Raw genomic sequence first — 54,160 nt, forward strand, 5'->3', positions numbered from 1 at the left:
GAATTACGCTCGATGTTCAGTTTTCAAGGAGCAATCGCTTGGCCCGTAGGCCTTCGCTATCGCGTCGCCGTCATAACAGCGACTCGATTAATATATCACAACTTCACATCCGATTGCAAGAGGTTTTTTTGTTTTTGCACAATCAACCTCTGCGCACATTTGCGATGTTGTTTCGCCTCATTGCGAGGCGCGAGAGATAATTTATCATATCCCCCAACCCTAGTCAACCCCTTTTTTTAAACTTTTTTTATTTTCCCTGCACGTCCTTCAGTGCTGCGTTTTTAATCCCAGCGCGTAGCGCGACAGCTCCCGCGGCGGCGCGATTCGCGCGTACATGCGAAAGATGATTTTGTAGCGTCTGGAGATGGCTTCCTTTATGGGGCCGTCCAAACGGCGGTCGCTCATGTCGACCAGCATTTCGTCCATTTCTTTGCGCAGCAGATAGTCCAGTTCCTTGCATTCTTTGTCCGTAAACATCATTCCGAGCATGGCGGCAATCGAACCTCCTGTAAAGTCGCGGAATCGGCCGGAACGTTCGTGAACCTCTTGCCGGCGCGAGTGTTACTGTTATGCTCCATTTGGGCCGCGATTATAAGGGAGTCGAACCTTTTTTTGCAGCGGCGAAGACGAGGTTGCCTTCATGCCTGGGCCCCATGTACCAGAAAAAGCCCGCCGTTAAGCGAGCTTCGAATTCGTGCTAAGCCAATACGTCAAGGTGCTTTCGATAACCGCGGCCAGCAGAAGCAGGAGAACGATCGCAAGCAGCATCGGAACCGAACCTTTTAACGCAGCGACAAAACCGGTCCAAGGCTTATCTTTGCCAAGCAAGGCGCTCCACAAGCCTTTGACGGACATATACCCCAAGCGAATGCCGGTTCCGCAGGCCAGAAACAGCGCGAGAAATTCGACGATACCATGCGGCAAAATCGATTTTGTGATGATGGGCCACACATTATGTCCCTGATCCGCAAGGCCGCCGAAAAGATAGCCCAGCAGCATTCCGTTCAGCACAAGCGTCGCGATGGGCATGATGCAAGCGAAAATCCCGAAATACATGGCTGCGACGACGCTTCGGATATTGTTCAAAAAAATCGTCTGGAAAAAGCTCAATTGCGGATTGGCGGAGCCGCTCGCCTCGGTGGCAAGCTTTTCGATCGCCTTCAGCTGTTCGTCGAGAAACGGCATCGGAGACTGGGAAGAACCGCCGACGACTACGCTGGCGAAAAACAGCATAGCGGCGAACGCCACATACCGCCTGGTATCTTTCCACGTCTGCACAAGAGCTTTGCGGGTGAACAAAACGATCCCTCCGGATGCAACGAATATAATAGCTGGCCAAGCATACATTGGATAGTAAAACAAGCCCTGCTGCGAACGATTTGAATCGGAAAGGAGCCGAATGTCAGCTATGAATCATTTTTTCGTCTTTAACGGACGCCGCATCGCGCGAACCTTTTACCTCGTTCTTGCCGCTCTGCTGTCCGCCGGAATTGTATGGGTCGAAAGGGACAACATAAGCGTATTCGCCCCGCAGCCTCCCGCCGCCATTTACAACGTGCCGACCGATCGCAAAGTGGTGGCCCTTACTTTCGACATTAGCTGGGGAGACAAGAGAGCGGGACCCATCCTCGATGTACTAAAGGCCAAAGGCGTCCAAAACGCGACCTTCTTCCTGTCGTCACCCTGGAGCAAAACGCATCCCGACATCATCAAGCGCATCGTCGACGAAGGATACGAAATCGGCAGCCACGGCCACAAGCACGACAACTACAGCCAATACAGCGACGAGGAAATTCGCAAGCAAATCACTACCGCGCACGGCATTCTGACGGAATTAACCGGCAAGGCGCCGAACCTGATCCGGATGCCGAACGGGGATTTTGACAAACGGGTGCTGCAGATCGCCGGAGATCTGGGTTATAAAGTCATTCAATGGGACACCGATTCGCTGGACTGGAAAAATCCCGGAGTAACCAACATCATCCAACGAGTCGTCACGCGCGCGCATCCGGGCGACATCATTTTGCTGCATGCCAGCGATTCCTGCAAGCAGACGCACGAAGCGCTGCCGGCGATTATCGATCAGCTCAGGGCCAAAGGCTATGAATTCGCCACCGTCTCGGAGCTGCTCAGCCAAACCGAAACGCAAGGCAAAACGGTCGAAGACCGTTCCGCCTGGTCCGAACTGGTGGCTCCTTCTTTTTAGTTGACCTGGGCCGTCCGGTTCTCCGAAACCGTGTTGTCCAGAATGCGATGCAGCTTGAGAATTTGGTAAGCATTGCAAATGAACAAAGGAATCAGGTAAAAAATAAGCGAAGCAATGTTCTCCGAACGGAAGCTCGGCAGCGCCTCAACCGACGTTACCGCGATCATGAAGAACATCGTCGGAATATACGCCCCTGCGGTCGTCTCATGCGCCTTGCGCCAGGCGACGACCGCGGCGGCGGCGGTAAGCGCAAGCGGCAGCGCCCAGAACGTCGCGGCGGGAAAATCGCTGCCGTACGTCCAGTAGACAATTTCCACCAGAACGAACACGGTTACAAATCCTTGCGTCGCGACCCATAAATACGGGCGTTTGAAAATGCTCCGCGAAATGTAATTGAGCATCAGATAGGCAAAAAAGCCCATATGGGCAAAAGCCCCGAACGACAATCCGGCAAGCGCCATCATGAACAGGTTGTACAGCCAACCTTTTGCCCCGACATCGCGAAATTCCAAATCCATAAGCTGCAGCGCGGCGCCGACGATCACCGCGGCGGCCGATCCGATCAGGATGCTGGTTCCGAACAACGACATCCATTTACGCAAATTCAACGTTGACCCTCCTAAACCTCGCTTCGGCCCTTAAGGCATCAATCCCATGTATAGCGGATTCGCTTCAGGCGAAAGTGCGCTTCCTTCCATTTTACCACGTTCAAGTTAAAAAGCCATGAATGCCCCCTTATATTCGGCCGATTCCTGTCGCATACTACATCCAGAATCCCAGCGAAGGGAGAACGTTTGTATGCTTCATTGGCCAAATCGTTTATCCAAATTGCTTATTCTGCCCGTGCTGGCATTGATGCTTGTCTCCTGCGGCCAAGAATCCAGCGGCGGAGGCGAGCAGCTTACCTACAAGGACGTCAAATCCATGGTTATCGATATTCTAGGGTCTGCCGAAGGCCAGGAGGCGATCGCCAAAGGTTCTATGGCCAAATACGGCGCCAGCAGCCTGCATATGCAGTCGTTGACGCCGCAGGATCAGGAACAGGTTCGCATCGCCGTCAAAGACGTGCTCACTTCTCCGGAGTACGATAAAGTGCTGCAGGGCATTATGACCGATCCGAAATTCGCCGGAGAATTCGCCAAAACGATAAGCAAAGAAAACAAGCAGTTGCACAAAGATCTGCTGAAGGATCCCGGATATCAGAAGGAAATAATCACCATTCTTCAAAGCCCCGAAATGCAGAAAATCTTCGTCCAATCGACAAAAATGCCGGAATACCGTCAGCTCATGATGAATGCGGTGCAAGAAGCGATACAGAATCCGCTTTTCAAGCTGGAAATCATGAAGATGCTGCAGACCGTCGTCAAGGAAGAGCTCAACCCGGACAAAAAAAAGCAAGCCGGAGGCGAAGGCGGCAACCAGGACGGCGAAAACCAATCGGACGGCGGCGGTGGTGAAAACAGCGAGCAGTAAAGAAGCGGCGGCGTTTCTTCCGGCAGTTACGGGAACCGAAATGGGATTGTGCAGAGGTTGCTTCTGCTCCATCCCATTTCTTTTTTTAACCGTGCCGAACAGCTTGCCAACTACAGCCCCCGCTTCGGGGCATCGCCTGTGAGAACGGATTTTCGAATTGCTCCAAAAGTTATGATGAACGTAAAACAGCCCCATTTGCACATCCGTAGGTTAAAATGGAGTTGCAACACAACCATTTCAGAGCTACATGCAAAGGAGCTGCTTACGATAAAGGATACCACAAAATACGTCGGCTTGGATGTGCCGAAAGAAAAAATATCGGTTGCCATTGCCCTTACGCAGCTTCTTGGAGCGCATCCGGCGCGCAAAAAATGAACCTCCAAAAACCCGCTTTTCCTGCGATTTTTGGAGGTTGAGTTAAATCGTTTATCAGGGGACATCCCTGTTGCAGATATGCGTCAGCCTTTCGGACGCGAGGTCTTGGCGATCAGCTTGTCCGCCAGTTCCAGATACTGCTGGCCGGTTGGCGTGTTTTCTTTGAAAACGGTTGGGGAAAAATCCGGTTCGGACGGATGGTTGTCGGGCGCGCCCAGCGGAAATTGCGCCAGCAGTTCGGTACCGAGCGTCTCCGCCAGCTTGCCCCCGCCCCCGCGGCCGAACACGTACTCGCGCGTGCCGTCGGTTTTGCTCTCGTACCAGGACATGTTCTCGACTACGCCGAGAATTTCATGATTCGTCTTGATCGCCATCGCGCCGGCTCTCGCCGCCACGAACGCGGCGGTCGCATGCGGAGTCGTCACGATGATTTCCTTGCTTTGCGGGATCATCTGGTGGACATCAAGAGCAACGTCCCCCGTCCCCGGCGGCAAGTCGAGCAGCACGTAGTCCAGTTCGCCCCATTCGACGTCGGAAAAGAAGTTGCGCAGCATGCGCCCAAGCATCGGTCCCCGCCATACGACCGGGCTGTTGTCTTCCACAAAAAAGCCCATGGAAATGACTTTGACGCCAAATCGCTCGATCGGGCGAATCTTGTCTCCTTCCAGCTCCGGCCGTTCCTCGATTCCCATCATATCGGGAACGCTGAAGCCGTAGATGTCGCAGTCCATAAGGCCGACCCGCTTGCCGCGGCGCGCCAGCGCCACCGCCAGGTTGACGGTGACGGTCGACTTGCCTACGCCCCCTTTGCCGCTGGCGACGGCGATAAACTGAACCCCGTTCTCCGGGCGCAACAGCGGGTGCAGCTCCAGCCCCGCGCCGTGGCCCTTGGCCGGCGTTCCCTCGCTCTGGGCAGGCTTGCCGCCGGGCCGACCCTCCTGCCGGGCTGCGCCGCCCTCCCGGGCGTTGTTTGTCCCCGACGGGTTCAGCTTGGCCAACGCTTCCGTCTTTTCGTGTTCCGTCATCTCCCGGAATCGCACATGCAGTGCGCCGCCGTCTCCTTTATGGAACGCGTCGGCCAATTCCGCCTCCACTTGCCGGGATTGGGCCATGCTGTCGGGATGAAGCACAACGGTCAGCGAGACGTTGTCCCCCTTGACCATCACGTCCCGGATCAATCCCAGCGCAACCAACGGACGCTGCAGCGTCGGCTCGGCAACCGATTGCAGCCGCTCCAGTACGGTTTCTCTCGTAACCATCCGTCCTTGCCTCCGCTTCTCGCATTTTTGATTCATACAGGATATTATAGCACAGCGGGCCGTTCAGCGCTTTCCGGTTTCTCCGCTGGCGTAGCGGAGAATGCCTCTGTAAAGGGCGGCGGCCACCTTCTTCTGGTAGTCCTCGTCCGCCAACAGTTTCGACTCGTCCGGATGGGACAGAAATCCGACCTCCACCAACGCCGAGGGCATATCCAGCGCCTTGAGCAAGTAGACGCTCTCGTTTTTCAGCGGGGTCCGGTTCGTATTGGCGAGCGTTTCGCGAATTTCCCGCTGCAGCACCGCGGCCAACCGCTCGCTTTCCGGCAGCGCCGGATTAAAGAACGTTTGCGCCCCGGACCAGGCCGGAGACGGAATGCTGTTCAGATGAATGCTGAGCGCCAGATCCGCGTGTTTCTCCTTGATGGTTTGCACCCGGCGCTGAAGATCCTCCGTCTTTCGCCGCGAATAGCCTTTTACCTCCGATCCCGCCAAATCGTAATCGCCCTCGCGCGTCAGGACGACGAGCGCTCCCGCCTGCTGCAAATAATCGCGCAAATACAAAGCGATGGCCAAATTGATGTCCTTCTCGATGACCCCGTCCCTGCTGACCGCCCCGCCGTCAGCGCCGCCGTGGCCGGCGTCGAGCGCGATCACTTTGCCCGAAAGCGGAAGCGACCAGAACGACCAGGTCCGGGCGGCCGGAATCTCGCTCGACAGCACGACGACCGTCAGCGCGGTTAAGCCGAGCAGCGCCGCCAAACGAAGCAGCCCCTGGCGCGTGACCCATACGACGAAACCATAGCGTCTATTCGGTTTTCCCATGCGTTTAAAACGGTTCTTCAACACAAATATCCACCCCGTCCCGATGTACGCTACATCATATGGGACAAGGTGGACATTTATTCATGCTCTTTAAAGGAGCGCCTATGATCAGATCGAATAGGATTTGCTCGCTTCCGCCATGCCTTCGATCAGAATTCGGGCGACTTCCGGGCGGGAGAACTCAGGCGGCGGGCAAATGCCGTCGCGCAGCATGGCGCGGACTTTCGTGCCGGACAGCGTCAGATGGTCTTCTTTGCCGTGCGGGCACGTTTTGCTGGAGGCCATATTGCCGCATTTTTTGCAGAAAAAGCTGTGCTCGAAGAACAAAGGCGTAATGCCCAGCTCTTCGGCGGTAAACGTACGGAGCAAATCCTGCGCTTCATACGTGCCGTAGTAATCGCCTACGCCCGCGTGGTCGCGGCCGACGATAAAGTGCGTGCAGCCGTAGTTTTTGCGGACGATGGCGTGAAATACCGCCTCGCGCGGTCCCGCGTAGCGCATCGCCGCCGGAAACACGCCCAGAAATACGCGGTCCTTCGGATAATAATGTTCCAGCAGCGCCACATAGCTCTTCATCCGGACGTCCGCCGGAACGTCGTCCGACTTGGTCTCGCCGACGAGCGGATTGAGGAACAGGGCGTCTACGATTTCCATGGCCGCCTTCTGGATATATTCGTGGGCGCGGTGAACCGGGTTGCGCGTCTGGAAGCCGACAACCGTTCTCCAGCCTTTCTCCGCGAAGATGCGGCGCGTTTCGGCCGGGTCGAAGTAATACTCGTTGAATTTCTCCGGCTGCGGGCGGTTCAGCACCCGGATCGGACCGCCCACATAGGTGTTCGGGCGATCGAACAGCTTTACGACGCCGGGATGTTCCAGGTCGTCGGTTTTGAACACTTGCACGGCTTCGTGCTTCTGATCGACTTGATAAATGCTTTCGATCTCGATCACGCCGTAGATGACGCCGTCGCTCTCGCCGACAAGCGCCGCTCTCTGCCCGACCTTCAGGGAGGCGGCCTGATCCGACGTTACGGCCAGCGTAATCGGGATGCTCCATACCGTTCCGTTCGCCAGGCGCATGTTGTTCACGACCGAGTTGTAGTCCTGCTCGTTCATGAAACCCGTCAGCGGACTGAAGGCGCCGACGCCAATCAGATCCATATCGGAAATCGTCCAATTGTTAACCGGAATCTTGGCAAGACCTGCGGCCTCGCTCAGCAAAGCCTCGCGCTCAGCGCCTTCGGCCACCCGGTTCACCAATGTTCCGCCATGCGGTTGAATTGCGCTCATGCTTCTCTTCCTCTCCGTTAAAAAAGCCCGCCAGCCGGCCGACGGCCGCCCGCGTTCGCGATCGTGCCGTCCCGTCTCGCGAAAGCCTGCCGCCTGGCTGACTTCGGGCTTCTGGATTCGTCTTATTTATGCAAGCCGCACTCGATCTTGTCGGTACCGGACCAGCGTCCCGCACGCGGGTCTTCGCCCGGCTTAACCGGACGCGTGCAATGTTCGCAGCCGATGCTGGGATAGCTTTGGTCGTGGAGCGGATTGTAAATCACATCGTGCTCGCGAATGTAATTCCACACGTCGTCGGAAGTCCAGGCTGCAAGCGGATTGAATTTGACAAGACCGAATTTCGTGTCGTACTCCACCTTCTTCGCGTTGGCGCGGGTGGGAGCCTGATCGCGGCGAATGCCCGTAATCCATGCGTCATATTTATTCAGTATGCGCGTCAGGGGTTCAACCTTGCGCAGGTTGCAGCAGGCGTTCGGATCCCGTTTCCACAGCTCGTCGCCATATTCGGAAGCCTGTTCCTCCGGCGTAAGCTTCGGCTTGACCTGGATGAATTCCAGCCCGTACCTTTGCGCCAGCCGATCGCGCGTTTCATACGTTTCCTTGAAGTGAAAGTCGGTATCGAGATAGAAAATGTCCGTTTTCGGACTGATTTTCTGAAGCATGTCTACCAGCACGACATCTTCGGCGCCGAAGCTGCAGGCGAAGGTGATGTTCGGAAACGTCTCGACGGCCCAGCGGATTACCGTTTCGGGCGAAGCGTTCTCGAATTCCTCCGCTTTTTCGCGGATCAGCGCTTCCTTTTCCAATAAATTCATCCGTTTAACCCCCTGCTGACAAGTAGGTACAAAATAAAGGCACTAAAATTATACGTTATCTTATCGGATTATTCAATGTAAAATTCGACCGAAAAACAAACAGCCTTCCCGCCGCAGTTCGGCGAGAAGGCTTGGACATGCGCATTAACGTTTGGAGAATTGAGGCGCGCGGCGAGCCGCTTTGAGGCCGTATTTCTTCCGTTCTTTCATCCGCGGGTCGCGCGTCAGGAAGCCGGCTTTCTTCAACGTACCGCGCAGCTCCGGATCCGCTTTGAGCAGAGCGCGGGAAATGCCGTGGCGGATTGCGCCGGCTTGGCCGGAAATGCCGCCCCCGTGCGCCAGCACGAGAACATCGTATTTGCCGAGCGTTTCCGTCAGAGCCAGCGGCTGCTTAACGATCAGCTTCAGCGTTTCAAGACCGAAATAGTCGTCGATATCGCGTTTGTTAATCACGATGCGGCCTTCACCCGGTACGAGACGTACGCGCGCAACCGAATGTTTACGACGGCCTGTTCCAATATATTGCGCTTGAGCCATTGGTAGGTCCTCCCTTTCGATTAACCGCGAAGTTCGTAAACTTCAGGTTGTTGAGCTTGGTGCGGGTGTTCCGCGCCTGCGTAGACTTTCAGCTTCGATTGAAGCTGGCGTCCGAGCTTGTTCTTCGGCAGCATGCCGTAAACGGCAAGCTCAATAAGCCGTTGCGGCTTGTTGGCGAGCATTTGGCCGGCGGTCGTCGTCTTCAGTCCGCCCGGGTATTGCGAGTGGGTGTAGTACTTCTTCTGCTGCAGCTTCTTGCCGGTCAGCACAACTTTCTCCGCGTTGATGATGATGACGAAATCGCCCGTATCCACGTGCGGAGTAAATTCCGGTTTATGTTTGCCGCGAATGAGGGATGCGGCTTCGCTGGCAAGACGTCCGAGCGTTTTGCCTTCGGCGTCGATCACGTACCATTTGCGTTCGACTTCGTTCGGCTTCGCCATGTAAGTGGTGCGCATGTAACATCCTCCTTCAAAAGAATGGCCTGTTCCGTTGTATGTCAACTGGCATATTCATTTCATTTCGTTATCCATTGTTAAAAAACACGCATACGAATCATCCGATTCTGCTTCGGGACAGAATTTCGGCGATTTCGCATGGAACTTGCATCTTCGGCATTCTTCAACGGGGCCGTGGGAAGCCTGAAGAACACGCAACTAATATCTTACATGAAAATGACCGGTTTCGCAAGTTGAAATTTGCCGTTTACGGCTAAAATCGGCCGTTTCGCCTCGCTTATCCGTTCCATACAATTCCCCACTCCGCCGCATACTCGACCTGCCATAACACAAGCCCGTGCGGAGGTGCGGTCGGCCCGGCTTGGGTGCGGTCTTTCGCGGCCAGAATCCGGGCGATGTCGGACGGTTCCCGCTTCCCTTCTCCCACCTGCAGAAGCGTGCCCGCGATAATGCGCACCATATTATATAAAAAACCGTTCCCGGTCAAAAACAAATGCGCGGTGCCGCGACCTTCGCCTTTCTCCCCTTCGTTCTCCACCGTGAGCCGGGCGTCGTAAATCGTTCGGACATAATGCGGCTTGACCGGTCCGGGCGTGGCGAACGAGGTAAAATCGTGCTCCCCCAAAAGGTGCTTAAGCCCTTCGCGCATCGCGTCAAAACGAAGCGGAGCATGATGGTGAAGCGCATAATGCCGGGTGAAGACGTCGGGAAACCGGTCGCATCGGATCGTGTAGCGGTAGGTTTTGCGGATGGCATCGTGCCGGGAGTGGAATGCCGGCGGAACTTCGATGGCGTCGCGCACGACGATATCGTTCGGCAGACGGGCGTTGAGCGCAAGAGCCCACCGTTCGATCGGGATGCGCGATTCGGTCGGAAAGTTCACGACTTGCCCTCTGGCGTGGACGCCGGCGTCGGTCCGTCCCGAACCGGTAACGCGCGTCCGCTCGCCCGTCAGCTGTTCGATCGCTTCCTCGAGCTTGTCCTGGATCGTGTTGCCGCCAGGCTGGCTTTGATAGCCGTTGTATGCCGTTCCGTCATAACTTACGAGCAGGCAAACGTTCCTCAACGCTTTCACTCCCCTTCGCGTCCTGCCGCCTCGCTGCCGAATGCCCGCCATCTTGCGGGCTGTCCGGCTGGGTTCAGGCCACAAAAAAAGGATGATCCGAACGCAGGTTCGGTCCATCCTTTCTTGCTCCGCTCTTACGCGCGGTCCACAAGCTCCAGGTAAACCATCGGAGCCGCATCGCCGCGACGGGGGCCCAGCTTCAGAATACGCGTATAACCGCCCGGACGTTCCTTGTAACGGGTTGCCAGATCGGAGAACAGTTTTTGGATGGCGTCTTGCTCGCCGTTCAGCGTCTCCCTGCGCACGAAAGCCGCCGCTTGGCGACGCGCGTGCAGATCGCCGCGTTTAGCCAGGGTGATGAGCTTCTCGGCGATCGAACGCACTTCCTTCGCTTTCGCTTCCGTCGTTTGGATGCGTTCATAAAGGAACAAGTCGGTTACCAGGTCGCGGAAGAGAGCCTTCCGGGAGCTGGAATCGCGACTCAGTTTTTGATATGCCATCGGTCTTTCCCTCCTTGCTGTCTTTATTCTTCTACGCGAAGGCCGAGACCCAATTCTTCGAGCTTCTCCTGCACTTCCTCCAAAGACTTGCGGCCCAGGTTGCGGACCTTCATCATATCTTCCTCGGATTTGGTGATCAGCTCTTGAACCGTGTTGATGCCGGCCCGTTTGAGACAGTTGTAGGAGCGGACCGAAAGATCGAGCTCTTCGATCGTCATCTCGAGCACTTTCTCTTTCTTGTCTTCTTCCTTCTCCTTCATTGTCTCGGTGTCCTTGGCCTCGTCGGTTAACCCGACGAACAACGACAAGTGATCCGTTAAGATCTTCGCGCCCAGACTGACCGCTTCTTCCGGTCGGATACTTCCGTCCGTCCATACTTCAAGCGTGAGCTTGTCGTAGTTGGTCACTTGGCCGACACGGGTATTCTCGACTTTATAGTTGACGCGGGTAATCGGCGTGTAGATCGAATCGACAGGAATGACCCCGATCGGCTGATCCTCTTTTTTATTGCGATCCGCCGGGACGTAACCGCGACCTTGCTTGGCGAAGATGCGCATATGAAGCCGCGCTCCGGACGCCAAAGTCGCGATATGCAAATCCGGATTCAGGATTTCCACGTCGCTGTCCGCCCTGATATCTCCGGCCGTCACAACGCCTTCGCCTTCGGCATCAATCTCGAGCACTTTCTCCTCTTCCGAATGAATCTTCAGCGACAGACGCTTCAGATTGAGGATAATTTCCGTAACATCCTCAATGACGCCCGGAACGGTGGAGAACTCGTGAAGAACGCCGTCAATCTGCACCGATACAACGGCAGCGCCCGGCAGGGACGACAACAGAATGCGCCGGAGGGAGTTGCCCAACGTCATGCCGTAGCCGCGTTCCAGCGGCTCCACGACAAAACGACCGTACCTTCTGTCTTCGTGTATCTCCACCGTCTCAATTTTCGGCTTTTCGATCACAATCACAACCATAACCCTCCTTCAAAACGTCGCGCTGCATCGCTGACGTTGCCATTGTTTTGCCCCATCAAAGCTGCGATGTGTTCCGAAGGGCAAACCATGTAGTATGCCTAACCATTACAACCATTATTCACAAGTTGTTTTTGTTTGATACCACATTGCAACACGCGTATTAAACGCGACGGCGTTTCGGAGGACGACATCCGTTGTGAGGAATCGGAGTGACGTCTTTGATCATGCTGACTTCAAGTCCGGCTGCTTGCAGCGAACGGATCGCCGCTTCGCGGCCGGCGCCGGGGCCCTTGACCATGACTTCAACAACACGCATGCCATGCTCCATTGCAGCGCGAGCGGCGGCTTCCGCTGCCATTTGCGCGGCGAAAGGCGTGCTTTTGCGCGATCCCTTGAAGCCCATGTTGCCGGAGCTTGCCCAGGAAATAGCATTGCCGTGCGGGTCGGTAATCGTAACGATCGTGTTGTTGAAAGTCGAACGGATGTGGGCTACGCCCGATTCGATATTTTTCCGATCGCGGCGTTTGGTGCGGACCACTTTCTTGGCCTTTTGTGCCATGTTGGTTATCCCCCCCTATTATTTTTTCTTGTTCGCAACCGTACGGCGCGGACCTTTGCGCGTGCGGGCATTGGTTTTGGTGCGTTGGCCGCGGACCGGAAGACCGCGACGGTGACGGATGCCGCGATAGCAGCCGATTTCGACGAGACGCTTGATGTTCAGCGCGATCTCGCGGCGCAGGTCGCCTTCTACCTTGTACGATTTGTCGATCGTCTCGCGCAGACGGGATACTTCATCTTCCGTCAGGTCGCGAACGCGGGTATCCGGGTTGATGCCGGCCGTCGCGAGAATCTTCTGGGAAGTCGTTTTGCCGATCCCGAAGATATACGTCAGGGCAATTTCCACGCGCTTGTCGCGGGGAAGGTCAACACCAGCAATACGTGCCATGCGTAAGAAGCACCTCCTCTTAACCTTGTTTTTGTTTGTGTTTCGGATTTTCGCAGATGACCATCACGTTGCCTTTTCGGCGGATGACCTTGCACTTTTCGCAAATCGGCTTGACCGAAGGTCTCACCTTCATGATTGATAACCTCCTTAATGTACGATCTTATTCGATCGTCACGCGGATGGCAGACCGGACGAATTATTTGCGGTAGGTGATACGGCCCCGCGTCAGATCATACGGCGACAGTTGAATCACCACTTTATCTCCCGTAAGGATACGGATAAAGTGCATCCGCAGTTTGCCGGAGACGTGCGCCAGAATCTGGTGTCCGTTCTCGAGCTCCACTCTGAACATTGCGTTCGGCAGCGGTTCGATGACCGTTCCTTCCACCTCAATGACGTCCTCTTTGGCCACCGTCATTCTCCTTTCTCTTCAGCATGCGCTTCAAGCTGTCGCTTTGCATTTACGATCGCAAAACGTAGCTTCCCGTTCGTGACGCGTCCGGTTTCGCGAAGGCTGCTTGCGACTTCTTCGCTTTTGATCCCGATCGGTTCGAGATGCAGCACGTTTTTGCGCTTCGGACGATCGAACCGGCGACGATCGCCATCCGCTACGAAGGCGAACCGGTCTCCCTCGAGCGCGATGACGACCATGAGCTGATCTTCGTCTTTCCCGCGCCGGCTTCTCACGATGTCTCCGGGAGACAACCTTGCTTGTTCCGTCATCGCGATTCACCTAAGCTTCCGTTCGGGTCAAAATCTCATACCCGTCTTCGGTTACGGCAATCGTATGCTCGAAATGCGCGCACAGGGAACCGTCCACGGTCACGACCGTCCAGTTGTCGGCCAACGTCTTCACGTAGCGTTCGCCCGCGTTGACCATCGGCTCGATGGCCAGCGTCATGCCGACCTTAAGCCTCGGCCCGCGGTCCGGGATGCCGTAGTTCGGGATTTGCGGCTCTTCGTGCAATTTCGTGCCGATGCCGTGTCCGACATATTCGCGAACGACCGAAAAACCGGCTTCCTCCACCACTTTCTGAATCCCGTGCGATACCGTGAACAGACGGACGTCCGGCTTGACAAGCGCAAGACCGGCGTACAGGGAAGCTTCGGTTACGTCGAGAAGCCGCTGCGCCTCCTCGCTGATCTTGCCGACGCCGTAGGTCCAGGCGGAGTCGCCGTGGTATCCCCTAAACTGTGCGCCAATGTCGATGCTGATGATATCGCCCTCATTCAGCTTCCGCGGACCGGGGAACCCGTGGACGAGTTCCTCGTTGACGGAGGTGCAGATGCTGGCGGGAAAACCGTTATAGCCTTTAAAAGAAGGTACGGCACCCTGGCTTCGGATAAATTCTTCGGCCATCCGGTCCAATTCGGCGGTCGTAATGCCCGGAACGAGCGCCTGCTTGAGCAGGCGATGGGTCTCGGCAACGATCCGTCCGGCTTCGCGCATCAAGCTCAATTCCGCTTCCGACTTGCATATAATCATAATCGGCTACCCTCTGAGGAGAGAAGCGATGTCGGCCGTCACCGCATCGATTTCCTTCTCTCCGTTGACTTCTCGGAGTAAACCTTTGCCGGCGTAGTAATCGAGCAGCGGAGCGGTCTTGCTTGTGTATTCGTCCAAACGGGTACCGACCTTCTCTTCCGTGTCGTCGGAGCGCTGGTACAGTTCTCCGCCGTCCTTGTCGCAAACGCCGGGCACCTTAGGCGGGTTGAACACAATGTGGTAGGTGGTGCCGCACTCTTTACAGATCCGGCGTCCCGTCAGGCGGGTGAGCAGAAAGCTTCGATCCACCTTCAGGTTGATGACGTGATCGATTTGGCGGCCCATTTCGGCAAGCATCGCGTCCAGCGCTTCCGCCTGGGCGAGCGTGCGCGGGAATCCGTCGAGCAGAAACCCGCTTTTGCAATCGTCCTGGGAAATCCGGTCGCGCACGATCCCGTTGGTGACTTCGTCGGGAACGAGCAAGCCTTTATCCACATATTCCTTCGCCTTCTGGCCAAGCGGAGTGCCTTCCTTCATGGCCAAACGAAACGCATCGCCGGTCGAGATGTGCGGAATGCCGAACTCGGCTACAATCCTTTCGGCCTGCGTGCCTTTGCCGGCGCCTGGAGGCCCCATAAACAGGATGTTCATTGTTGTTCCTCCCGAGGCGTGAACAGCTTTGCCCGAAAAACGGGCGCCGCCGTTGAAGTTGGTTCCTACTTTTTATTGATAAACCCTTTGTAGTGGCGTTTGATCAGTTGGCTTTCAACCTGCTTCATCGTTTCAAGCGCGACGCCGACAACGATGAGCAGCGACGTGCCGCCCAATTGAACGCTTCTCGGCAGACCGAATACCGCGCCGAAGAACACCGGGATGACCGAGATGATCGCGAGGAAAATCGCGCCGGCCAGCGTGATGCGGGTAATGACGCGCACCAGGTAGCCCGAGGTCGGTTTGCCCGGACGGATGCCCGGAATGTACCCGCCGTTCTTCTTCATGTTGTCGGCAAGCTGCTGAGGATTGAATTGCACGAACGTATAGAAGAACGTGAATCCGATGATCAGCAGAACGTAAAGCACCATACCGAGCGGTTTGTCGTAGTACAAGTGATTGATGATCCAGTTCGCCCAACCATGGCCTGCCCAGAATTGAGCAATGGTAATCGGGAACATCAGCAACGAGGAAGCGAAGATGACCGGAATCACGCCGGCGCCGTTGACTTTCAGCGGAATGTGCGTCGATTGGCCGCCGTACATTTTCTGGCCGACGACGCGCTTTGCGTACTGCACCGGAATCTTCCGCACGCCTTGCTGGATGAAGATGACCCCGACGATCATCGCAATGATGAACACAACAATCAAAAGCATTTGCACGATATTCATGAACAGCTGGTCGTCCGCGTTCACGAATTTATCCACGTAAATATCGCGGATATACGTCGGAATGCGGGAGACGATCGCAGCGAACATCAGAATGGAAATGCCGTTGCCGATGCCTTTTTCGTTGATTTGTTCACCAAGCCACATTAGGAAAGAGGTACCTGCCGTCAACACGATCGCAATCATGATGTAGGTGGCGACAGATGGATTCAGCACCATATCATAATTGTAAATCCGGTTGAACCCGATTGCCGTAGCGAACGCTTGAATAAGCGCCAAAATGACCGTCCCGTAACGCGTTACCTGCGCCAGCTTGCGCTTGCCGTTCTCGCCCTCCTTCGCCCACTCGGCGAATTTCGGGATGACGTCCATCGAGAGCAGCTGCACGATGATGGACGCCGTGATGTAAGGCATGATCCCTAGCGCAAAGATGGAGAATTGAAACAAGGCGCCGCCGGAGAACGTGTTGAGCAGGCCGAACAATTCGTTGCCCTGCTCGTTCGCCATTTTGAGTACGTCTTTGTCAATGTTCGGAACCGGGATGAAGGAACCTACGCGATAGACAAGCAGGATGAAAAGGGTAAACAGGATCTTCTTGCGAAGGTCCTCAACTTTCCAAATGTTGGTGACGGTCGCGAACATTAGATCACCTCGGTTTTACCGCCGGCGGCCTGAATTTTTTCTACTGCAGATTTCGAAAACTTATGCGCTTTGACAGTCAGCTGCACGTTCAGTTCGCCGTTTGCCAGCACCTTGATGCCGTCTTTCGGGTTTTTGACGATCCCCTTTTCGATCAGCAGTTCAGGCGTAACTTCCGTGCCTGCTTCGAAGCCGCTCAGTTGATCCAAGTTCACGATCGCGAACTCCAGAGCGAAACGGTCGTTGTTGAAACCGCGCTTGGGAAGACGACGGTACAGCGGGTTTTGGCCACCCTCGAAGCCGGGACGAACGCCGCCACCGGAACGGGCATTTTGGCCTTTGTGGCCGCGGGTGGACGTTTTGCCCATTCCGCTGCCGATGCCGCGACCGACGCGTTTGCGGCTGAACTTGGAGCCTTTCGCAGGAGAAAGTTCATGCAATTTCATCGTTAGTCGCACCTCCTTGAGTGATTTGCGTTTGCTTTTGCTTTATCGTTTAATTCAGCCGTTGATCTCTTGCACTTGGACCAAGTGGCTGACATGGTTGATCATGCCGCGGATCGCAGCGTTGTCTTCTTTGACAACCGATTGGTTCAGCTTGCGCAGACCGAGCGACTGCACCGTCCTGCGTTGGACTTCCGGACGGCCAATCAGGCTGCGAACGAGGGTGATCTGCAACTTCGCCATTGTGTCCCCTCCTTAACCTAACAGCTCTTCCACGGTTTTGCCGCGGAGCTTCGCCACGTCTTCGGCGCGTTTCAGTCGGGAGAGTCCTTCCAACGTCGCATGAACCATGTTGATGGCGTTGGAAGAGCCCAACGATTTCGTCAAAATATCGCCGACTCCGGCCAGCTCAAGCACGGCGCGGACAGGTCCGCCCGCGATGACGCCCGTACCTTCGGATGCCGGTTTCAGCAGCACTTTGCCGGCGCCGAAATGACCAATGACGGAATGCGGAATCGTCTTTCCAACCAGCGGAACGTAAATCAGGTTTTTCTTCGCGTCTTCCACGCCTTTGCGGATCGCATCCGGAACTTCGGACGCTTTGCCGATGCCAGCGCCGACCCATCCTTTGCCGTCGCCGACGACGACCAGCGCGCTGAAGCTGAAGCGGCGTCCGCCTTTGACGACTTTGGATACGCGGTTGATCTGGACCATTTTTTCAGTAAGTTCCAACGTATTCGGATCTACACGCAAGTTCATTTACCCTCCTTATACCCGTAGTGAATTAAAACTGAAGTCCGGCCTCGCGGGCTGCGTCGGCCAGCGCTTGGATACGTCCGTGATACAGGTAGCCGCCGCGGTCGAATACGACCCGTTCGTAACCTTTTTCCTTCGCGCGCTTGGCGATCAGTTCGCCGACTTTAGCCGCGGATTCGACGTTGCCGCCGTTTTTGATTTGCGATGCCAGCTCCTTGTCGAGCGTCGACGCGGATGCGAGCGTAACGCCTTTGACGTCGTCGATCAGCTGAGCGTAAATGTGCTTCGAGGAACGGAACACGGACAGGCGAGGACGTTCGGCTGTGCCGCTGATTTTTTTGCGAACGCGCAGATGCCGTTTCAGACGGGCTTTGTTTTTATCGCCTTTGGTGATCATTTCCGGAGTTCACTCCTTTCACATTGCCTTATGCGGCCTTACGCCGCCGAGACCTTATTTCTTTTTGCCTGCTTTGCCTTCCTTGCGGATGATGCGCTCGTTCTCGTACTTGATGCCTTTGCCCTTGTACGGCTCGGGCTCGCGAACGGCGCGGATCTTCGCAGCCGTAGCGCCGACAAGCTCCTTGTCGATGCCTTTGACGATGATTTTGTTTTGGGCCGGCACTTCGAATTCGATGCCGTTTTCCGGCTCGAACTCAACCGGATGGGAGTAACCTACGTTCAGCACAAGCTTGTTGCCGGACTTGCTCGCGCGATAACCGACGCCCACCAGCTCAAGGCTCTTCGAGTAGCCTTCCGTAACACCGTTCACCATGTTCGCGACGAGCGAACGGGTCGTACCGTGCAAGGAGCGGTGCAGCTTGTGATCGGAAGGACGTTCGATCGTGATGACGTTGCCGTCGACCGTTACCTTCATATCTTTATGCAAAACGCGGGACAAGGAACCTTTCGGCCCTTTGACTGTAATTTGGTTGTCTTCCAGGGTCACGTTCACGCCGTTAGGCACCTGGATCGGTTTGCGTCCGATACGGGACATGGGGACACCTCCAATCGTTTGCGGGTTGTATTACCAGACGTAGCAGAGAACTTCGCCGCCGGTTTTGAATTGACGGGCTTCCTTGTCGGTGACGATGCCTTTCGACGTCGAAATGATCGCGATTCCGAGGCCGCCCAGGACGCGCGGAATTTCGTTCGCTTTCGTGTATACGCGCAAACCGGGTTTGCTGATGCGCTTCAGGCCCGTAATGACGCGCTCGTTGTTCTGACCGTATTTCAGGAAAATACGGATCAGGCCTTGCTTGTTGTCTTCGATATATTCGGCATCGCGAATAAAGCCTTCGCGCTTGAGGATCTCGGCAATCTGCTTTTTCACTTTGGACGCAGGAAGCTCGACCGTCTCGTGGCGAACCAGGTTCGCGTTACGAATGCGCGTCAGCATATCGGCAATGGGGTCAGACATAACCATGAGGTAAACCTCCTTCCGTTACTAGGCTGATTACCAGCTCGCTTTTTTAACGCCAGGAATCTGGCCTTTATACGCTAATTCGCGGAAACAAATCCGGCAAATTTTGAACTTACGCAGCACGGAATGCGGACGTCCGCAACGCTCGCACCGCGTGTAAGCACGGACTTTAAACTTCGGTGCGCGTTTTTGCTTGACTATCATCGACGTTTTTGCCACTTGCTTTCACACCTCCCGATGGGTCCCTTGGCATCATGGCCGGGTGGGCGACGTCACTTCGAGAACGGCATGCCCAATTGGGCCAGCAGTTCACGCGCTTCTTCGTCCGTTTTGGCAGTCGTTACGATTACGATATCCATCCCGCGAATCTTATCGACCTTGTCGTATTCGATTTCCGGGAAGATCAGCTGTTCTTTCACGCCCAGCGTATAGTTGCCGCGTCCGTCGAACGATTTTGCCGATACGCCGCGGAAGTCGCGAACGCGCGGAAGCGCAATGTTGAACAGCTTGTCAAGGAAGTAGTACATCCGGTCTCCGCGGAGCGTTACTTTCGCGCCGATCGGAGCGTTCTCGCGCAGGCGGAAGCCGGCGATCGACTTCTTCGCGCGGGTGATGACCGGTTTTTGGCCGGCGATTCGTTGCAGGTCTTCGACCGCGGAGTCCAGCACCTTGGAGTTTTGGACCGCGTCGCCTACGCCCATGTTGATGACGACTTTCTCGATTCTCGGCACCTGCATAACCGATTTATAGTTATACCGCTGCATCAACGCAGGAGTAACTTCGTTCAGAAAACGTTCTTTCAATCTTGCTGCCATGTTTCGGAGCGACCTCCTTTCCATAAGGATTGCAATCAGTCGATTTCTTGGCCGGAACGCTTGGCAATCCGAACCTTTTTGCCGTTCTCAAGCACTTTGTAGCCAATCCGGGTCGGTTTGCCGGTTTTCGGATCGACGTGCATCACGTTGGACACGTGAATCGGGGCTTCCTGCTCGATGATTCCGCCTTGCGGATTCTTCGTGGAAGGACGGGTATGCTTCTTGACCAAGTTCACGCCTTCGACCAGCACGCGGTTTTCGCGCGGGTAAGCGGCGATGACGCGACCCTTCTTCCCCTTGTCTTTACCGGTGATGACAATGACGGTGTCGTCCTTCTTCACGTGCAATTTATTGTTGTGCGATTCCAGCACTTTTTTCAAACGGGGCATGGGTACACCTCCTAGCCTGTTTTACTTGGGACGCTGCGGAGGTTACAGGACTTCCGGCGCCAAGGAAATGATTTTCATAAAATCGCGTTCGCGCAGCTCGCGAGCGACAGGTCCGAAGATCCGGGTACCGCGCGGGCTCTTGTCTTCCTTAACGATAACGGCCGCATTCTCGTCGAACGCGATATAGGAGCCGTCTTTGCGGCGTACAGGGCGCTTCGTGCGTACGATCACGCATTTCACGACATCGCCTTTCTTGACAACGCCCCCTGGTGTTGCTTGTTTGACGGAAGCAACGATCAGGTCCCCGATGTGACCGACACGACGTCCCGTACCGCCGAGCACGCGAATGCACATCAGTTCCTTAGCTCCCGAGTTGTCAGCAACGGCCAGTCTCGTAAACGGTTGAATCATCGCGGGTTCCTCCTTTCAGTCACAGAAGTGAAGGTATTAGAGAATAACGGCTTTCTCGGTGATTTCGACCAGGCGCCATCTTTTGTCTTTGGACAGCGGACGGGTCTCCATGATTTTCACGGTATCGCCAATTTTCGCTTCGTTGTTCTCGTCATGCGCTTTGAACTTCTTCGTGTATTTGATGCGTTTATGGTACAGGCTGTGCTTTTTGTACGTTTCGACAGCAACGACGATCGTTTTGTCCATCTTGTCGCTGACGACCTTGCCGATCTGCACCTTGCGGGCGTTGCGTTCGCTCATGGTAATCCTCCTTCCCGAGTACGGTATTCGGGTTTATGGCCGGTCAGGAACCGATGCCAAGTTCACGTTCGTGCAAAATGGTTTTGGCCCGGGCTATTTGTTTGCGCAGCTCGCGGATGCGGTGCGGGTTATCCAATTGGCCGGTAGCCAGTTGGAAACGGAGGTTGAACAGCTCTTCCTTGAAACCGGCCACCTTCTGTTCGATTTCAGCCGAAGTCAGGTTACGGAATTCACTGGCCTTCATTTGCTTCACCACCCAGTTCTTCGCGTTTCACAAACTTCGTCTTGATCGGCAGCTTGTGCGCCGCAAGACGCATCGCTTCGCGTGCAACCTCTTCGGACACGCCGGCGAGTTCAAACAGGACTTTGCCCGGTTTGACAACGGCTACCCATTTTTCAACGTTACCTTTACCGCTACCCATCCGAACTTCAAGCGGTTTTTGGGTGATCGGCTTGGAAGGGAAAATCTTGATCCAAACTTTACCGCCCCGCTTGATGTAACGGGTCATGGCGATACGGGCCGCTTCGATTTGACGGTTCGTAACCCAAGAGGGTTCCAGCGCTTGAAGGCCGTATTCGCCGAAGCTTACCGTCGTGCCGCCCTTGGCTTGACCTTTCATTTTACCGCGATGCTGTTTGCGGTGTTTGACGCGTTTAGGGACCAACATGATCAGTTGCCTCCTTCCTCAGCGGCTTTCTTTTTCTTCGCCGGAAGGACCTCGCCGCGATAGATCCAAACTTTCACGCCGATGCGTCCGTAGGTCGTATGAGCTTCAGCCGTGCCGTAGTCGATGTCGGCGCGCAGCGTGTGCAGAGGCACGGTACCTTCGCTGTAGCCTTCCGTACGCGCGATTTCGGCTCCGCCCAGACGGCCGCTGACCGACGTTTTGATGCCTTTTGCGCCGGCGCGCAGCGTGCGTTGGATCGCTTGCTTCATGGCCCGGCGGAACGAAATGCGGCGTTCCAGCTGTTGGGCGATGCTTTCCGCGACCAGAATAGCGTCCAGTTCCGGATTTTTGATTTCGGAGATATTGATATGAACTTTCTTGCCTTTCGTCAGCTTCGTCAATTCGTTGCGAAGCACTTCGACTTCGGCGCCGCCTTTGCCGATTACCATGCCCGGCTTGGCAGTGTGAATCGTAACGTTGACGCGGTTGGCCGCACGTTCGATTTCGATATGCGATACCGCTGCGTCTTTCAATTTATTTTTAAGGAATTCGCGGATTCTGACGTCTTCCATCAGAAGATCGCCGAAGTCCTTGTCGGCATACCATTTGGATTCCCAATCGCGGATAATGCCGATGCGAAGACCGACCGGATTTACCTTTTGACCCACACGTTGTCCCTCCTTATTTTTCGGATACGACCAGCGTAATATGGCTGGTCCGCTTCAAGATGCTGAACGCACGGCCTTGCGAACGCGGCTGGAACCGTTTCAGGGTCGGACCTTCGTTCACGTAAGCTTCCGAGATGTACAGCTTGTTCACGTCCATTTGGTAGTTGTGTTCAGCATTCGCCACTGCGGAGTTCAGCAATTTTTCCACTACCGGAGATGCCGAACGCGGCGTATGGCGCAGAATAGCGACCGCTTCGCCTACCTGCTTGCCGCGGATCAGGTCTACGACCAGCCGGACTTTGCGGGCCGGAATGCGAATGTAGCGCGCAACGGCTTTCGCTTGTTGTGCCATTGTTGTACCTCCTTCCGTACGTTACGTTCGCCGGTCGCCCGGCGCCCGTGCGGTTTATCTTCTGCCCGTTTTCTTGTCGTCGTCCGTATGCCCTTTATACGTACGCGTCGGAGCGAATTCCCCAAGCTTGTGACCGACCATGTCTTCCGTCACATAGACCGGTACGTGTTTGCGTCCGTCGTATACGGCGAACGTATGGCCGACGAATTGCGGGAAAATCGTCGAACGGCGGGACCACGTTTTGATGACGACTTTTTTGTTGGACTCGTTCAGGGCTTCGACTTTCTTAAGCAGATAGTCGTCCACGAAAGGTCCTTTTTTCAAGCTGCGACCCATGGTAAAATCCTCCTTTCAACCCGAAATGAGGGCTGGCCGTATTCGCCGCCAGGCGAGTTAGGCTTACTTGCGGCGGCGAACGATATATTGGCTTGAAGCTTTTTTCTTCTTGCGGGTTTTGTAGCCGAGCGTCGGTTTGCCCCACGGGGACATCGGCGATTTGCGGCCGATCGGAGCGCGGCCTTCGCCACCGCCGTGCGGGTGGTCTACCGGGTTCATGACGACACCGCGAACGACAGGACGTCTGCCCATGTTGCGGGAACGGCCGGCTTTACCGATGTTGATCAGCTCGTGGTCTTGGTTGCCTACGGAGCCGATCGTCGCGCGGCATTGCTTCAGCACGCGGCGGATTTCGCCGGAAGCAAGACGAATCGTCACATACTTGTCTTCTTTACCGAGAAGCTGAGCTTCCGTACCGGCAGCGCGAACAAGTTGTCCGCCTTTGCCCGGCTTCAATTCGATGTTGTGGATAACCGTACCAACCGGAATGTTTTCGAGCGGCAGCGCGTTGCCGACTTTGATGTCCGCATCTGCGCCGGAACGAATCTCATCGCCGACTTTCAAGCCTTTGGGAGCGATGATATAACGTTTCTCGCCGTCCAGGTAGTTGATAAGCGCGATGTACGACGTGCGGTTCGGATCGTATTCGATCGTAGCGACGCGGCCGGGAATGCCGTCCTTGTTCCGCTTGAAGTCGATGATCCGATATTTGCGCTTGTGTCCGCCGCCTTGGTGACGAACCGTGATTTTCCCTTGATTGTTGCGGCCTGCGCGCTTCGGCAGAGGCGCGAGCAGCGATTTCTCAGGTTGCGACGTCGTAATTTCTTCGAACGTGGATACCGTCATTTGGCGACGGCTCGGCGACGTCGGTTTAAACTTTTTGACTGGCACTGGTTTTCCCTCCTTACCTCAAGAGATTTTACACAGACGCTTCAAAGAATTCGAGCGGCTTGCTGCCTTCGGCAAGCTGCACGATCGCTTTTTTCCATTCCGAGGTGTACCCGGAGTGGCGGCCGTAACGGCGCGGCTTAGCCGGCACCCGCATCGTGTTGACGCTGACAACCTTCACTTTGAAGATTTGTTCGACCGCTTGCTTGATTTCCGTCTTGTTAGCCTTGATGTCAACTTCGAACACATATTTGAGGTCGTTGATGAACTCGCTCGTGCGTTCCGTGATGACCGGCCGTTTGATAATATCGCGAGGGTTTTTCATTACGCGAATACCTCCTCGACTTTGGCGACCGCATCTTTGGTGATGATGAGCTTGTCATGCACCATAACGTCCAGCACGTTGATTCCGGTTGCGGGAACGAACTTCACTCCCGGAATGTTGCGCGCGGACAGGGCCACGTTATTCTCGTACTCGGACGTAACGACAAGCGCCTTGCGCTCGACCTTGAGATTGTTCAGAATGTTGGCGAATTCCTTCGTTTTCGGTTGAGCCAGGCTCAGTTGATCAAGAACGATGATTTCGCCTCCGATGACTTTGCTGGACAAAGCCGATTTGATCGCCAGACGGCGAACTTTGCGCGGAAGCTTGAAGCCATAGCTGCGCGGAGTCGGGCCAAAGACCGTACCGCCGCCTTTCCATTGCGGAGCGCGGATGCTGCCTTGACGGGCGCGGCCGGTGCCTTTTTGCCTCCAGGGTTTGCGGCCGCCGCCGCGAACTTCGGAACGGCCTTTCGTTTTGTGCGTACCTTGGCGAACGGATGCGAGCTGATTCACGACTGCGCTGTGCAGGACGTGAGTATTCGGGGTAACCCCAAACACGCTCTCAGCCAGTTCGATCTCTCCGACCTGACTGCCGCTCACGTTATATACAGCCACTTTCGGCATGTGTGGTCCTCCTTTCCAAAGACGTTATTAGGATTTCTTCACCGAAGAACGGATTTTGACAAAGCTGTTGCGGGTGCCCGGAATGGAACCCTTGATCAGCAGCACGTTGCGTTCAGCGTCGACTTTAACGATTTCAAGGTTTTGCACCGTCACCGTTTCGTGACCGAGACGACCGTGCATTCTTTTGCCTTTCGGCACGCGGTTGGCGTCGCGAATCGTGGCGAGCGAACCGTTGCCGCGATGGTACTTGGAACCGTGGCTCATCTTACCGCGTTGGAAGCCCCAACGTTTGATGGCGCCAGCCGTTCCTTTACCTTTGGAGATTCCCGTTACGTCAACAAACTCGCCTTCTGCGAATATGTCAACTCTTACTTCCGCTCCGACTTCCAGATCGGACGCGCCTCTGATCTCGCGAATGAAGCGCTTGGGCGCCGTGTTGGCTTTTTTCGCATGGCCGATCTCCGGTTTGTTCGCCGATTTGGCGCGCTTGTCGGAGAAGCCCAGCTGGATTGCTTGGTAACCGTCGTTCTCTTCCGTTTTCTTTTGAAGCACGACGTTCGGAGTCGCTTCGACAACCGTAACCGGCACGACGTTGCCGTCGGCTGCGAATACTTGCGTCATTCCGATCTTACGTCCCAAGATCCCTTTCATGTTGACACCTCTTTTCTTTCCTGCAGTCTATTGTCCTGGAATTTGCAAAGCATATTAGAGCTTGATTTCGATATCCACGCCGGACGGCAGATCCAGACGCATCAGCGCGTCAACCGTTTGCGGCGTCGGATTGACAATGTCAATCAAGCGCTTGTGCGTGCGCATTTCGAATTGTTCCCGCGAATCCTTGTATTTGTGAACCGCGCGCAGGATCGTGATGACCTGCTTTTCGGTCGGCAGCGGAATCGGACCGGATACGCCGGCTCCGGTGCGCTTAGCCGTGTCTACAATCTTCTCCGCGGATTGATCCAGAATGCGGTGATCGTAGGCTTTCAAACGGATGCGGATTTTTTGCTTCGCCATAGAAATTCCCTCCTTCATTCGCCCAATTTTGGAATCGGACATACTCCGCGAGAATAACCCGGCAGCGCCCCGTCCACTCCTCTATGGCAAAGGAGCCGGGTGTGTCGGCAACCTCCCGCATCATCGCACAGTCACAGACCAACATTCACTATTATAGCGATCTGCCTAAGCGATTGCAACAAATTTTTGGCGGTTTTCAAAAACGATTTCAACCGGACCGATATCGCGATTTCGGCTTGTCCAAACATATTTCTACTTATTATATATAAGCCGGATTGCATGCGGCGAATTCGCTCCCGTTCGATAAACTCGTCCGCAACCGGAATGCTTATCTTTGTTTGGATTCTAAACAAACAAAGTCATATGGGTTGTCAATGTTCTAATGAGGATTAGAGGATCAATTAGGGTATGGAAATGCGAGTATGCGTCGGAAGGAGTGAATAGTCGGAGGAAAAATCGAGTATTCGCGGTGTAGGCCAAAAAGCCGCACCCGAACTGTCGGGTGCGGCCAGCGCTCGAAAGCGAATTACTTGATGATGGAAGCAACAGCACCTGCGCCAACCGTACGGCCGCCTTCGCGGATGGAGAAGCGAGTACCTTCTTCAACAGCGATCGGAGCGATCAGTTGAACGGATACGGTGATGTTGTCGCCAGGCATAACCATTTCCGTGCCTTCCGGCAGGGTGATGATGCCCGTAACGTCCGTCGTCCGGAAGTAGAATTGCGGACGGTAGCCGGAGAAGAAAGGCTTATGACGGCCGCCTTCTTCTTTCGTCAGGACGTAAACTTGAGCCGTGAATTCCGTATGCGGGTTAACCGAACCCGGTTTAGCCAGAACTTGACCGCGTTCGATTTCTTTACGGTCAACGCCGCGCAGCAGGGCGCCGATGTTGTCGCCGGCTTGAGCGGAATCCAGCAGCTTGCGGAACATTTCAACGCCGGTAACGACGGTTTTGCGGCTTTCTTCAGCCAGGCCGATGATTTCAACTTCATCGCCGACTTTAACCGTACCGCGTTCTACGCGGCCCGTAGCAACCGTACCGCGACCGGTGATCGTGAACACGTCTTCGACCGGCATGAGGAACGGCTTGGAGGTGTCGCGAACCGGTTCCGGAATGTAGCTGTCGATCGTTTCGAACAGTTCGATGATTTTTTCGGCCCAAGGACCGTCCGGGTTTTGCAGAGCTTCACGAGCTGCGCCGCGGATGATCGGCGTTTCGTCGCCCGGGAACTCGTATTCGTTCAGCAGGTCGCGAACTTCCATTTCAACCAGTTCAAGCAGTTCTTCGTCTTCGACCATGTCGCATTTGTTCAGGAATACGACGATGTAAGGAACGCCGACTTGCTTGGAGAGCAGGATGTGTTCGCGCGTTTGCGGCATCGGGCCGTCAGCTGCGGATACGACGAGGATTGCGCCGTCCATTTGAGCTGCGCCGGTGATCATGTTTTTAACGTAGTCGGCGTGCCCAGGGCAGTCAACGTGCGCGTAGTGGCGGTTCGGCGTTTCGTATTCAACGTGAGCGGTGGAAATCGTAATACCGCGTTCGCGTTCTTCCGGAGCTTTGTCGATTTGGTCGAATGCAACAGCGTTACCGCCGTAGCGTTTTGCCAGAACGGTGGTGATTGCAGCCGTCAGCGTCGTTTTGCCGTGGTCAACGTGACCGATCGTGCCGATATTGACGTGCGGTTTGGTACGTTCGAACTTAGCCTTTGCCATTGAAATGTTCTCCTCCTTATAAGTAAAGGAATTTTATAGAGTGACGGGCGGATTCGGCCTGTCGCTTCCTCCAGGCCCGTCCAAATCCAAAACCGATTAATTGCCTTTGTACTTGGCGATGATCTCGTCCGCGATCGATTTCGGCACTTCTTCGTAGTGGGACAGTTCCATCGAGAACACGCCGCGTCCTTGCGTACCGGAACGGAGAACGGTCGAATAACCGAACATTTCCGCAAGCGGCACTTTCGCCCTGACGATGACGGCGCCATGACGGGAGTCGCTGCCTTCGATCCGGCCGCGACGGGAGCTGATCATGCCCATTACGTCGCCCATGTACTCTTCCGGAACGGTAACTTCGACTTTCATGATCGGCTCGAGCAGAACCGGGTCGCACTTGTCCTTCGCCGCTTTGAGCGCCAAGGAGCCGGCGATCTTAAACGCCATTTCGCTGGAGTCGACATCGTGGTACGAACCGTCGAAGATGGTCGCTTTGATGTCCACGACCGGATATCCGGCGAGAACGCCGTTTTTCATCGCTTCTTCGATACCGGCTTGTACCGGGCCGATGTATTCCTTCGGAACGACGCCGCCCACGATCTTGTTCTCGAACACGAAGCCCGAACCGGGTTCAAGCGGTTCGAATTCGATCCAGACGTGACCGTATTGGCCGCGTCCGCCGGATTGGCGAACGAACTTGCCTTCGACCTTCGCGGATTTTCTGAACGTCTCGCGGTAAGCGACTTGAGGCTTGCCCACGTTCGTTTCGACTTTGAATTCGCGAAGCATGCGGTCGACGAGAATTTCCAGGTGAAGCTCGCCCATGCCGGAGATGATCGTTTGTCCGGTTTCCTCGTCGGTATGCGCGCGGAAGGTCGGGTCCTCTTCGGCCAGCTTCTGCAGCGCGATCGCCATACGGTCTTGGTCGGCTTTCGTTTTCGGCTCGACCGCGAGCTGGATAACCGGTTCCGGGAACGTCATCGATTCGAGGATGACCGGATGCTTCTCATCGCACAGCGTATCCCCGGTCGTCGTATCTTTCAGACCGACGGCAGCCGCGATGTCGCCTGCGTAAACTTCGCTGATTTCCTGACGGCTGTTCGCGTGCATCTGCAGAATCCGTCCGATCCGTTCGCGCTTGCCCTTCGTCGCGTTCAGCACGTACGAACCGGAGTTCAGCACGCCGGAATACACGCGGAAGAAGGTCAGCTTGCCCACGAACGGGTCCGACATGATTTTGAACGCAAGCGCAGCGAACGGTTCATCGTCCGACGATTTGCGAGTCGTTTCCGTTCCGTCTTCGAGCGTACCTTTGATGTCCGGAATGTCGGTCGGAGCCGGCAGGTAGTCGACGACCGCGTCCAGCATCAGCTGAACGCCTTTGTTGCGGTAGGACGAGCCGCATACGACCGGGAAGATCTTGACTTCGACCGTGCCTTTGCGCAGAGCCCTTTTGATTTCTTCCACCGTCAGCTCTTCGCCTTCGAGGTACTTCATCATCAGCTCTTCGTCGAGTTCCGCGACTTTCTCAACCAGTTCCAGACGCAGCTCTTCGACCTTGTCGACAAGATCTGCCGGAATTTCGCTCTTGATCGGCTCTTTGCCCAGATCGTCCTTGTAAATATAAGCGACCCGTTCGATCAGGTCGACCATACCGACAAAGTCGTTCTCGGCTCCGATCGGCAGTTGGATGGCTACGGCATTGGCTTGCAGACGTTCGCGCATGTCTTTTACGACACTGAGGAAGTCCGCGCCGATAATGTCCATTTTGTTGACGTATGCGATCCGCGGAACGCCGTAGCGGTCCGCTTGGCGCCAAACGGTTTCGGATTGCGGTTCTACACCTTCTTTGGCGCTGAATACGCCAACTGCTCCATCCAATACGCGCAAGCTGCGCTCGACTTCCACCGTAAAGTCAACGTGCCCCGGGGTGTCGATAATATTGATGCGGTGACCCTTCCATTGAGCGGTCGTGGCAGCCGATGTAATCGTAATGCCGCGTTCCTGTTCTTGCTCCATCCAGTCCATCGTAGCAGCGCCTTCATGCACTTCTCCGATCTTGTGGACACGGCCGGTATAGAACAGGATCCGTTCGGTGGTCGTCGTCTTGCCCGCGTCGATATGCGCCATGATGCCGATGTTGCGCGTATTTTGTAAGGAGAACTCCCTTGCCATGCATTTGTCTCCTTTCGGTTACTCTCCGCAGGTTTACCAGCGGTAGTGAGCGAACGCCTTGTTGGCTTCCGCCATTTTGTGCGTATCTTCGCGTTTCTTGACGGCCGCCCCCGTGTTGTTGGACGCGTCAATGATTTCAGCCGCAAGACGCTCTTCCATCGTCTTCTCGCCGCGCGTGCGGGCGTAGTTGACGAGCCAGCGCAGTCCGAGGGACGTGCGGCGCTCCGGCTTCACTTCCACCGGAACTTGATAGTTGGCGCCGCCAACGCGACGCGCTTTGACTTCGAGAACGGGCATGATGTTTTTCAGCGCCGCTTCGAATACTTCCATCGGGTCCTTGCCGGTACGTTCCCGAATCAGATTGAAAGCATTGTAAAGCAGTTTTTGAGCAACGCCTTTCTTGCCGTCGATCATGATGCGGTTCACGAGGCGGGTAACCAGTTTGCTGTTGTATACCGGATCCGGGAGCACATCCCGTTTCGGTACCGGTCCTTTCCGTGGCATCGAATAAATTCCTCCTTTCCCCATTCTTGGTCGTTGAAGCCTCGCCTATTCATCCGAATCAGGCCGGCCGGATTACTTCTTCGCTTTCGCTTTCTTCGTTCCGTACTTGGAACGGCCTTGCTGGCGGTTGTTCACGCCTGCGGTGTCGAGCGCGCCGCGAACAATGTGGTAACGGACACCCGGGAGGTCTTTGACCCGGCCGCCGCGGATCAGCACAACGCTGTGCTCCTGCAGGTTATGGCCGATACCCGGAATGTACGCCGTGACTTCGACGCGGTTCGTCAAGCGAACGCGGGCGTATTTGCGAAGCGCGGAGTTCGGCTTCTTCGGCGTCATCGTACCTACGCGAGTGCAGACACCGCGTTTTTGCGGGGAGCTCAGATTGGTTTCTTCGCGTTTCAAAGCGTTAAAACCCTTCTGCAGAGCAGGAGACTTCGATTTAACCACTTTGGGTTGACGACCTTTGCGCACGAGCTGATTGATTGTTGGCATATTGCCACCCCCTTCCCATGATCATGAAACAGAGATACGGTTTTGCGATGTTTTTCCGCTTCGTGAAGTCCACAGATCCAGGCGGCTCATTTTTTAGAAGCGCGAAAGGGTCTTCCCATCCGTCCTCCAGGAACGAACGGTTAGAACCCTCAAGATTTATATCTCCACGAGCGCGGCCATCGCCGTTCCGACATCGATTCCGCACGATTTGCCCAGATTGTGCATCGTATCCACATATTCGATGTGAACGCCATGTTGTCTACACAGCTGCACGATACGGCTAATCAGGCGATAATCTGCATCCTGTGCCACATAAACAAGAACGGCTTTGCCTTGCTCCACCGCTTTGACCGTTTGTTTAGTACCTACCTTTAATGTGCGGCGTTGCATAGGGTCATTCGTGTTCACGAACTTCCCACCTCCGGCAACATTAATTTCGGCACGTAGGGCACACACTATGTTATAGTAGCACCTGGATGTAGGGATGTCAAGAAAAGTTAGCTGCGCTATCCGGACAAAAAAACGCGAATTCGGCTAAAACAATCTGCGCTTCAGGAGCCGCCAGGCAATGCCCGAAACGGACAGCGCATAGACAACCGCAAACAGCATGACCGCGGCAAAGGCGCCGGGACGCATCTGCCCGAAGCGCAGCAGCGCGTCCATTACGCGAAAGGCCGGCGGCAATATCCGGGCCGCTCCTTTCAGCGCTGCCGGAAGCTCGTTCCGAAGGCCATAGCCGGCCAGAGACAACGCCAGAACCAGCAGCAAACCGGTCAGCGAAACGGACCGCTGCGGCACGAGTCTTGTGTTGAACGGGAAGGCGCAGGCGTTGCCGAGCCAGGCAAGCGCGATATGCGCGGTCAAGGCCGTAAGCAGCTCGGAAGCTTCCGGCGGCCTGTCGAACCTGTTCAGCAGCACCGGATACGCCGTCGCGAAGCACGCCAGCGCAGCGCCGATCATGCCGATCAGCAGCAGCTTCGCGCCGTAAAACCGTAAGACGCTTCCGGCATGCAAAGGCAATCATCTGCCGCGTTTCATTTTCCGCCTCCATGTAACCGTACGTCATCCAAGCGATCACCAACAACTGCAAAACCGCCGTAAAGGCATATCTGCCCATGACCGGACAGCCGGCTGAGTCCGGCCAGCATCTTAAGCAGCGTGCTTTTGCCGGAACCGTTTTTGCCGACAAGCGCGATCGTCTCCCCCTGCCGGACTTCAAGCGTGAGCGGGAACAGCACCGTATGTTTGTTGAACCGCTTGCTTGCCTCGCGAAGCGCGATTCTCAAAGGCTGTGTCATCGTTTCGTCTCCAAATGGAACTGTTAATCCGTACGTATTCATACTCTTCCGGCAACGGACAAGTTACGCGAAGCTGAAAAAAACGCGACTGATCCATGAACAAGCAAGGATTTTCAACACTCTGCCGAACTTGGGTCGAGCCCGCTATCGCGACCATATCGCACCTCGGCTAGGCGTCTATATGGGAAAATATCCAGCCAAACGAGCCATTCAGACTCCAGGAGCCGCTCTATGTTGGATAATTCCAGTCTTTTGGCCCGCAGAAGCCGCATCGTCACAGCTTTCAAGCCATTTCATTGTAGAAAATCCAACATACGTTCCGGAAAGGGGCGAAAGAAGCCGGTATCCTGCACAAAATCCAATATAGCTGCTCGGGACATAGTCGCTTGGGACGAAGGCGGCGACGCTAAAGAGAGGTACTGGACGGCCCACTAGGCGGATGCACGGAGCACATGCCCCAATCGCCCGAAAAAAACAAAAAGCAGCGCCGCGGGGGCGCTGCTTCTCTATGCACGACCGACAAGTTATTCGATCGTAACGGGCTCTTGCGCTTCCTGTTCGGATTTGTCCATCGGGTTGACGACGCGGATGTTGCGGTAGCGCGACATCCCCGTTCCCGCAGGAATGAGCTTCCCGATAATGACGTTCTCCTTCAGACCGAGCAGGCGGTCGACTTTGCCTTTGATCGCGGCGTCGGTCAGGACGCGGGTCGTCTCCTGGAAGGAGGCCGCCGACAAGAAGGAGTCGGTCTCAAGCGACGCCTTCGTGATCCCGAGCAGCACCGGACGCGCGACGGCAGGCTCTTTGCCGGCCATGATCGCTTCGCGGTTCGCCGCTTCGTATTCGTGAACGTCGACGTACGATCCCGGCAGAAGCGGCGTATCGCCCGGATCGACGATCCGGATTTTGCGAAGCATCTGCTTGATCATGACCTCGATATGCTTGTCGTTGATTTCGACGCCCTGGTTCCGGTATACCCGCTGCACTTCCTGCAGAATGTAGTTCTGCACGCCGCGGACGCCCTTGATGCGCAGCATCTCTTTCGGGTCGATCGAACCGTCGGTGAGCTCGTCGCCCGCCTCGATTTGCATGCCTTCGTAGACGCGGATGCGCGAACCGTAGGAGACGGAGTATACCTTCGTCTCGGCATCGCCTTGAACTTCGATTTCGCGGCGATCCTTGGCCTCGCGAATCTCTTTGATCACGCCGTCGATCTCGGAGATGACCGCCTGGCCTTTCGGATTCCGGGCTTCGAACAGCTCCTGAATCCGCGGCAAACCTTGGGTGATATCGTCGCCTGCGACGCCGCCGGTGTGGAACGTCCGCATCGTCAGCTGCGTACCCGGTTCGCCGATCGATTGGGCCGCGATAATGCCGACCGCTTCGCCGATCTCGACTTTCTTGCCGGTAGCCAGGTTGCGGCCGTAGCACATTTTGCAGACGCCATGGCGCGCGCGGCAGCTCAGCACGGAGCGGATTTGCAGCTTTTCGACGCCTGCGGCCACGATTTGCTCGGCTTTGACCGAATCGATCAGCTCGTTGCGTCCGACGATAATTTCGCCGGTTTCCGGATGGCGCACCGTTTCGAAAGCATAGCGGCCTTCGATACGGTCGTACAGGTCCTCGATAATCTCCTTGCCGTCCTCGATCCGCGAGACGACGATCCCTTTGTCCGTGCCGCAGTCTTCTTCGCGAACGATCACGTCCTGCGCGACGTCAACGAGACGGCGGGTCAGATAACCCGAGTCCGCGGTCCGCAGCGCCGTATCGGCGAGACCTTTCCGTGCGCCGTGCGTCGAGATAAAGTACTCGAGGACGGTAAGGCCTTCGCGGAAGTTCGACTTGATCGGAAGCTCGAAGATCCGGCCCGACGGCGTTGCCATAAGGCCCCGCATACCGCCGAGCTGCGTAATCTGGGACTTGTTGCCCCGCGCCTTGGAATCGACCATGAGCATGATGGAGTTGAAGCGGTCCATCGATTTCATGAGCACGTCGGTAATTTCGTCCTTCGTCTTCGACCAGATGTCGATGACGCGGTCGTAACGTTCCTCGTCGGTAATCAAGCCGCGGCGGTACTGGTTCGTAATGACCTTGACCTTCTCGTCGGATTCGGCGAGAATCCGGGCTTTCTCCTTCGGCACGATGACGTCGGCGATGCCGACCGTAATCCCCGCACGGGTGGAATACGTAAACCCGAGCTGCTTGATATCGTCCAGAATGACGGACGTCTTCATCGTATGGTACCGGTTAAAGCACTCGCCGATGATGTTGCCCAAATACTCTTTGCCGACGGCGCCCGGGGTGTCGAGCTCGTCGATAAATTTATCGATGTCCGTACCCTTGTCGTAAATGAAATACTTATCCGGCGTGCCTTTCAACAAGTTTTCCTTCGTCGCTTCGTTGATGTACGGGAACGAAGACGGGAAGATCTCGTTGAAAATAATTTTGCCGATGGTCGTCACGAGCAGCGCTTTTTGTTGCTCCGGCGTGAACGATTCCTTGTTCAGCGCTTTGGCCGGAATGACGACCCGCGCATGCAGATCGGCAATGCCGCGATGATACGCGGACACGGCTTCGTTGACGTCCGCAAGGCGCATGCCCGTGCCTTTGGCTTCCTTGTTGTCCATCGTAAGGTAATAGCAGCCAAGCACCATGTCCTGCGAAGGCGTAACGACCGGCTTGCCGTCTTTCGGGTTCAGGATGTTGCCGGATGCCAGCATCAGCAAGCGGGCTTCCGCCTGCGCTTCGGCGGACAGCGGAACGTGAACCGCCATCTGGTCGCCGTCGAAGTCGGCGTTGTACGCCGTACAGACGAGCGGATGCAGCTTGATCGCGCGGCCTTCGACCAGCGTCGGCTCGAACGCCTGAATACCCAGGCGGTGAAGCGTCGGCGCGCGGTTCAGCAGAACCGGATGCTCCTTGATCACTTCTTCGAGCACGTCCCAAACTTCCGGGCTGACGCGCTCGACTTTGCGCTTCGCGCTCTTGATATTGTGAGCCAGCCCTTTGAGCACCAGCTCTTTCATCACGAAAGGCTTGAACAATTCAAGCGCCATTTCCTTCGGCAGGCCGCATTGATACATTTTCAGGCTCGGGCCGACGACGATAACGGAACGGCCGGAGTAGTCGACGCGTTTACCGAGCAGGTTCTGACGGAAACGGCCTTGTTTGCCCTTCAGCATATGGCTAAGGGACTTCAGCGGACGGTTGCCGGGGCCCGTAACCGGGCGGCCGCGGCGGCCGTTGTCGATCAGCGCGTCGACCGCTTCCTGCAGCATCCGCTTTTCGTTTTGCACGATGATGTCCGGGGCGCCCAAGTCGAGCAGCCGCTTCAGACGGTTGTTCCGGTTGATGACGCGGCGGTACAGGTCGTTCAGGTCGCTCGTGGCGAAACGTCCGCCGTCAAGCTGAACCATCGGGCGCAGCTCCGGCGGAATGACCGGCAGCACGTCGAGAATCATCCATTCCGGACGGTTGCCGGAATTGCGGAACGCCTCGATCACTTCCAGGCGCTTGATCGCCCGGTTGCGCCGTTGCCCCTGGGCCGTGCGCAGCTCTTCCTTGAGCATTTCCAGCTCGCGGTCGAGGTCGATATCCTGCAGCAGCTTCTTGACCGCCTCCGCGCCCATGCTGGCTTGGAAGGCGTAGCCGTACTTTTCGCGGTAGCTGCGGTATTCCTTTTCGGAAAGCAGTTGTTTCTTCTCCAGCGGCGTATCGCCCGGATCGGTCACCACATAGGATGCGAAGTAGATGATCTCTTCCAGCGAACGGGGCGACATGTCGAGCGCCAGCCCCATCCGGCTCGGAATCCCTTTGAAATACCAGATATGCGAAACGGGCGCGGCCAGCTCGATATGGCCCATCCGTTCGCGGCGCACTTTCGCGCGCGTGACTTCGACGCCGCACCGGTCGCACACGACGCCTTTGTAGCGGACGCGTTTATATTTACCGCAGTGACATTCCCAATCCTTGGTCGGCCCGAAAATCTTCTCGCAGAACAGACCTTCCTTCTCCGGCTTCAATGTCCGGTAGTTGATCGTTTCAGGCTTCTTTACTTCGCCTCTCGACCACGAACGAATCTTGTCCGGTGAAGCCAAGCCGATTTTCATAAACTCGAAATTGTTCACGTCTAACAAGGAGCAAGCCCTCCTTCATGGTTGCTGCGATTTTCGAAACAAAAGCGGACAGAAGACGGACAGGCGTTAGGAGAACGGCGCTTTGCGCGCCGCTCCCCTACAGCCTGTCAATCTACGCCGACTTCGGAACCTTCCAGATTCAGATTGAGCTTGTCGCCGGTGGCATCGTCGTCGTCGTCGATCTCTTTCATTTCGATCTCCTGCTCGTCTCCGGACAAAATCTTCACGTCCATGCCGAGGCTTTGCAGTTCCTTGATCAAGACCTTGAACGACTCCGGAACGCCGGGTTCCGGCACGTTTTCGCCTTTGACGATCGACTCGTACGTCTTCACGCGGCCGACGACGTCATCGGACTTGACGGTCAAAATTTCCTGCAGCGTATAAGCGGCGCCGTAAGCTTCGAGCGCCCACACTTCCATCTCGCCGAAGCGCTGGCCGCCGAACTGGGCTTTACCGCCGAGCGGCTGCTGCGTGACGAGCGAGTACGGACCCGTCGAGCGGGCGTGGATTTTATCGTCGACCATGTGCGCCAGCTTGATCATGTACATGACGCCGACCGTGACTTCGCGTTCGAACGGTTCGCCCGTGCGTCCGTCGTACAGGATCGTTTTGCCGTTGCGCTGCATGCCGGCCTCTTCCATCGTGTCGAAGACGTCGTTCTCGCGGGCGCCGTCGAATACGGGCGTTGCCGCATGGATGCCAAGCAGCTTGCAGGCCATGCCGAGATGGACTTCCAGCACCTGGCCGATATTCATCCGCGACGGGACGCCCAGCGGGTTCAGGACGACCTCGACCGGCGTTCCGTCCGGCATAAACGGCATGTCTTCCTCAGGCAGAATCCGGGCGATAACCCCTTTGTTGCCGTGGCGTCCGGCCATCTTGTCGCCTTCGGAAATCTTCCGTTTTTGGGCAATATAGACGCGAACGAGCTGGTTGACCCCCGGCGGCAGTTCGTCGCCGTTTTCGCGGGTGAACACTTTGACGTCGACGACGATGCCGTCGGTGCCGTGGGGCACGCGCAGGCTCGTATCGCGCACTTCGCGCGCCTTCTCGCCGAAGATGGCGTGAAGCAGGCGTTCTTCCGCCGTCAGCTCCGTCACGCCTTTCGGCGTTACCTTGCCGACGAGGATATCGCCGGCGCTGATCTCGGCGCCGACGCGGATAATGCCGCGCTCGTCGAGATTGCGCAGCGCGTCTTCCCCGACGTTCGGGATGTCGCGCGTAATTTCTTCCGGTCCGAGCTTCGTATCGCGCGCTTCCGACTCGTATTCCTCGATGTGGATCGACGTGTAGACGTCATCGCGCACGAGTTTTTCGGACAGCAAAATCGCATCCTCGTAGTTGTAGCCTTCCCACGTCATGAAGGCGACGACGACATTGCGGCCCAAAGCCAATTCGCCGTTGTCCGTGGACGGGCCGTCCGCCAGAATGTCGCCTTTCTTGACGATGTCGCCTTTGCGGCAAATCGGCCGCTGGTTGATGCAGGTCCCCTGGTTGGAACGCATGAACTTCTGCAGCTTGTATTTGACGAGATCGCCTTTCACTTCTTTGCCGTCCACGATTTCCGTGCGGCGCAGCCAAATCTCGTTGGCCGTAACGCGCTCGATGACGCCGTCGTACTTGGAGACCACGCATACGCCCGAATCTTTCGCCGCCTTGTATTCCATGCCGGTGCCGACGAGCGGAGCGTCCGGAACGAGCAGCGGAACCGCCTGGCGCTGCATGTTCGAACCCATGAGCGCGCGGTTGGAGTCGTCGTTCTCGAGGAACGGAATCATCGCCGTCGCGACGGAGACGACCTGCTTCGGCGATACGTCCATAAAGTCGACGCGGTCGCTCGGCATGGTCAAAATGTTGTCGGCTTGCTTGTTGTAACGGACGATGACCATGTCGTCGGCGAACTTGCCCTCTTCCGTCAGAGCGGCGTTCGCCTGCGCGATAATGTAGTTGTCTTCCTCGTCGGCCGTCATATAAACGATCTCATCCGTGACGACGCCGGTCGTATGGTCGACCTTGCGGTACGGCGCTTCGATAAATCCGTACTCGTTAACGCGGGCGAACGTCGACAAGGAGTTGATCAAGCCGATGTTCGGACCTTCCGGCGTTTCGATCGGACACATCCGGCCGTAGTGGGACGGATGGACGTCCCGCACTTCGAAGCCCGCGCGTTCGCGCGTAAGACCACCGGGTCCGAGCGCGGACAAACGGCGCTTGTGCGTCAGTTCCGCAAGCGGGTTCGTCTGGTCCATAAACTGCGACAGCTGCGACGAACCGAAAAACTCTTTGATCGCCGCGATGACCGGGCGGATGTTGATGAGCGCCTGCGGCGTGATCGCGTTCTGGTCCTGGATCGACATCCGTTCGCGCACGACGCGCTCCATCCGGGACAGACCGATCCGGAACTGGTTCTGCAGCAACTCGCCGACCGAACGCAGACGGCGGTTGCCCAAGTGGTCGATGTCGTCCGTGCTGCCGATATCGTGCAGCAGGTTGACGAAATAGCTGATCGAAGCGATGATGTCCGCCGGCGTAATATGCTTCACCGACTTGTCGATGTTGCCGTTGGAGATCACCTTGACCACTTTGCCTTCTTCGACGTTCGAATAAACGTTGACGCTTTGAAGCGGAATGTCCTCCGCCTCGTGAATGCCGCCCGTCACGCGATACGTCTTGTAGCCGACGTTCTTCTCCAACGCCGGGAGAATCGAGTCGAGCAGCCTGCGGTCAAGCACCTGGCCGGCTTCGGCGAGGATTTCGCCCGTCGTGGGATCGACCAGCGTTTCGGCAAGGCGTTGGTTGAACAGCCGGTTTTTAATATGAAGCTTTTTATTGATTTTGTAACGGCCGACGTTGGCCAGGTCGTAGCGCTTCGGATCGAAGAAACGGGCGATCAGCAGATTGCGCGCGTTCTCGAGCGTCGGCGGCTCGCCCGGACGAAGCCGCTCGTAAATTTCGATGAGGGCTTTTTCCGTCGAATCCGTGTTGTCTTTTTCAAGGGTGTTGCGAATATACTCGTCGTGACCGAGCAAATCCAGAATCTCGGCGTCGGTGCTGAAGCCCAGCGCGCGCAGCAGCACGGTGACCGGAATTTTCCGGGTGCGGTCGATCCGGACATAGATGATGTCCTTCGCGTCCGTCTCCAGCTCAAGCCAGGCGCCGCGGTTCGGGATGACCGTCGCGGTGTACGTCTTTTTCCCGTTTTTGTCCACTTTCGTGCTGTAATAGACGCTCGGGGAGCGGACCAATTGGCTGACGATAACCCGTTCCGCGCCGTTGATAATAAAGGTGCCGGTTTCGGTCATGAGCGGAAAATCGCCCATGAATACTTCCTGCTCCTTCACTTCGCCGGTTTCTTTGTTGAGCAGCCGGACCTTGACGCGCAGAGGCGCCGCATACGTAACGTCGCGTTCCTTGGACTCATCGACAGAATACTTCGGTTCTCCGAGGCTGTAATCGATAAACTCCAGTACGAGATTGCCCGTAAAGTCTTGAATTGGCGAAATGTCCTGAAAGATCTCGCGAAGCCCTTCGTCCAGAAACTTCTGATACGATTGCATCTGGATTTCGATCAGGTTCGGAATCTCCAATACTTCCTTGATACGGGCATAACTGCGCCGTTGCCGGCGGCCATATTGAACCATATGTCCTGCCAATTTACCTCACCCCTTCGTTCTACTTAAGCACAAGCGAGAACGAGATCCTCTCTCCAGCACTAGCAGAGGCAGCCGACTCGCGGGCATATGACATGCAAGGCGTTTTCGGGCACGGACAAAGACCCGGAAGCCATAAACAGAGAAAAGCCCTTATGCGCCGGTTGGCGGCACAATGGCATCTCTATCCAGTCATTTGCCCAAAACAAACCCATTATACGCCTATTGGCAAAAACTTATGCCAAAAAAGCGATTAGGACTTGACATTTTAGTCGACTAAAGACATTTAGCCCATCCTAATACTGACATTTTTTAATTGTACCACAACGATGATATGCCGTCAAACCCTTTTGGCGCGGTAAATGCGGTAACCTTTGTCCTTTCCCATCTCTTCGACGGCGTCCTCCCCGAACACTTCCTCCAGCTTCGCCCGGGCCGTCGGGGCGCCCTGCTTGTTGCGGATGACGATCCACAGGGCCCCGCCGGGAAGGAGATGGTCTTTGGCTTCCGACAAAATCCGGTGAACGACGGCTTTTCCCGCGCGGATCGGCGGATTGGACAAAATCGCATCGAATTTCGCGCCGGCTACGGAAGCGTACAAATCGCTCTGCAGCACGGTGACATTGCCGATTTCGTTCAAGGCCGCATTCTCGCGCGCGAGCGCGACGGCCCGCTCGTTAATGTCCAGCATCGTGACATGCCCTCGCGGGGCAAGGCGGGCGGCCGCAAGACCGATCGGCCCGTATCCGCAGCCGACATCGAGAACGTTCGCCTCCGGCGAAATCTCCATATGCTCGATCAGCACCCGGCTTCCGTAGTCCACCTCGCCCCGCGAAAACACGCCGGCATCGGAGATGAAGCGGAAACTAAAACCCCGGAGCTCGGCACGAATCGCGCGCCGGTCGCTGGCGGCCGTCGGCCGCTCCGTATAATAGTGATCGCTCATTTTTTCAGCTTCAGCTCCCCCGCTTATGAACAAACCCCTCGAAGAAAGAAGTTCTTCAAGGGGTCCGCTTCTAAACTGCGAAAATTACTTAACTTCGACTTTCGCGCCCGCTTCTTCAAGCTTGGCTTTGATAGCGTCGGCTTCTTCTTTGGACACTTTCTCTTTGAGCGCTTTCGGAGCGTTGTCGACAACGTCTTTCGCTTCTTTCAGGCCGAGACCCGTGATTTCGCGAACGACTTTGATAACGTTGATCTTCGAAGCGCCGGCGTCAACCAGCACAACGTCGAATTCGGTTTGTTCTGCAGCTTCGGGAGCTGCGGCGCCGCCGGCAACAACAGCAACCGGAGCGGCAGCCGTTACGCCGAATTCTTCTTCGATCGCTTTGACAAGTTCGTTCAGTTCCAGAACGCTAAGGCCTTTAATCGCCTCAATGATGGACTCTTTGCTCATGGATGTTACCTCCATTTATTTTGGAATATGATTTTTGGGTGCAACCTTCTAGGCAGGTTGGGTTCCGTTCTCAGACAGCCTTGCCCGGATCAAGCGCTCGCTTCGCCCGCTTCTTTCTTCTCGGCGACGGCTTTGACAGCCAGTGCGAAGTTGCGGATCGGAGCTTGCAGGACGCTGAGCAGCATGGACAGCAGACCTTCGCGGGACGGCAGATCGGCCAGCGCTTTAACTTGCGCCACGTCGATGACACGGCCTTCCACGACGCCGCCTTTCAGCTTCAGCGCTTCGTTCTTCTTCGCGAAGTCGTTCAGAATCCGCGCAGCGGCGGTCACGTCCGTCGAGCTGAACGCAACGGCGGTCGGACCCGTCAGGACGGAATCCAGCTCGCTCAGTTCGGCGATTTTGGCGGCGCGGCTGACCAGCGTGTTCTTCAGAACCTGGAATTCGACGCCTGCTTCGCGAAGCTGCTTGCGCAATTCGGTCACGTCGGCTACGTTCAATCCGCGGTAATCGACGACAACGGTGCTCGCGCTCTCGCGGAGCTTCGTCGCGATCGATTCCACTTCCTTGGCTTTCGCTTCGATGATTTTTGCATTTGCCATTTCGTTCACACCTCCTGGCTCTTGATTCAACCGTATCGGATTTCGCAGCCCGCGGAGGCATAAGAAATGCCTCCGCAGACGCTGCGGAGGCATGACGTTTCGTTTGTCGCACGGTTCTCGCAGGGCGCGATCCCAAGATCGCGCCGCCGCGTGACGTCGGGCAAACTATATCCACACACCTCGGTAGGAAATTAAGCCTTTCGGCACCTACGGTCTACGGTATCTCATATTCAACTTTAACTTTGCCAGCTTAACACGGAAACACGCAAGCTGTCAATCGCCCTTGCGGAACGATTAACGGTATGCCGCCGTGTTCACGCGCGCACCCGGACCCATCGTCGAGGAAATCGAGATGTTCTTCAGGTAAACGCCTTTGGCAGCCGCCGGTTTGGCGCGGTTCAGCGCATCGATCAGAGCTTTCAGGTTTTCGTGCAGCTTCTCGGCGTCGAACGACACCTTTCCGATCGGAGCGTGAATTTGTCCGGCCTTGTCCAGACGGTATTCGATTTTACCGGCCTTGATTTCTTGCACGGCTTTGGCTACGTCGAACGTAACCGTACCGGCTTTCGGGTTCGGCATGAGGCCTTTGCCGCCGAGAATCCGGCCGAGCTTACCGACTTCGCTCATCATGTCCGGCGTCGCGACGCAGACGTCGAACTCGAACCAGCCTTGCTGGATCTTGTTGATGAGGTCTTGATCGCCGACATAATCGGCGCCGGCAGCTTCCGCTTCCTTGGCTTTATCGCCTTTGGCGAAAACGAGCACGCGTTTCGTTTTGCCCGTGCCGTGAGGCAGGACAACGACGCCGCGGACGTTTTGGTCTTGCTTTCTCGGGTCAACGCCGAGACGGATGGCCACTTCGACCGTTTCGTCGAATTTGGCCGATGCCGCTTTCTTGACCAGCTCGATCGCTTCCAACGCTTCGTAGGTCGCGTCGCGGTCGATCAGCTTCGCGGCTTCCTGGTATTTCTTGCCTTGTTTAGCCAATTCATTCTCCTCCTTCTGTGGTGATAACGGAAATGTCCTCCCACATGCGGGCCGCTCGGGCCCGACAGCCGTCATGGGCAAACGGTCTGGCAACCAGCCGTTCGCGGGAAATTCCCGATTGACGGTTCAAGCGTCCGGACACGGCGCTTGCGCTTCCGTCCGGATCAGTCTTCGATCGCAACGCCCATGCTGCGAGCGGTACCCTCGATCATGCGCATGGCCGCTTCGACGGAAGCCGCGTTGAGATCCTGCATTTTTTGCTCGGCGATCTCGCGGACTTTCGCCCGTTTGACCGTCGCGACTTTCTTCTTGTTCGGCTCGCCGGAGCCTTTTTCGATCCCCGCGGCAACGCGCAGCAGTACGGCGGCCGGAGGCGTCTTCGTTTCGAACGTGAAGGAACGGTCCTCAAACACGGTAATGACAACCGGAATGATCAGACCGGCTTGATCTGCGGTACGAGCGTTAAACTCTTTGCAGAAAGCCATGATGTTCACGCCTGCTTGACCCAGGGCGGGACCGATTGGCGGCGCCGGGTTCGCTTTGCCGGCCGGAACTTGCAGCTTCACCACTTTAATGACCTTTTTCGCCATGATGCACACCTCCTTGCCCCATAATGCGGTTCAACGGAGCCTTCGCTCCTCCCGCTCTTTCACAGAAACCACCAGAGATAAGTTATATCTTCTCCACCTGAGTATAATCCAACTCAAGCGGGGTTTCCCTGCCGAACATGTTGACGTGAACTTTCAGCTTGCTCTTGTCGTGGAGAATCTCTTCAACCGTTCCGACAAAGTTCGCGAAAGGCCCGACCTTCACGCGGACGTTCTCTTTCAATTCGAAATCGATGACCGGCTTCGGCTCTTCCATGCCCATGTGCAGCAGAATTTGCTCCGCTTCCTCGGGCAGGAGCGGCGTCGGCTTCGATCCCGAACCGGTAGACCCGACAAACCCGGTCACGCCGGGCGTGTTGCGGACCACGTACCAGGAATCGTCCGTTTGAATCATTTCAACGAGAACATAGCCGGGATACACTTTGCGCATCACGGTTTTCTTCTTGCCGTCCTTGTTGACGATCTCCTCTTCCATCGGCACCAGCACGCGGAAGATCTTGTCCTGCATCCCCATCGACTCCACGCGCCGCTCCAGGTTGGTTTTCACCTTGTTCTCATACCCGGAGTACGTATGGACAACATACCATCTTTTCTCCATCGATGTCACCTTAGGGTCCGGCGTCAAATGACGAGATCGACGAGCTGGGAAATCACGATGTCCAGCACCCAGAAGTAGATGGTCACCAGAATCACGGTCACGATAACGACGATCGTGTAGCTGATGAGTTCCTTACGTTTGGGCCAGCGGACTTTCTTCAATTCGTTCCAGGCATCGCCGAAAAACGAAAAAAAGGACCCGAAGCTCTGTTTCATTTTGGCCAGGAAAGTCACGTCCAAACCTCCTAGAACTTACCGAGTTTCGCGATGAACGTGATGTTCATTGCAGAACTTGCAGTACTTCTTCAGCTCGATGCGTTCGGAATGCGTCCGCTTGTTCTTGCTGGTCGTATAATTCCGTTGCTTGCAGTTGGTGCAAGCCAGCGTAACCACTACCCGCATGTGTTCCACCTCCCGGGTCTGCCAACCTCTTAAACATATTGAATCCGAGCGACGACCTTGTTCCGCCGCGCTACGACAACGAAACCTGGCGTTTCGCCCGAGATTCAGGACCTGCGCACAGAACTCCACCTTAAGGTTACTGAAATAATTTATCACAGGGCCTATTTGATGTCAATGAAAAGGTTCCCGGCAGGTTTCGGAAAGTCCGTGACTTCGGCCTCAGAGCTCATCATCATTCTACCAACTTTTCGCCCTCTTTAACCATGGGGAACGAGAATAAATGCCGTCCGTCCGCCCGTTGTCCGCGGAAACGGCGAAACGGCGGGTTTCAGCCGGTCCGGACAAAAAAACGCCGGCGCGATCATGCTGCCGACGATTCTTATGTATCGGGCTAGCCCCCAAAATCCCGGACTTCGAGATATCGTTCCAGCTTGCGTTTCACGCGCTGCAGCGCATTGTCGATCGACTTGACGTGCCGGCCGAGGTCCACCGCGATTTCCTGATAGGAACGCCCGTCCAAATAGAGCATCAGCACCTTGCGCTCGAGGTCGCTCAGGATTTCCGACATCTTGTCTTCAAGACCGAAAAATTCTTCCTGATTGATGATCATTTCCTCCGGATCGCACACTTTCGAGCCGCAGATGACGTCAAGCAGCGTCCGGTCGGAATCCTCGTCGTAGATGGGCTTATCCAGAGAAACGTACGAGTTCAAGGGAATATGCTTCTGGCGCGTCGCCGTCTTGATCGCGGTGATGATCTGGCGGGTGACGCACAATTCGGCGAAAGCCTTGAAGGAGGCGAGCTTGTCGCCCCGGAAATCCCGAATCGACTTGTACAGGCCGATCATGCCTTCCTGGACGATATCTTCCCGCTCCGCGCCGATCAAAAAGTAGGAACGCGCCTTGGCCCGAACGAAGTTGCGGTACTTGTGGATCAGGTATTCGAGCGCCTCGGAGTTTCCTTCGTGCACAGCTTCCACGATATCCTCGTCGGTCTTGAAGTCATATTCGTGTATGGCCAGCTCGTTTACGTCTAAGCTCACGAATCATCCCTCCGACCGTCAAGGCAAGTTGATCTAACAAATGCGAAACGGCTGCTCCGTCATCATTGAGGCGACTTCCAAATGGCAGAGACGAGCTGAACAATCGAAAAAAGAATTTATTAATTCCGAGCCGTCAAGTAAACTACCAATCTTATTCCAATATACTTGATGAAACCTATAGCGTCAACCGATGAGACTAGAAATGACAAGGCTTCCCGGGTTTCGACACGAAAAAATGGGCGGGATGGCGGGCGCATCGCCCCGGCATTCACGCTTGATTGTCGTCTTCGGCCAGCTTTCCGCCCCTCCGCAGCCGCTCAAGCCGAAGCTGGACATCGGGACTGACCACGCCTCCGAGCGGATTCCGCTTCGGAGGCGGTTCGCGGCGGATCATGCGCTCGATCTCCCTGCGCCCTTCCTCTACGGCGAGCTGCAGCTCCCTGGCCGTCACGCGGAACGCCCCCCGGCCGAACGCGACCGTTTGCTCCACTTGATCGGATGTCGCCACATAGACGTTGCGGCGCACCGATTTCATCTCTCCGACGAGCCGCTCGATGCATTCGTCCGCCGTTTCCTTCTCCCGGGTGAACACGACCTTAAGCCGGTGATGGCGAAACGACGCCCCGGCTCCGGGAACCCGGAACGCATCGAAGACGACGGTGATCTTGACGCCGGAATAGCTTTGGTATTCGGCCAGCAAATCCAGCAGGCGGTCCCGCGCGCTCTCGAGCCGTTCCTGCTTCAGCTTCTCCAGCTCGGGCCAGGCGCCGATGATGTTGTAGCCGTCGACGATCAGGCAGTCCTCACGGCGAAGCATGCCCGCCCTCCAGGGCGCGCGCTTGTCCTCGGCGCTGGCGCACCGCCTCGTACAGGATGACGCCCGCCGCCACGGACGCGTTCAGCGAATTGATGCGCCCGAACATCGGCAGCGACAGCAGAAAATCGCACTTCTCGCGGACGAGCCGGGACAGTCCCCTGCCCTCGCTGCCGATGACGATCGCAAGCGGCCCCGTCAGATCGGCCCCGTATACGTCCTGGGAAGCCGCCGCGTCGGCGCCGGCAATCCAGACGCCCGCTTCCTTCAGGCGTTCGATCGTCTGCGCCAGGTTCGCCACCCGGGCGACCGGGACGTATTCGACCGCACCGGCCGACGTCTTGGCCACGACCGCCGTCAGGCCTGCGCTGCGGCGCTTGGGAACGATGACGCCGTGCGCGCCGGTGCAGTCCGCCGTGCGCAGAATCGAACCGAGGTTGTGAGGGTCCTCCACTTCGTCCAGCAGCACGAGCAAAGGCGCTTCCCCGCGTTCGGACGCGCGGGCGAGCAGGTCCTTCACGTCGAAGTAAGAAACGGCGGCCGCCTGGGCGACGACGCCCTGATGAAGAACACCGGGCACGAGGCTGTCCAGCTTGCGCTTGTCGACAAACTGGACGACGACGCCCCTTGCCTTCGCTTCGTCGGCAATCGGCTGCACCAGGCTTCGCTGCGCCTGGTTGGACAGCCATATTTTGTTGAGCGCCCGGCCCGCCTTGAGCGCCTCCAGCACGGGATGCTTGCCGGCCAAATACTCCCCGGACAGGGCGGCCTCCTCCGCGTCCCGATCGCGCTCCGCCGCATCCGCGCGCGCCGGCGGCAGCCCGCGCTGCCGCTCGCTGTCCTTGCGGCGGCCGCCCGTGCGGGCGCCTCCCGTTGCTGCCGATCCGGCGGGTCCTTCCCCCGGACGGATTCCCCCATGCGTCCTCCGCGACGATTCCGGCGTTCCCGGAGGGCGCGTGCGTTTACGATCGCTCATCACCTGTTCATCCTTTCTCACTCGTTCGTCTTCTGATCATCGGTAAACGCCAAATCGATAAGCTGCTCCAGCCGGTCGCGAAGGCCTTTGTAGTAAAGATAGCCCACCAGGCATTCCAGGGCGGTGGCATGCCGGTAATCTTCCGGATCGGCGTTGCGCGGGGGCTGGCCGGATTTCGCGTTGCGGCCCCTGCGCACGACATCCGCCTCCTCTTCCGTCAGCAGCGGCTGCCAGCGGCGAAGCAGCTTCGCCTGGGCGGCCGCCGACACGTAGCGCGTAGCCGCCCGGTGCAAATCCATCGGCTTGCGGGTGAAGGCGGCGATCAGCCGCTGGCGGATGTACAGCTCGAACACCGCGTCGCCGGCATAAGCGAGAACGATCGGGGACAGCAGCTCCACCGGCGCGTCTTTCGGAAGCTCGGGGGCGATGACGGCGGCTCCGGGCATTCCGCGTTTCGGATTTGCCGTCATTTCCGTCTCCAACGGACGCCTTGCGGCGTATCTTCCAGAATGATCCCCTTGGCGGCGAGCAAGTCGCGAATTTCGTCGGCGCGGGCGAAATTGCGGGCTTTGCGCGCTTCGGTCCGCTCGGCGATCAGCGCTTCGATTTCCTCGTCAAGCAGGCCGCCTTCGCTTTCGGGAGGCAGAAGTCCGAGAATGCCGTCAAACTCCTCGAACAGCTTGAGGATCAGGCGCAAATCGTCCGGGCTCACCCGCTCCCGCTGCAAGTAAGCGTTCGCTTCGGAGACAAGCTGGAACCACGCCGTCACCGCGTCCGCCGTATTGAAGTCGTCGTTCATCTTGGCCTGAAATTGCTCGGCCAGCTCCATAAGCCGCCGCTGCAGCCGCTCGTCGGCGGAAGCCGCTTCCGCGCCGTCCGGCGTCCCGGCCAGCCGGTGCTTGACGTTGTCGCGGCAAGTCGCGAGCCGGCTGACGCTGTTTTCCGCCTGGCGGATCGTTTCGTCGCTGAAATTGAGCGGGCTGCGGTAATGCGTGGCCAGCATCACGTAGCGAATCGCCTGCGCGCTGGTACGCTTCAGCAGCTCGCGGACGTTGATGACGTTGCCGAGCGATTTCGACATTTTCTCGTTGTTGATGTTCACAAAGCCGTTGTGCATCCAGTACCGCGCGAGCGGAGCGCCGGTCAGCGCTTCCGACTGCGCGATCTCGCACTCGTGGTGCGGGAACTGCAGATCGTGTCCGCCTCCGTGAATGTCCAGCGTATCGCCTGCGAATTTGCGCGCCATGGCGGAACATTCGATATGCCAGCCCGGCCGGCCGTTCCCCCACGGACTGGGCCAGTTGATTTCGCCGGGCTTCGCTCCCTTCCACAGGACGAAATCCTGGGGATTCTCCTTGCGCTCGTCCACCTCGACGCGGATGCCGTACTGCAGCTCGTCGAGACGCTTGTGCGAAAGCTTGCCGTAACCGGGAAATTTCGAAGTGCGGTAGTACACGTCGCCGCCGCTTTCGTACGCATAGCCTTTTTCCACCAATTCCTCGATAAACGCTACGATTTCCGGAATGTTTTCCGTCACGCGCGGATTCATCGAAGCCGGACGAACGCCCAATGCCTCCCGGTCCTCTTCATAACCGGCAATGAACCGCTCGGCCAGCTCGGGAACCGAAATGCCCAGCTCGTTGGCCTTGCGGATCATTTTGTCGTCGACATCGGTAAAATTCACCACGTAGTTCACCTTGTACCCGATCGATTCCAGGTAGCGGCGAACCACGTCGAAAAAGATGACCGGCCGGGCGTTGCCGATATGGATGTAATCGTACACGGTCGGTCCGCAAACGTACATGTTGACCTGTCCCGGATGAATCGGACGGAACGTTTCCTTTTCCCGCGTCAAACTGTTATAAATCGTCAGACTCACGAAAGACATGCTCCTTTGTTCATCTTGTTTGGGTTAATCTTGTTTGGCCGCGCCGACGGGCTTGCGCGGCGTTCCGGCTTCGTCCGCCGGTTCCTTTTCCCCTTTAAGCTGCCTGATCTCCTCTTTGAGCTCGTCGATTTCTTTCTGCATCGCGCGGAACGTTTCGATGATCGGGTCCGGAAGATTCGTGTGATCGAGCCGGTCGCCGACCCGCTCTCCGTTGCGTTTGACCACCCGTCCGGGAATGCCGACGACGGTGCTGTCGGGCGGCACCGGGCGAAGGACGACGGAATTGGCTCCGATATTGGAGTTGTCGCCGACCGTAAACGAGCCCAGCACCTTGGCGCCGGATGCGATGACGACGCGGTTGCCGATCGTCGGGTGGCGCTTGCCCTTTTCTTTGCCGGTCCCGCCGAGCGTCACGCCTTGGTAAATGACCACCTCGTCCCCGATCTCGCACGTTTCCCCGATCACGACCCCCATTCCGTGATCGATAAACAGCTTTTTGCCGATCTTGGCGCCGGGATGGATTTCGATGCCGGTAAAAAACCGGCTGATCTGCGAAATGATCCGCGCCACCGTATACCACCGCTTGCGGTAGAAAAAGTGCGCGATCCGGTGCGCCCAAATCGCATGCAGGCCGGAGTACGTAAACACGACCTCGAACTTGCTTCGGGCGGCGGGATCGTTCTCAAACACCGCTTCGATGTCCGATCGTATCGTATCCCAAAACCCCATGCTGCTCGAACCTCCCCTATTTCTCTCTGCCTCGTGCCGGCCAAAACGTTTGCGCCGCCGGTCGCCGGGCGTAAACGCCCCTCGGTTCGCCCGGTGCCGCCCGTCAAGTCTCCTTGAAGGCTCCGCAATCAAAAACGCCTCCGCAGCTTTGCGCTGCAGAGGCGTTCGAATACGCGGTCCCACTCTGCTTGAGCCCTTTCGCCCGCCCGAAGCACGCAAAAAAGCCCCACTCTACCGGATCTTAACGGGTTCCCCCCGGCACCGCTTACCAGACGAAAAACGGGCGCAGCCGGTTTGCTCGCTCACGGTTCACGCTGTCGTGTCACTCGCGCCGATCCGTTTCCGCAATCCCGGCCGAACCGCCCAAGTCGCTCGGCGGCACGGCTCCCAGGTGCATTTCGGTTCCGTCGGAATAGGCCGCTTCCAGCCGAGGCGGCCCTCTCTGGTCATTCCGGAGCGAAACGTACTCTCCTGTTCATCGCAGTTGATTCCATATCCTTATCGTTACCGCAAGTATACCTTTTCCGCCCGGCTGTGACAAGGCTCCGGCGGCGGGAATGGGTGGAATTCCCGCGCCGTCCCGGCGGAACGAAGGCTCGGCCGGGTTGCCCGTTGCGGCGGCGCCGGCTTGGCGGCGCGGCAGGGCGGGCAGCCGCGAGCCGCGGGCGGCCGCGGGAAGCTTCAGCCCAGCGCGGCCGAAAGCCGCTTCAGCACGGTAGAACGGCCGAGCAGCCAAATGCAGCCGTTCAGGTCCGGGCCGTGCGTCTGGCCGGTCAAAGCAATGCGGATCGGCATGAACAGCCCTTTCCCCTTCACGCCCGTTTCCTTCTGCACGGCCTTGATCGCCGCCTTGATCCCGTCGACCGTAAAGCCTTCCTCTCCGAGCTCCTCCACCTGGCGGGAGAAGGCGCGCAGCACGTCCGGCACGGACGGCTCCGCCATGACGGCTTTGCCTTCGTCGTCCGGCTCCTGCGGCTCGGTGAAGAACAGATCGGACAGCGGCACGATCTCCGCCCCGAAGCGCAGATGGTCGCGAAGCAGCGCGACCAGCGCCGTCGCCCACTCCAGATCCGCGGGACCGGGCTTCTCCGGCAGACGGCCCGCCTTCTGCAAGTGCGGCAGGCACAGCCCGACGACGCGCTCGAGCGGAGCGGCCTTGAGGTAATGCTGGCTCAGCCAGTTCAGCTTCGCCGTATCGAAGACGGCCGGGCTCTTCGACAGCCGGTTCGCATCGAAGATTTCGATCAGCTGCTCGCGGGTGAAGATTTCCTCCTCGCCCTCCGGCGACCAGCCGAGCAGCGCGATGAAGTTCAACAGCGCCTCCGGCATATAGCCGAGCGCATCGTATTGCTCGATGAACTGCACGATCGATTCGTCGCGCTTCGACAGCTTTTTGCGCTGCTCGTTGACGATCAGCGTCATGTGGCCGAAGACGGGCGGCGTCCAGCCGAACGCTTCGTAAATCATCAGCTGGCGCGGCGTGTTCGTAATATGGTCTTCTCCGCGCAGCACATGCGTAATCTCCATAAGGTGATCGTCCGCCGCCACGGCGAAATTGTAGGTCGGAATGCCGTCCTTCTTGACGATGACGAAATCGCCGAAATCTTCGGATCGGAAGGAAATCTCACCCTTTACCATGTCGTTGAAGGTATAGGTGCGGCCCTGCGGCACGGCGAAGCGGACGCTCGGCACCCGACCTTCCGCTTCCAGGCGCTTGCGGTCCTCCTCCGTCAGATGGCGGCACCTGCCCGAATACTTCGGCGTTTCGCCCCGGGCAAGCTGCTCCTCCCGCTCCCGCTCCAGCTCTTCCTCGGTGCAGTAGCAGAAATAGGCGAGGCCGCGGTTCATCAGATCCTGCCACAGCTCGCGGTAAATGCCGAGCCGCTCCGTCTGGCGGTAAGGACCGTACGCCCCTTCGCGGTCGACGCTTTCGTCCCAATCGACGCCAAGCCATTTCAGGTAGGTCAGCTGATTCTGTTCGCCTCCCTCGACATTGCGCTTCACGTCGGTATCTTCAATGCGAATAATAAAATCTCCGCCATGATGGCGAGCGAACAAATAATTGAAAATGGCGGTTCGCGCATTGCCGATATGCAGATGCCCGGTCGGGCTCGGCGCATAGCGGACGCGCACTTTGTCGGTCATGGCCCGTTCTCCTCCCATCGCGATTCGTCCTTCAATTCATTCCGAAATCATAGCACATCCCGGACAAGGCAAACAATCGCCTGCGCGGCGATCCCCTCGCCTCGGCCGGTGAAGCCCAGCTTCTCCGTCGTCGTCGCCTTCACGTTCACCTGCGAAACGTCGCATTCGAGCGCGCGGGCGATCACCTCGACCATCGCCGGAATATGCGGCGCCATCTTCGGCGCCTGGGCGATGATCGTAGCGTCGGCGTTGCCGAGCTTGTAGCCCCGCTCCCGCGCCAGGCTCCAAACATGCTCCAGCAGCTTGACGCTGTTCGCGTCCTTGAACGCGGGATCGGTGTCGGGAAAATGCTTGCCGATATCCCCGAGCGCCAGCGCCCCGAGCACCGCGTCGCTGATCGCGTGCAGCAGCACGTCCGCGTCGGAATGCCCGAGCAGCCCTTTCTCGTAGGGAATGTTCACGCCCCCGATAATGCATGGGCGCCCCTCCGTCAGTTGATGCACGTCAAAGCCTTGACCCACTCTGATCATCTTGAGTCCGTTTCCTCCCGCCGACGCCTGGCAAGAAACAACTCCGCCACCGGCAGGTCTTCCGGCGTCGTAATTTTCAAATTGCGGTAATCTCCCTCCACGATCGCCACCTTGCGCCCCCGGCGCTCCAGCAGCATCGCGTCGTCCGTCGCCGCCGCCCCCTCGAGCCGGGCGAGGCGGTGCGCTTCAAGCAGCTCCTCGCGGACGAACGCCTGCGGCGTCTGCACGGCCCACAGCAGGCGGCGGTCCGGCGTGTCGACGATAAAGCCCCGCTCGTCCGCCACCTTGATCGTGTCCTTCACGCGCACGGCGAGCGCCGCCGCGCCGTGCCGCTCCGCCGCCCGGCAGCAGGCTTCGATCTGATGCGGCGCCACCAGCGGCCGCGCCGCATCGTGCACGAGCACGCCTTGCGTCGAAAGCGCGGCAAGCCCCGCGAACACGCTGTCCTGGCGCTCAGCGCCGCCCCGTACGATCGCGCTCACCTTGGCAAAGCCGCCTTCGCGCACAACCTCTGCGGCCCGCGCTTCCTCGCCGGGGGCGACGACCAGGACGACCGAGGCAACCGTGCCGCAGCGCTCGAACGCCTCAAGCGCATAGGCCAGCACCGGGCGCCCGGAAAGCGGCAAATACGGCTTATTGTCGCCGGCTCCCATCCGCGTTCCGCGGCCTGCGGCGACGATAACCGCTCCCCAATCCATGTCCCCTTGCTCCTCTCCCGATAAACGCAACAAAAGGCGAGACAACAAGCGCTTGTCCCGCCCGCATGCTTATAATCATACCTTGTCAGAGCGCTTTTTCCAATAGCTTGGGCTTGGCGAAAATCATCCGCCCCGCCGAAGTCTGAAGCACGCTGGTCACCAGCACCTCCATCGTCGTGCCGATAAAATCCCGCCCGCCTTCGACGACGATCATCGTGCCGTCGTCCAAATACGCGACGCCTTGGCCGTGCTCCTTGCCGTCCTTGATCACCTGCACGAAGATTTCTTCGCCCGGCAGCACGACCGGCTTGACGGCGTTGGCCAGATCGTTGATGTTGAGCACCGATACGCCCTGAAGCTCGCAAACCTTGTTCAGATTGAAGTCGTTGGTCACGACCTTGCCCCGCATGGCCTTCGCCAGCTTGACCAGCTTGCTGTCCACTTCGCCCGGCTCGTCGCCTACGTCTTCGTGAATGAGCACCTTGACGTCGAGCTCCTTCTGGATTTTATTCAAAATGTCCAGCCCCCGGCGGCCGCGGTTTCGCTTGAGCAGGTCCGAGGAATCCGCGATATGCTGCAGCTCTTCCAGCACGAACTCGGGGATGACCAGCGTTCCTTCGATAAATCCCGTCTTGCAAATGTCGGCGATCCGGCCGTCGATGATGACGCTCGTATCGAGAATTTTGTGCTCCTCGTAGTGCGGCCCTTCCTCCTTGACCGGAACCGCGGCGGCCCGTGCCGCCATCCACGCCCCAAGCTCGTCCTGCTTGCGCGCCGAAAGCCGGATTCCCGCATAGGCGAGCAATACGGCCGCCAAAGCGGCGAGCACGTTGCCGACCCGCGGAACGTCCGAGATCAGCGGAAACAGCAGCGCGGACAAGGCAAGTCCCGCTCCGCCCCCCGCCGCACCGACAACCAGCGTCGGCGCGGAATATTCGGACAGGCGGTCGATTCCGCGCGCAAGCTGCGCCATCAGCGGACCCGACAGCGCCGTGGCCGCGAGCAGTCCGATCATGGCGCCGATGGCCGCCCCGAGCCAGCCGCCCCCGGCGGACAACGTGCCGATCCCGCCATTCGTCAATCCCGTCATGCCGGTCCCCCATACCGCCCATTCTTTTCCCCATATGCCGCCAAGCAGCGCTCCGGC

Annotated in this window: 71 protein-coding genes and 1 other annotated feature (1 of these 72 cut by a window edge); of the genes, 3 read left to right on the top strand and 68 right to left on the bottom strand. The window is 57.1% G+C overall.

Translation table 11 applies throughout. The features are described from left to right. Positions 1–267: 267 nt before the first annotated feature. Together F560_RS0114055 and F560_RS0114060 are read right to left on the bottom strand one after the other, a co-directional pair. Entirely contained in the window at positions 268–489 is a 222-nt protein-coding gene (locus F560_RS0114055; RefSeq protein WP_019006380.1) for a hypothetical protein, read from the bottom strand. A gap of 186 nt (positions 490–675) precedes the next feature. Beyond that, positions 676–1,299 (bottom strand): stage II sporulation protein M, encoded by a 624-nt coding sequence (locus tag F560_RS0114060; protein WP_019006381.1) that lies wholly within the window; start codon positions 1,297–1,299, stop codon positions 676–678. Between the two features lie 109 nt (positions 1,300–1,408). Between F560_RS0114060 and pdaB the strand changes: the two genes are divergently transcribed. Further along, complete coding sequence (gene pdaB / locus F560_RS0114065) at positions 1,409–2,206, top strand: polysaccharide deacetylase family sporulation protein PdaB (protein WP_019006382.1); 798 nt, start codon at positions 1,409–1,411, stop codon at positions 2,204–2,206. Here the strand turns inward: pdaB and F560_RS0114070 are convergent. After that, positions 2,203–2,814: a KinB-signaling pathway activation protein gene (locus F560_RS0114070; protein WP_019006383.1), complete on the bottom strand. Its 612-nt coding sequence runs from the start codon at positions 2,812–2,814 to the stop codon at positions 2,203–2,205. The genes pdaB and F560_RS0114070 overlap by 4 nt on opposite strands. A 190-nt stretch (positions 2,815–3,004) precedes the next feature. Here F560_RS0114070 and gerD point away from each other — a divergent pair, with 190 nt between their 5' ends. Continuing rightward, positions 3,005–3,679 carry a spore germination lipoprotein GerD gene (gerD, locus tag F560_RS0114075; protein WP_019006384.1) on the top strand — a complete coding sequence of 225 codons (675 nt, stop codon included), beginning with the start codon at positions 3,005–3,007 and terminating at the stop codon, positions 3,677–3,679. A gap of 57 nt (positions 3,680–3,736) precedes the next feature. Continuing rightward, positions 3,737–4,054: a hypothetical protein gene (locus F560_RS25620; RefSeq protein ID WP_156829000.1), complete on the top strand. Its 318-nt coding sequence runs from the start codon at positions 3,737–3,739 to the stop codon at positions 4,052–4,054. Between the two features lie 83 nt (positions 4,055–4,137). On the opposite strand, the gene F560_RS0114080 is transcribed toward F560_RS25620, so the two are convergent. The 65 genes from F560_RS0114080 to F560_RS0114405 all read right to left on the bottom strand — a co-directional run. Then, positions 4,138–5,313, bottom strand: coding sequence for an Mrp/NBP35 family ATP-binding protein (locus tag F560_RS0114080; protein WP_019006385.1), 1,176 nt, complete (start codon positions 5,311–5,313; stop codon positions 4,138–4,140). Between the two features lie 63 nt (positions 5,314–5,376). Beyond that, positions 5,377–6,135, bottom strand: coding sequence for an N-acetylmuramoyl-L-alanine amidase CwlD (gene cwlD / locus F560_RS0114085; RefSeq protein WP_026298289.1), 759 nt, complete (start codon positions 6,133–6,135; stop codon positions 5,377–5,379). A gap of 108 nt (positions 6,136–6,243) precedes the next feature. Further along, complete coding sequence (gene sat, locus F560_RS0114090) at positions 6,244–7,422, bottom strand: sulfate adenylyltransferase (protein ID WP_019006387.1); 1,179 nt, start codon at positions 7,420–7,422, stop codon at positions 6,244–6,246. A gap of 122 nt (positions 7,423–7,544) precedes the next feature. Continuing rightward, positions 7,545–8,237 (bottom strand): phosphoadenylyl-sulfate reductase, encoded by a 693-nt coding sequence (locus F560_RS0114095; protein ID WP_019006388.1) that lies wholly within the window; start codon positions 8,235–8,237, stop codon positions 7,545–7,547. A gap of 144 nt (positions 8,238–8,381) precedes the next feature. After that, positions 8,382–8,774 (bottom strand): 30S ribosomal protein S9, encoded by a 393-nt coding sequence (gene rpsI / locus F560_RS0114100; RefSeq protein ID WP_019006389.1) that lies wholly within the window; start codon positions 8,772–8,774, stop codon positions 8,382–8,384. 20 nt (positions 8,775–8,794) lie between these two features. Next, a complete protein-coding gene (gene rplM, locus F560_RS0114105; protein WP_019006390.1) occupies positions 8,795–9,232 on the bottom strand; it encodes a 50S ribosomal protein L13 in 438 nt (145 codons plus the stop codon). A gap of 277 nt (positions 9,233–9,509) precedes the next feature. Then, positions 9,510–10,298 (bottom strand): tRNA pseudouridine(38-40) synthase TruA, encoded by a 789-nt coding sequence (truA, locus tag F560_RS0114115; protein WP_026298290.1) that lies wholly within the window; start codon positions 10,296–10,298, stop codon positions 9,510–9,512. A 134-nt stretch (positions 10,299–10,432) separates the two neighbouring features. After that, positions 10,433–10,798 carry a 50S ribosomal protein L17 gene (gene rplQ, locus F560_RS0114120; RefSeq protein ID WP_019006392.1) on the bottom strand — a complete coding sequence of 122 codons (366 nt, stop codon included), beginning with the start codon at positions 10,796–10,798 and terminating at the stop codon, positions 10,433–10,435. Positions 10,799–10,821: 23 nt separating this feature from the next. Continuing rightward, positions 10,822–11,766: a DNA-directed RNA polymerase subunit alpha gene (locus F560_RS0114125; RefSeq protein WP_019006393.1), complete on the bottom strand. Its 945-nt coding sequence runs from the start codon at positions 11,764–11,766 to the stop codon at positions 10,822–10,824. A 166-nt stretch (positions 11,767–11,932) separates the two neighbouring features. Next, a complete protein-coding gene (rpsK, locus tag F560_RS0114130; protein WP_019006394.1) occupies positions 11,933–12,331 on the bottom strand; it encodes a 30S ribosomal protein S11 in 399 nt (132 codons plus the stop codon). An 18-nt stretch (positions 12,332–12,349) separates the two neighbouring features. Continuing rightward, positions 12,350–12,718 (bottom strand): 30S ribosomal protein S13, encoded by a 369-nt coding sequence (gene rpsM, locus F560_RS0114135; RefSeq protein WP_019006395.1) that lies wholly within the window; start codon positions 12,716–12,718, stop codon positions 12,350–12,352. Between the two features lie 19 nt (positions 12,719–12,737). Further along, positions 12,738–12,851, bottom strand: coding sequence for a 50S ribosomal protein L36 (rpmJ, locus tag F560_RS0114140; RefSeq protein WP_003333770.1), 114 nt, complete (start codon positions 12,849–12,851; stop codon positions 12,738–12,740). Positions 12,852–12,914: 63 nt separating this feature from the next. Next, positions 12,915–13,130, bottom strand: a complete 216-nt coding sequence (gene infA / locus F560_RS0114145; protein WP_015253312.1) for a translation initiation factor IF-1 — start codon at positions 13,128–13,130, stop codon at positions 12,915–12,917. 2 nt (positions 13,131–13,132) lie between these two features. After that, positions 13,133–13,441 (bottom strand): KOW domain-containing RNA-binding protein, encoded by a 309-nt coding sequence (locus F560_RS0114150; RefSeq protein ID WP_019006397.1) that lies wholly within the window; start codon positions 13,439–13,441, stop codon positions 13,133–13,135. 10 nt (positions 13,442–13,451) lie between these two features. Further along, positions 13,452–14,204 carry a type I methionyl aminopeptidase gene (gene map, locus F560_RS0114155; protein ID WP_019006398.1) on the bottom strand — a complete coding sequence of 251 codons (753 nt, stop codon included), beginning with the start codon at positions 14,202–14,204 and terminating at the stop codon, positions 13,452–13,454. A 6-nt stretch (positions 14,205–14,210) separates the two neighbouring features. Beyond that, a complete protein-coding gene (locus F560_RS0114160) occupies positions 14,211–14,855 on the bottom strand; it encodes an adenylate kinase (RefSeq protein WP_019006399.1) in 645 nt (214 codons plus the stop codon). 65 nt (positions 14,856–14,920) lie between these two features. After that, positions 14,921–16,225, bottom strand: coding sequence for a preprotein translocase subunit SecY (secY, locus tag F560_RS0114165; protein WP_019006400.1), 1,305 nt, complete (start codon positions 16,223–16,225; stop codon positions 14,921–14,923). Next, positions 16,225–16,668 (bottom strand): 50S ribosomal protein L15, encoded by a 444-nt coding sequence (gene rplO / locus F560_RS0114170; RefSeq protein WP_019006401.1) that lies wholly within the window; start codon positions 16,666–16,668, stop codon positions 16,225–16,227. Before rplO ends, secY begins: the two co-directional genes overlap by 1 nt. Before the next feature lie 54 nt (positions 16,669–16,722). Further along, a complete protein-coding gene (gene rpmD / locus F560_RS0114175) occupies positions 16,723–16,908 on the bottom strand; it encodes a 50S ribosomal protein L30 (RefSeq protein WP_019006402.1) in 186 nt (61 codons plus the stop codon). 12 nt (positions 16,909–16,920) lie between these two features. Next, positions 16,921–17,418: a 30S ribosomal protein S5 gene (rpsE, locus tag F560_RS0114180; protein WP_026298291.1), complete on the bottom strand. Its 498-nt coding sequence runs from the start codon at positions 17,416–17,418 to the stop codon at positions 16,921–16,923. A gap of 31 nt (positions 17,419–17,449) precedes the next feature. Continuing rightward, positions 17,450–17,818 (bottom strand): 50S ribosomal protein L18, encoded by a 369-nt coding sequence (rplR, locus tag F560_RS0114185; protein ID WP_019006404.1) that lies wholly within the window; start codon positions 17,816–17,818, stop codon positions 17,450–17,452. 54 nt (positions 17,819–17,872) lie between these two features. After that, positions 17,873–18,415, bottom strand: a complete 543-nt coding sequence (gene rplF, locus F560_RS0114190) for a 50S ribosomal protein L6 (protein ID WP_019006405.1) — start codon at positions 18,413–18,415, stop codon at positions 17,873–17,875. Positions 18,416–18,445: 30 nt separating this feature from the next. Further along, positions 18,446–18,844, bottom strand: coding sequence for a 30S ribosomal protein S8 (rpsH, locus tag F560_RS0114195; RefSeq protein WP_019006406.1), 399 nt, complete (start codon positions 18,842–18,844; stop codon positions 18,446–18,448). Between the two features lie 30 nt (positions 18,845–18,874). Further along, positions 18,875–19,060 (bottom strand): type Z 30S ribosomal protein S14, encoded by a 186-nt coding sequence (locus tag F560_RS25085; RefSeq protein ID WP_083932085.1) that lies wholly within the window; start codon positions 19,058–19,060, stop codon positions 18,875–18,877. Between the two features lie 53 nt (positions 19,061–19,113). Beyond that, positions 19,114–19,656 (bottom strand): 50S ribosomal protein L5, encoded by a 543-nt coding sequence (gene rplE, locus F560_RS0114200; protein WP_019006407.1) that lies wholly within the window; start codon positions 19,654–19,656, stop codon positions 19,114–19,116. Positions 19,657–19,691: 35 nt separating this feature from the next. Continuing rightward, complete coding sequence (gene rplX, locus F560_RS0114205; protein WP_019006408.1) at positions 19,692–20,045, bottom strand: 50S ribosomal protein L24; 354 nt, start codon at positions 20,043–20,045, stop codon at positions 19,692–19,694. A 42-nt stretch (positions 20,046–20,087) separates the two neighbouring features. After that, complete coding sequence (gene rplN / locus F560_RS0114210) at positions 20,088–20,456, bottom strand: 50S ribosomal protein L14 (RefSeq protein ID WP_019006409.1); 369 nt, start codon at positions 20,454–20,456, stop codon at positions 20,088–20,090. A 36-nt stretch (positions 20,457–20,492) separates the two neighbouring features. Next, a complete protein-coding gene (rpsQ, locus tag F560_RS0114215) occupies positions 20,493–20,756 on the bottom strand; it encodes a 30S ribosomal protein S17 (protein ID WP_019006410.1) in 264 nt (87 codons plus the stop codon). A 43-nt stretch (positions 20,757–20,799) separates the two neighbouring features. After that, a complete protein-coding gene (rpmC, locus tag F560_RS0114220) occupies positions 20,800–21,000 on the bottom strand; it encodes a 50S ribosomal protein L29 (protein ID WP_019006411.1) in 201 nt (66 codons plus the stop codon). Next, positions 20,987–21,424, bottom strand: coding sequence for a 50S ribosomal protein L16 (gene rplP / locus F560_RS0114225; RefSeq protein WP_019006412.1), 438 nt, complete (start codon positions 21,422–21,424; stop codon positions 20,987–20,989). Before rplP ends, rpmC begins: the two co-directional genes overlap by 14 nt. A gap of 2 nt (positions 21,425–21,426) precedes the next feature. After that, on the bottom strand, positions 21,427–22,092 hold the full coding sequence (gene rpsC / locus F560_RS0114230) for a 30S ribosomal protein S3 (protein WP_019006413.1): 666 nt from the start codon (positions 22,090–22,092) through the stop codon (positions 21,427–21,429). A 13-nt stretch (positions 22,093–22,105) separates the two neighbouring features. Beyond that, entirely contained in the window at positions 22,106–22,444 is a 339-nt protein-coding gene (gene rplV, locus F560_RS0114235; protein WP_019006414.1) for a 50S ribosomal protein L22, read from the bottom strand. A 54-nt stretch (positions 22,445–22,498) separates the two neighbouring features. Next, positions 22,499–22,780: a 30S ribosomal protein S19 gene (gene rpsS, locus F560_RS0114240; protein ID WP_019006415.1), complete on the bottom strand. Its 282-nt coding sequence runs from the start codon at positions 22,778–22,780 to the stop codon at positions 22,499–22,501. A gap of 63 nt (positions 22,781–22,843) precedes the next feature. Next, positions 22,844–23,671 carry a 50S ribosomal protein L2 gene (gene rplB / locus F560_RS0114245; RefSeq protein WP_019006416.1) on the bottom strand — a complete coding sequence of 276 codons (828 nt, stop codon included), beginning with the start codon at positions 23,669–23,671 and terminating at the stop codon, positions 22,844–22,846. Positions 23,672–23,699: 28 nt separating this feature from the next. Further along, a complete protein-coding gene (gene rplW / locus F560_RS0114250; RefSeq protein WP_019006417.1) occupies positions 23,700–23,993 on the bottom strand; it encodes a 50S ribosomal protein L23 in 294 nt (97 codons plus the stop codon). Further along, positions 23,993–24,616 (bottom strand): 50S ribosomal protein L4, encoded by a 624-nt coding sequence (gene rplD / locus F560_RS0114255; protein ID WP_019006418.1) that lies wholly within the window; start codon positions 24,614–24,616, stop codon positions 23,993–23,995. Before rplD ends, rplW begins: the two co-directional genes overlap by 1 nt. A gap of 27 nt (positions 24,617–24,643) precedes the next feature. Then, entirely contained in the window at positions 24,644–25,267 is a 624-nt protein-coding gene (gene rplC / locus F560_RS0114260) for a 50S ribosomal protein L3 (protein ID WP_019006419.1), read from the bottom strand. Positions 25,268–25,321: 54 nt separating this feature from the next. Further along, positions 25,322–25,630 (bottom strand): 30S ribosomal protein S10, encoded by a 309-nt coding sequence (rpsJ, locus tag F560_RS0114265; RefSeq protein WP_019006420.1) that lies wholly within the window; start codon positions 25,628–25,630, stop codon positions 25,322–25,324. 526 nt (positions 25,631–26,156) lie between these two features. After that, complete coding sequence (gene tuf, locus F560_RS0114270; protein WP_019006421.1) at positions 26,157–27,347, bottom strand: elongation factor Tu; 1,191 nt, start codon at positions 27,345–27,347, stop codon at positions 26,157–26,159. 96 nt (positions 27,348–27,443) lie between these two features. Beyond that, on the bottom strand, positions 27,444–29,519 hold the full coding sequence (gene fusA / locus F560_RS0114275; protein ID WP_019006422.1) for an elongation factor G: 2,076 nt from the start codon (positions 29,517–29,519) through the stop codon (positions 27,444–27,446). 33 nt (positions 29,520–29,552) lie between these two features. Next, the gene (gene rpsG, locus F560_RS0114280) at positions 29,553–30,023 is read right to left on the bottom strand and encodes a 30S ribosomal protein S7 (RefSeq protein ID WP_019006423.1); all 471 of its coding nucleotides are present in this window, start codon (positions 30,021–30,023) and stop codon (positions 29,553–29,555) included. Between the two features lie 72 nt (positions 30,024–30,095). Beyond that, the gene (rpsL, locus tag F560_RS0114285; protein WP_019006424.1) at positions 30,096–30,515 is read right to left on the bottom strand and encodes a 30S ribosomal protein S12; all 420 of its coding nucleotides are present in this window, start codon (positions 30,513–30,515) and stop codon (positions 30,096–30,098) included. A gap of 156 nt (positions 30,516–30,671) precedes the next feature. Then, positions 30,672–30,905: a ribosomal L7Ae/L30e/S12e/Gadd45 family protein gene (locus F560_RS0114290; RefSeq protein WP_156829003.1), complete on the bottom strand. Its 234-nt coding sequence runs from the start codon at positions 30,903–30,905 to the stop codon at positions 30,672–30,674. Positions 30,906–31,049: 144 nt separating this feature from the next. Next, positions 31,050–31,535, bottom strand: coding sequence for a hypothetical protein (locus tag F560_RS0114295; protein WP_156829001.1), 486 nt, complete (start codon positions 31,533–31,535; stop codon positions 31,050–31,052). Positions 31,536–31,549: 14 nt separating this feature from the next. Beyond that, the gene (locus tag F560_RS0114300; RefSeq protein ID WP_019006427.1) at positions 31,550–31,813 is read right to left on the bottom strand and encodes an ATP-binding cassette domain-containing protein; all 264 of its coding nucleotides are present in this window, start codon (positions 31,811–31,813) and stop codon (positions 31,550–31,552) included. A gap of 524 nt (positions 31,814–32,337) precedes the next feature. Continuing rightward, on the bottom strand, positions 32,338–35,949 hold the full coding sequence (gene rpoC / locus F560_RS0114305) for a DNA-directed RNA polymerase subunit beta' (protein ID WP_019006428.1): 3,612 nt from the start codon (positions 35,947–35,949) through the stop codon (positions 32,338–32,340). Positions 35,950–36,056: 107 nt separating this feature from the next. Then, positions 36,057–39,602 carry a DNA-directed RNA polymerase subunit beta gene (rpoB, locus tag F560_RS0114310; protein WP_019006429.1) on the bottom strand — a complete coding sequence of 1,182 codons (3,546 nt, stop codon included), beginning with the start codon at positions 39,600–39,602 and terminating at the stop codon, positions 36,057–36,059. Between the two features lie 337 nt (positions 39,603–39,939). Then, positions 39,940–40,545, bottom strand: a complete 606-nt coding sequence (locus tag F560_RS0114315) for a class I SAM-dependent methyltransferase (protein WP_019006430.1) — start codon at positions 40,543–40,545, stop codon at positions 39,940–39,942. 84 nt (positions 40,546–40,629) lie between these two features. Beyond that, positions 40,630–40,995: a 50S ribosomal protein L7/L12 gene (rplL, locus tag F560_RS0114320; protein WP_019006431.1), complete on the bottom strand. Its 366-nt coding sequence runs from the start codon at positions 40,993–40,995 to the stop codon at positions 40,630–40,632. Positions 40,996–41,084: 89 nt separating this feature from the next. Next, positions 41,085–41,597, bottom strand: coding sequence for a 50S ribosomal protein L10 (rplJ, locus tag F560_RS0114325; RefSeq protein WP_019006432.1), 513 nt, complete (start codon positions 41,595–41,597; stop codon positions 41,085–41,087). Between the two features lie 53 nt (positions 41,598–41,650). After that, positions 41,651–41,835, bottom strand: a sequence feature (ribosomal protein L10 leader region). Positions 41,836–41,891: 56 nt separating this feature from the next. Then, a complete protein-coding gene (rplA, locus tag F560_RS0114330; RefSeq protein ID WP_019006433.1) occupies positions 41,892–42,584 on the bottom strand; it encodes a 50S ribosomal protein L1 in 693 nt (230 codons plus the stop codon). Between the two features lie 164 nt (positions 42,585–42,748). Next, positions 42,749–43,174, bottom strand: a complete 426-nt coding sequence (gene rplK, locus F560_RS0114335) for a 50S ribosomal protein L11 (RefSeq protein WP_019006434.1) — start codon at positions 43,172–43,174, stop codon at positions 42,749–42,751. 82 nt (positions 43,175–43,256) lie between these two features. Beyond that, positions 43,257–43,790 carry a transcription termination/antitermination protein NusG gene (nusG, locus tag F560_RS0114340; RefSeq protein ID WP_019006435.1) on the bottom strand — a complete coding sequence of 178 codons (534 nt, stop codon included), beginning with the start codon at positions 43,788–43,790 and terminating at the stop codon, positions 43,257–43,259. Positions 43,791–43,813: 23 nt separating this feature from the next. Continuing rightward, the gene (gene secE / locus F560_RS0114345) at positions 43,814–44,023 is read right to left on the bottom strand and encodes a preprotein translocase subunit SecE (RefSeq protein WP_019006436.1); all 210 of its coding nucleotides are present in this window, start codon (positions 44,021–44,023) and stop codon (positions 43,814–43,816) included. Positions 44,024–44,041: 18 nt separating this feature from the next. Beyond that, positions 44,042–44,191, bottom strand: coding sequence for a 50S ribosomal protein L33 (gene rpmG / locus F560_RS0114350; protein ID WP_019006437.1), 150 nt, complete (start codon positions 44,189–44,191; stop codon positions 44,042–44,044). A 391-nt stretch (positions 44,192–44,582) separates the two neighbouring features. After that, complete coding sequence (gene sigH, locus F560_RS0114360) at positions 44,583–45,233, bottom strand: RNA polymerase sporulation sigma factor SigH (protein ID WP_019006439.1); 651 nt, start codon at positions 45,231–45,233, stop codon at positions 44,583–44,585. A 268-nt stretch (positions 45,234–45,501) separates the two neighbouring features. Then, entirely contained in the window at positions 45,502–46,050 is a 549-nt protein-coding gene (locus tag F560_RS0114365; protein WP_019006440.1) for an NYN domain-containing protein, read from the bottom strand. Further along, positions 46,037–46,810 (bottom strand): 23S rRNA (guanosine(2251)-2'-O)-methyltransferase RlmB, encoded by a 774-nt coding sequence (gene rlmB / locus F560_RS0114370; protein ID WP_026298293.1) that lies wholly within the window; start codon positions 46,808–46,810, stop codon positions 46,037–46,039. The genes F560_RS0114365 and rlmB overlap by 14 nt, the downstream gene beginning before the upstream one ends. Before the next feature lie 230 nt (positions 46,811–47,040). Then, positions 47,041–47,493, bottom strand: a complete 453-nt coding sequence (locus tag F560_RS0114375; RefSeq protein ID WP_019006442.1) for a ribonuclease III domain-containing protein — start codon at positions 47,491–47,493, stop codon at positions 47,041–47,043. Then, a complete protein-coding gene (cysS, locus tag F560_RS0114380) occupies positions 47,490–48,902 on the bottom strand; it encodes a cysteine--tRNA ligase (protein WP_019006443.1) in 1,413 nt (470 codons plus the stop codon). The genes F560_RS0114375 and cysS overlap by 4 nt, the downstream gene beginning before the upstream one ends. Positions 48,903–48,935: 33 nt before the next feature. Continuing rightward, positions 48,936–49,640 carry a serine O-acetyltransferase gene (gene cysE, locus F560_RS0114385; RefSeq protein ID WP_019006444.1) on the bottom strand — a complete coding sequence of 235 codons (705 nt, stop codon included), beginning with the start codon at positions 49,638–49,640 and terminating at the stop codon, positions 48,936–48,938. 681 nt (positions 49,641–50,321) lie between these two features. Further along, positions 50,322–51,785 (bottom strand): glutamate--tRNA ligase, encoded by a 1,464-nt coding sequence (gltX, locus tag F560_RS0114390; protein WP_019006445.1) that lies wholly within the window; start codon positions 51,783–51,785, stop codon positions 50,322–50,324. 47 nt (positions 51,786–51,832) lie between these two features. Next, positions 51,833–52,315 (bottom strand): 2-C-methyl-D-erythritol 2,4-cyclodiphosphate synthase, encoded by a 483-nt coding sequence (ispF, locus tag F560_RS0114395; protein ID WP_019006446.1) that lies wholly within the window; start codon positions 52,313–52,315, stop codon positions 51,833–51,835. Continuing rightward, on the bottom strand, positions 52,312–53,013 hold the full coding sequence (gene ispD, locus F560_RS0114400; RefSeq protein WP_019006447.1) for a 2-C-methyl-D-erythritol 4-phosphate cytidylyltransferase: 702 nt from the start codon (positions 53,011–53,013) through the stop codon (positions 52,312–52,314). Before ispD ends, ispF begins: the two co-directional genes overlap by 4 nt. 85 nt (positions 53,014–53,098) lie before the next feature. Beyond that, positions 53,099–54,160: the 3' portion of a PIN/TRAM domain-containing protein gene (locus tag F560_RS0114405; RefSeq protein ID WP_425393285.1), read on the bottom strand. 24 nt of this gene lie beyond the right edge of the window; only the last 1,062 of its 1,086 coding nucleotides appear in the window; the start codon falls outside the window, past its right edge; it ends in the stop codon at positions 53,099–53,101.

The sequence above is a fragment of the Cohnella laeviribosi DSM 21336 genome, from assembly GCF_000378425.1.
GTDB classification, from domain to species: domain Bacteria; phylum Bacillota; class Bacilli; order Paenibacillales; family Paenibacillaceae; genus Cohnella; species Cohnella laeviribosi.

What these genes read in the sequence shown, in the direction of transcription:
- F560_RS0114055 (WP_019006380.1), bottom strand. Translation starts at nt 489, where the DNA reads ATGCTCGGAATGATGTTTACGGACAAAGAATGCAAGGAACTGGACTAT.
- pdaB (WP_019006382.1), top strand. Translation starts at nt 1,409, where the DNA reads ATGAATCATTTTTTCGTCTTTAACGGACGCCGCATCGCGCGAACCTTT.
- gerD (WP_019006384.1), top strand. Translation starts at nt 3,005, where the DNA reads ATGCTTCATTGGCCAAATCGTTTATCCAAATTGCTTATTCTGCCCGTG.
- F560_RS0114080 (WP_019006385.1), bottom strand. Translation starts at nt 5,313, where the DNA reads ATGGTTACGAGAGAAACCGTACTGGAGCGGCTGCAATCGGTTGCCGAG.
- cwlD (WP_026298289.1), bottom strand. Translation starts at nt 6,135, where the DNA reads ATGGGAAAACCGAATAGACGCTATGGTTTCGTCGTATGGGTCACGCGC.
- sat (WP_019006387.1), bottom strand. Translation starts at nt 7,422, where the DNA reads ATGAGCGCAATTCAACCGCATGGCGGAACATTGGTGAACCGGGTGGCC.
- F560_RS0114095 (WP_019006388.1), bottom strand. Translation starts at nt 8,237, where the DNA reads ATGAATTTATTGGAAAAGGAAGCGCTGATCCGCGAAAAAGCGGAGGAA.
- rpsI (WP_019006389.1), bottom strand. Translation starts at nt 8,774, where the DNA reads ATGGCTCAAGCGCAATATATTGGAACAGGCCGTCGTAAACATTCGGTT.
- rplM (WP_019006390.1), bottom strand. Translation starts at nt 9,232, where the DNA reads ATGCGCACCACTTACATGGCGAAGCCGAACGAAGTCGAACGCAAATGG.
- rplQ (WP_019006392.1), bottom strand. Translation starts at nt 10,798, where the DNA reads ATGGCATATCAAAAACTGAGTCGCGATTCCAGCTCCCGGAAGGCTCTC.
- rpsK (WP_019006394.1), bottom strand. Translation starts at nt 12,331, where the DNA reads ATGGCACAAAAGGCCAAGAAAGTGGTCCGCACCAAACGCCGCGATCGG.
- rpsM (WP_019006395.1), bottom strand. Translation starts at nt 12,718, where the DNA reads ATGGCACGTATTGCTGGTGTTGACCTTCCCCGCGACAAGCGCGTGGAA.
- rpmJ (WP_003333770.1), bottom strand. Translation starts at nt 12,851, where the DNA reads ATGAAGGTGAGACCTTCGGTCAAGCCGATTTGCGAAAAGTGCAAGGTC.
- F560_RS0114150 (WP_019006397.1), bottom strand. Translation starts at nt 13,441, where the DNA reads ATGACGGAACAAGCAAGGTTGTCTCCCGGAGACATCGTGAGAAGCCGG.
- map (WP_019006398.1), bottom strand. Translation starts at nt 14,204, where the DNA reads ATGATTATATGCAAGTCGGAAGCGGAATTGAGCTTGATGCGCGAAGCC.
- F560_RS0114160 (WP_019006399.1), bottom strand. Translation starts at nt 14,855, where the DNA reads ATGAACATCCTGTTTATGGGGCCTCCAGGCGCCGGCAAAGGCACGCAG.
- secY (WP_019006400.1), bottom strand. Translation starts at nt 16,225, where the DNA reads ATGTTCGCGACCGTCACCAACATTTGGAAAGTTGAGGACCTTCGCAAG.
- rplO (WP_019006401.1), bottom strand. Translation starts at nt 16,668, where the DNA reads ATGAAATTGCATGAACTTTCTCCTGCGAAAGGCTCCAAGTTCAGCCGC.
- rpmD (WP_019006402.1), bottom strand. Translation starts at nt 16,908, where the DNA reads ATGGCGAAGTTGCAGATCACCCTCGTTCGCAGCCTGATTGGCCGTCCG.
- rplR (WP_019006404.1), bottom strand. Translation starts at nt 17,818, where the DNA reads ATGATCACCAAAGGCGATAAAAACAAAGCCCGTCTGAAACGGCATCTG.
- rplF (WP_019006405.1), bottom strand. Translation starts at nt 18,415, where the DNA reads ATGTCCCGTATCGGACGCAAACCGATCCAGGTGCCTAACGGCGTGAAC.
- rpsH (WP_019006406.1), bottom strand. Translation starts at nt 18,844, where the DNA reads ATGGTTATGTCTGACCCCATTGCCGATATGCTGACGCGCATTCGTAAC.
- rplE (WP_019006407.1), bottom strand. Translation starts at nt 19,656, where the DNA reads ATGGCAGCAAGATTGAAAGAACGTTTTCTGAACGAAGTTACTCCTGCG.
- rplX (WP_019006408.1), bottom strand. Translation starts at nt 20,045, where the DNA reads ATGCCCCGTTTGAAAAAAGTGCTGGAATCGCACAACAATAAATTGCAC.
- rplN (WP_019006409.1), bottom strand. Translation starts at nt 20,456, where the DNA reads ATGATTCAACCGTTTACGAGACTGGCCGTTGCTGACAACTCGGGAGCT.
- rpsQ (WP_019006410.1), bottom strand. Translation starts at nt 20,756, where the DNA reads ATGAGCGAACGCAACGCCCGCAAGGTGCAGATCGGCAAGGTCGTCAGC.
- rpmC (WP_019006411.1), bottom strand. Translation starts at nt 21,000, where the DNA reads ATGAAGGCCAGTGAATTCCGTAACCTGACTTCGGCTGAAATCGAACAG.
- rplP (WP_019006412.1), bottom strand. Translation starts at nt 21,424, where the DNA reads ATGTTGGTCCCTAAACGCGTCAAACACCGCAAACAGCATCGCGGTAAA.
- rplV (WP_019006414.1), bottom strand. Translation starts at nt 22,444, where the DNA reads ATGGCACAACAAGCGAAAGCCGTTGCGCGCTACATTCGCATTCCGGCC.
- rpsS (WP_019006415.1), bottom strand. Translation starts at nt 22,780, where the DNA reads ATGGGTCGCAGCTTGAAAAAAGGACCTTTCGTGGACGACTATCTGCTT.
- rplW (WP_019006417.1), bottom strand. Translation starts at nt 23,993, where the DNA reads ATGAAAAACCCTCGCGATATTATCAAACGGCCGGTCATCACGGAACGC.
- rplD (WP_019006418.1), bottom strand. Translation starts at nt 24,616, where the DNA reads ATGCCGAAAGTGGCTGTATATAACGTGAGCGGCAGTCAGGTCGGAGAG.
- rplC (WP_019006419.1), bottom strand. Translation starts at nt 25,267, where the DNA reads ATGAAAGGGATCTTGGGACGTAAGATCGGAATGACGCAAGTATTCGCA.
- rpsJ (WP_019006420.1), bottom strand. Translation starts at nt 25,630, where the DNA reads ATGGCGAAGCAAAAAATCCGCATCCGTTTGAAAGCCTACGATCACCGC.
- tuf (WP_019006421.1), bottom strand. Translation starts at nt 27,347, where the DNA reads ATGGCAAAGGCTAAGTTCGAACGTACCAAACCGCACGTCAATATCGGC.
- fusA (WP_019006422.1), bottom strand. Translation starts at nt 29,519, where the DNA reads ATGGCAAGGGAGTTCTCCTTACAAAATACGCGCAACATCGGCATCATG.
- rpsG (WP_019006423.1), bottom strand. Translation starts at nt 30,023, where the DNA reads ATGCCACGGAAAGGACCGGTACCGAAACGGGATGTGCTCCCGGATCCG.
- rpsL (WP_019006424.1), bottom strand. Translation starts at nt 30,515, where the DNA reads ATGCCAACAATCAATCAGCTCGTGCGCAAAGGTCGTCAACCCAAAGTG.
- F560_RS0114290 (WP_156829003.1), bottom strand. Translation starts at nt 30,905, where the DNA reads ATGCAACGCCGCACATTAAAGGTAGGTACTAAACAAACGGTCAAAGCG.
- F560_RS0114300 (WP_019006427.1), bottom strand. Translation starts at nt 31,813, where the DNA reads ATGACACAGCCTTTGAGAATCGCGCTTCGCGAGGCAAGCAAGCGGTTC.
- F560_RS0114315 (WP_019006430.1), bottom strand. Translation starts at nt 40,545, where the DNA reads ATGAGCGATCACTATTATACGGAGCGGCCGACGGCCGCCAGCGACCGG.
- rplL (WP_019006431.1), bottom strand. Translation starts at nt 40,995, where the DNA reads ATGAGCAAAGAGTCCATCATTGAGGCGATTAAAGGCCTTAGCGTTCTG.
- rplJ (WP_019006432.1), bottom strand. Translation starts at nt 41,597, where the DNA reads ATGGCAAATGCAAAAATCATCGAAGCGAAAGCCAAGGAAGTGGAATCG.
- rplK (WP_019006434.1), bottom strand. Translation starts at nt 43,174, where the DNA reads ATGGCGAAAAAGGTCATTAAAGTGGTGAAGCTGCAAGTTCCGGCCGGC.
- nusG (WP_019006435.1), bottom strand. Translation starts at nt 43,790, where the DNA reads ATGGAGAAAAGATGGTATGTTGTCCATACGTACTCCGGGTATGAGAAC.
- rpmG (WP_019006437.1), bottom strand. Translation starts at nt 44,191, where the DNA reads ATGCGGGTAGTGGTTACGCTGGCTTGCACCAACTGCAAGCAACGGAAT.
- F560_RS0114365 (WP_019006440.1), bottom strand. Translation starts at nt 46,050, where the DNA reads ATGCTTCGCCGTGAGGACTGCCTGATCGTCGACGGCTACAACATCATC.
- F560_RS0114375 (WP_019006442.1), bottom strand. Translation starts at nt 47,493, where the DNA reads ATGACGGCAAATCCGAAACGCGGAATGCCCGGAGCCGCCGTCATCGCC.
- cysE (WP_019006444.1), bottom strand. Translation starts at nt 49,640, where the DNA reads ATGGGGTTTTGGGATACGATACGATCGGACATCGAAGCGGTGTTTGAG.
- gltX (WP_019006445.1), bottom strand. Translation starts at nt 51,785, where the DNA reads ATGACCGACAAAGTGCGCGTCCGCTATGCGCCGAGCCCGACCGGGCAT.
- ispF (WP_019006446.1), bottom strand. Translation starts at nt 52,315, where the DNA reads ATGATCAGAGTGGGTCAAGGCTTTGACGTGCATCAACTGACGGAGGGG.
- ispD (WP_019006447.1), bottom strand. Translation starts at nt 53,013, where the DNA reads ATGGATTGGGGAGCGGTTATCGTCGCCGCAGGCCGCGGAACGCGGATG.